The sequence below is a fragment of the Pseudomonas canadensis genome (genome assembly GCF_000503215.1).
Lineage (GTDB): Bacteria > Pseudomonadota > Gammaproteobacteria > Pseudomonadales > Pseudomonadaceae > Aquipseudomonas > Aquipseudomonas canadensis.
Window position 1 is genome coordinate 1 of record NZ_AYTD01000009.1, and the last position, 57,671, is coordinate 57,671.

At 62.8% G+C, this 57,671-nt stretch carries 24 protein-coding genes and 1 pseudogene (1 of these 25 running past the window's edge); 14 read left to right on the forward strand and 11 right to left on the reverse strand.

The features are described 5' to 3' along the window. Window positions 1-5,559, forward strand: a 5,559-nt coding sequence (locus tag U367_RS0104300) for an amino acid adenylation domain-containing protein (protein WP_028615822.1), incomplete at its 5' end; no start/stop codon positions are given. A 139-nt stretch (window positions 5,560-5,698) separates the two neighbouring features. Here the strand turns inward: U367_RS0104300 and U367_RS0104305 are convergent. Then, window positions 5,699-8,080: a TonB-dependent siderophore receptor gene (locus U367_RS0104305; protein ID WP_028615823.1), complete on the reverse strand. Its 2,382-nt coding sequence runs from the start codon at window positions 8,078-8,080 to the stop codon at window positions 5,699-5,701. A gap of 154 nt (window positions 8,081-8,234) precedes the next feature. Then, complete coding sequence (locus U367_RS0104310) at window positions 8,235-9,887, reverse strand: cyclic peptide export ABC transporter (RefSeq protein WP_028615824.1); 1,653 nt, start codon at window positions 9,885-9,887, stop codon at window positions 8,235-8,237. Between the two features lie 199 nt (window positions 9,888-10,086). On the opposite strand from U367_RS0104310, the gene U367_RS0104315 reads away from it, so the two are divergent. Then, window positions 10,087-10,917 (forward strand): N(5)-hydroxyornithine transformylase PvdF, encoded by an 831-nt coding sequence (locus U367_RS0104315; RefSeq protein WP_028615825.1) that lies wholly within the window; start codon window positions 10,087-10,089, stop codon window positions 10,915-10,917. Window positions 10,918-10,974: 57 nt separating this feature from the next. On the opposite strand, the gene pvdO is transcribed toward U367_RS0104315, so the two are convergent. From pvdO to pvdM, 3 genes are read right to left on the reverse strand one after another with little or no spacing between them, the layout of a single operon-like run. Beyond that, window positions 10,975-11,835 (reverse strand): dihydropyoverdine dehydrogenase, encoded by an 861-nt coding sequence (pvdO, locus tag U367_RS0104320; protein ID WP_028615826.1) that lies wholly within the window; start codon window positions 11,833-11,835, stop codon window positions 10,975-10,977. Between the two features lie 34 nt (window positions 11,836-11,869). Beyond that, the gene (gene pvdN, locus U367_RS0104325) at window positions 11,870-13,144 is read right to left on the reverse strand and encodes a pyoverdine-tailoring periplasmic protein PvdN (protein ID WP_028615827.1); all 1,275 of its coding nucleotides are present in this window, start codon (window positions 13,142-13,144) and stop codon (window positions 11,870-11,872) included. 18 nt (window positions 13,145-13,162) lie between these two features. Next, the gene (gene pvdM / locus U367_RS0104330; protein WP_028615828.1) at window positions 13,163-14,512 is read right to left on the reverse strand and encodes a pyoverdine-tailoring dipeptidase-like protein PvdM; all 1,350 of its coding nucleotides are present in this window, start codon (window positions 14,510-14,512) and stop codon (window positions 13,163-13,165) included. A gap of 142 nt (window positions 14,513-14,654) precedes the next feature. On the opposite strand from pvdM, the gene pvdP reads away from it, so the two are divergent. The 5 genes from pvdP (at window position 14,655) to U367_RS0104360 (ending at window position 44,597) form a co-directional block, all read left to right on the forward strand. Then, window positions 14,655-16,280, forward strand: coding sequence for a pyoverdine maturation tyrosinase PvdP (gene pvdP / locus U367_RS0104335; protein ID WP_028615829.1), 1,626 nt, complete (start codon window positions 14,655-14,657; stop codon window positions 16,278-16,280). Window positions 16,281-16,721: 441 nt separating this feature from the next. Further along, window positions 16,722-29,549 (forward strand): non-ribosomal peptide synthetase, encoded by a 12,828-nt coding sequence (locus U367_RS0104340; RefSeq protein WP_028615830.1) that lies wholly within the window; start codon window positions 16,722-16,724, stop codon window positions 29,547-29,549. Next, window positions 29,546-40,840 (forward strand): non-ribosomal peptide synthetase, encoded by an 11,295-nt coding sequence (locus U367_RS0104345; RefSeq protein ID WP_028615831.1) that lies wholly within the window; start codon window positions 29,546-29,548, stop codon window positions 40,838-40,840. The genes U367_RS0104340 and U367_RS0104345 overlap by 4 nt, the downstream gene beginning before the upstream one ends. A gap of 643 nt (window positions 40,841-41,483) precedes the next feature. Further along, window positions 41,484-42,635 (forward strand): macrolide transporter subunit MacA, encoded by a 1,152-nt coding sequence (macA, locus tag U367_RS0104355; protein ID WP_028615832.1) that lies wholly within the window; start codon window positions 41,484-41,486, stop codon window positions 42,633-42,635. 3 nt (window positions 42,636-42,638) lie between these two features. Further along, window positions 42,639-44,597 (forward strand): MacB family efflux pump subunit, encoded by a 1,959-nt coding sequence (locus tag U367_RS0104360; protein ID WP_028615833.1) that lies wholly within the window; start codon window positions 42,639-42,641, stop codon window positions 44,595-44,597. A gap of 132 nt (window positions 44,598-44,729) precedes the next feature. On the opposite strand, the gene U367_RS0104365 is transcribed toward U367_RS0104360, so the two are convergent. Both U367_RS0104365 and U367_RS0104370 read right to left on the reverse strand, forming a co-directional pair. After that, window positions 44,730-45,401 (reverse strand): helix-turn-helix transcriptional regulator, encoded by a 672-nt coding sequence (locus U367_RS0104365; RefSeq protein WP_028615834.1) that lies wholly within the window; start codon window positions 45,399-45,401, stop codon window positions 44,730-44,732. A 154-nt stretch (window positions 45,402-45,555) separates the two neighbouring features. Then, entirely contained in the window at window positions 45,556-46,791 is a 1,236-nt protein-coding gene (locus tag U367_RS0104370) for a methionine gamma-lyase (RefSeq protein ID WP_028615835.1), read from the reverse strand. 123 nt (window positions 46,792-46,914) lie between these two features. On the opposite strand from U367_RS0104370, the gene U367_RS0104375 reads away from it, so the two are divergent. Beyond that, window positions 46,915-47,385: an Lrp/AsnC family transcriptional regulator gene (locus U367_RS0104375; protein ID WP_028615836.1), complete on the forward strand. Its 471-nt coding sequence runs from the start codon at window positions 46,915-46,917 to the stop codon at window positions 47,383-47,385. Between the two features lie 650 nt (window positions 47,386-48,035). Continuing rightward, window positions 48,036-48,473 (forward strand): carboxymuconolactone decarboxylase family protein, encoded by a 438-nt coding sequence (locus U367_RS0104380; protein ID WP_028615837.1) that lies wholly within the window; start codon window positions 48,036-48,038, stop codon window positions 48,471-48,473. Between the two features lie 3 nt (window positions 48,474-48,476). Here the strand turns inward: U367_RS0104380 and U367_RS0104385 are convergent, their stop codons facing one another. Continuing rightward, a complete protein-coding gene (locus U367_RS0104385; protein WP_028615838.1) occupies window positions 48,477-49,247 on the reverse strand; it encodes an AraC family transcriptional regulator in 771 nt (256 codons plus the stop codon). 5 nt (window positions 49,248-49,252) lie between these two features. On the opposite strand from U367_RS0104385, the pseudogene U367_RS0104390 reads away from it, so the two are divergent. Beyond that, a pseudogene (locus U367_RS0104390) lies at window positions 49,253-49,525 on the forward strand (MFS transporter); the annotation flags it as partial. Here U367_RS0104390 and U367_RS0104395 read toward each other — a convergent pair. Next, window positions 49,515-51,665, reverse strand: a complete 2,151-nt coding sequence (locus tag U367_RS0104395; RefSeq protein WP_028615840.1) for a TonB-dependent siderophore receptor — start codon at window positions 51,663-51,665, stop codon at window positions 49,515-49,517. The pseudogene U367_RS0104390 and the gene U367_RS0104395 sit on opposite strands and share 11 nt — an antisense overlap. A gap of 72 nt (window positions 51,666-51,737) precedes the next feature. After that, entirely contained in the window at window positions 51,738-52,640 is a 903-nt protein-coding gene (locus tag U367_RS0104400; protein WP_028615841.1) for a helix-turn-helix domain-containing protein, read from the reverse strand. Between the two features lie 139 nt (window positions 52,641-52,779). Here U367_RS0104400 and U367_RS0104405 point away from each other — a divergent pair, with 139 nt between their 5' ends. The 3 genes from U367_RS0104405 to U367_RS0104415 are packed head-to-tail and all read left to right on the forward strand — an operon-like array spanning window position 52,780 to window position 56,540. Beyond that, window positions 52,780-54,138: a glutamine synthetase family protein gene (locus tag U367_RS0104405; RefSeq protein WP_028615842.1), complete on the forward strand. Its 1,359-nt coding sequence runs from the start codon at window positions 52,780-52,782 to the stop codon at window positions 54,136-54,138. Window positions 54,139-54,162: 24 nt separating this feature from the next. Then, the gene (locus tag U367_RS0104410) at window positions 54,163-55,251 is read left to right on the forward strand and encodes a polyamine ABC transporter substrate-binding protein (protein ID WP_028615843.1); all 1,089 of its coding nucleotides are present in this window, start codon (window positions 54,163-54,165) and stop codon (window positions 55,249-55,251) included. Then, window positions 55,248-56,540, forward strand: a complete 1,293-nt coding sequence (locus U367_RS0104415; protein WP_028615844.1) for an NAD(P)/FAD-dependent oxidoreductase — start codon at window positions 55,248-55,250, stop codon at window positions 56,538-56,540. Before U367_RS0104410 ends, U367_RS0104415 begins: the two co-directional genes overlap by 4 nt. A 110-nt stretch (window positions 56,541-56,650) precedes the next feature. On the opposite strand, the gene U367_RS0104420 is transcribed toward U367_RS0104415, so the two are convergent. Further along, entirely contained in the window at window positions 56,651-57,535 is an 885-nt protein-coding gene (locus U367_RS0104420; RefSeq protein ID WP_028615845.1) for a LysR substrate-binding domain-containing protein, read from the reverse strand. Window positions 57,536-57,648: 113 nt separating this feature from the next. Here U367_RS0104420 and U367_RS0104425 point away from each other — a divergent pair, with 113 nt between their 5' ends. Then, window positions 57,649-57,671: the beginning of an aldo/keto reductase gene (locus tag U367_RS0104425; RefSeq protein WP_028615846.1), read on the forward strand. 982 nt of this gene lie beyond the right edge of the window; 23 of the gene's 1,005 nt are visible here — the first part of the coding sequence; the start codon lies at window positions 57,649-57,651; the stop codon falls past the right edge of the window.

Consider the following 57,671-nt stretch of genomic DNA (forward strand, 5'->3'; position numbering starts at 1 on the left):
GCGGTGATGAAAGCCGGTGGCGTGTATGTGCCGCTGGACATCGAATACCCGCGTGACCGCCTGCTGTACATGATGCAAGACAGCCGTGCGCAATTGTTGCTGACCCATAGCCGCGCGTTGCAGCAACTGCCGATTCCCGAGGGCTTGGACACCCTGGCGATTGATCGCACCGAAGACTGGGCCGATTACCGCGACACTGCGCCGGACGTGAAGCTGGACGGCGATAACCTGGCCTACGTGATCTACACCTCCGGCTCCACCGGCATGCCAAAAGGCGTGGCAGTGTCCCATGGCCCGTTGGTGGCGCACATCATCGCCACCGGCGAGCGCTATGAAACATCGCCGGCTGACTGTGAACTGCACTTCATGTCGTTCGCCTTCGACGGCTCCCACGAAGGCTGGATGCACCCGCTGATCAATGGCGCCAGCGTGCTGGTCCGTGACGACAGCCTGTGGCTGCCCGAATACACCTACGCACAAATGCACCGCCACAATGTGACCATGGCGGTGTTCCCGCCGGTGTACCTGCAACAGTTGGCCGAGCATGCCGAGCGTGACGGCAACCCACCCAAGGTGCGTGTGTACTGCTTTGGCGGTGATGCGGTAGCCCAGGCCAGCTACGACCTGGCCTGGCGCGCACTCAAGCCGACTTACCTGTTCAACGGTTACGGCCCGACTGAAACCGTGGTCACGCCGTTGCTGTGGAAGGCTCGCCGTGGCGATCCATGCGGTGCCGTCTACGCGCCTATCGGCACGCTATTGGGCAACCGCAGCGGCTACGTGCTGGACTCGCAACTCAACCTGCAACCCATCGGCGTAGCTGGCGAGTTGTACCTGGGCGGCGAAGGCGTGGCACGGGGTTATCTGGAACGGCCGGCACTGACTGCCGAGCGTTTTGTGCCGGACCCATTCGGCAAACCTGGCAGCCGCGTGTATCGCAGCGGCGACCTGACCCGTGGCCGTCCGGATGGCGTGGTGGATTACCTCGGGCGTGTCGACCATCAGGTGAAGATCCGTGGTTTCCGCATCGAACTGGGCGAGATCGAAGCGCGCCTGCGTGAGCAGGACAACGTTGGCGAAACCGTGGTGGTCGCCCAGGACGGTCCGACCGGCAAACAACTGGTGGCGTATGTCGTGCCGGCCGAGGGCCCGCTCGCCAATGAAACCCAATTGCGCGAAACCTTGCGCCGTGCGCTGAAAACCCATCTGCCGGATTACATGGTGCCCGCGCACTTCATGTTCCTGGCGCAGATGCCGCTGACCCCCAACGGCAAGCTCGACCGCAAGGGCCTGCCGCAGCCGGACACCGCGCAGTCGCAAGGCGTCTGGGTTGAGCCGGTAACGCCGTTGCAGCAGCAGGTCGCGGCGATCTGGGCGCAGGTGTTGGGGGCCGAGCGTATCGGCCTGAACGATCACTTCTTCGAGCTTGGCGGGCATTCGTTGCTGGCCATGCAGGTGATCTCGCGTGTGCGTCAACTGCTTGGACGAGAGGTCGCCTTGCGCACCTTGTTCGAGGCGCCGCAGTTGGAAGGCTTTGTGTTGGCCTCGCAGGCTGCGGACCAGACGCTGGCGCCGCCGATGCTGGCGGTCGGGCGTGACCAGCCGTTGGCGCTGTCGTTTGCTCAGGAACGCCAGTGGTTCCTTTGGCAACTGGACCCGCACAGCGCGGCTTACCATATTCCCAGCGTGTTACGCCTGAACGGGCACTTGGACCAACAGGCCTTGCAGCGCAGCTTCGACGCACTGGTGATGCGTCATGAGAGCCTGCGTACCCAGGTCTACCAGGATGGCGAGCGTGCGGTTCAAGTGATTCGCCCAGCCACTGCGCTGGTGATTGCACGGGCAGATGCCGACGCCGTCCATCTTCAACAGCAGGTCGAAGCCGAGATTGCCCGGCCCTTCGACTTGCAGAGTGGCCCACTGCTGCGCGTCACCTTGCTGCGTCTGACTGACGATGAACATGTACTGGTGCTGGTGCAGCATCACATCGTGACAGACGGCTGGTCGATGCAAGTGATGGTCGATGAGTTGGTACAGCTATACGCCGCCTACAGCCAGGGCCAGACGCCGCAGTTGCCGGAACTGGCGCTGCAATACGCCGATTACGCGCACTGGCAGCGCCAGTGGATGGCGGCGGGCGAGCGCGAACGTCAATTGGCGTATTGGCAGCAACTGTTAGGCGGCGAACAGCCGGTACTGGAACTGCCCACTGCGAATGCGCGGCCGGCGCTGCAAAGCTACCGTGGCGCCAGCCTGCAACTTGAATTGCCGCCCGCGCTGGCCGCCGGGCTCAATGCTCTGGCGCAGCGTGAAGGCGTCACGTTGTTCATGGTGTTGCTGGCGTCTTTCCAGAGTCTGCTGTACCGCTACAGTGGCCAGCAGGACATCCGCGTCGGTGTGCCAATCGCCAACCGCAGCCGGGTTGAGGTGGAACGCCTTGTCGGGTTCTTCGTCAACACTCAGGTATTCAAGGCGGATATCGATGGGCAGCTCTCTGTCGGCCAATTGTTGCAGCAGGTCAAGCGCCGCAGCCTGGACGCCCAGAGCCATCAGGACCTGCCGTTCGAGCAGTTGGTGGAGGCCCTGCAACCAGAGCGCAGCCTCAGCCATAACCCGCTGTTCCAGGTGATGTTCAACCACCAGAGTGAGGCGGGGTTGATGACGTCGGGGCAGTCACTGCCGGACTTGCGCGTAGAAGGGCTGGATTGGGGCAGCCAGACCGCGCAGTTCGACCTGAGCCTGGACACCCAGGCTTCGGCGGAGGGTATCCACGCCACCCTGACGTACGCGACCGACCTGTTTGCGCCCGCCGTTCTCGAGCGCATGCTGGCCCATTGGCAGAACCTGTTGTGGGGCATGCTGGATGATCCGCAACAGCGGGTCAGCCAGTTGCCGCTGCTGGAGCCTGTCGAACAGCAGACCCTCGTAAGGCAATGGAATGCCACGGCGCGCGACTATCCACAACAGCCGGTGCATCAATTGATCGAAGCGCAGGTTGCGCAGACGCCGGATGCCCCCGCACTGGTCTTCGCCGCGCAGCGCCTGAGCTATGCCGACTTGAACCGGCGCGCCAACCGTCTTGCCCATCGCTTGATCCAGGCTGGCGTCGGGCCGGACGTGTTGGTCGGATTGGTCGTGGAGCGTTCCATCGAGATGGTGGTCGGCCTGCTCGCCGTGCTCAAGGCCGGCGGTGCCTATGTGCCGCTGGACCCGGATTACCCGCCTGAGCGCCTGGCGTACATGCTTGAAGACAGCGGCGTGAAGCTGCTGTTGACCCAGTCCCACCTGCTGGAACAACTACCGCGTGCCGAAGGCATCGAATGCCTGTTGCTGGGCGGCTCTGGGTTCGAAGACTTCCCTGACACCAATCCCGGCCTTGCGCTGGACGGCGAGAACCTCGCGTATGTGATCTACACCTCCGGCTCCACCGGCCAGCCCAAGGGCGCGGGCAACCGCCATTCGGCATTGACCAACCGCTTGTGCTGGATGCAAGAGGCCTACCACTTGACCCCTCGCGATACGGTGTTGCAGAAGACACCGTTCAGCTTCGACGTGTCGGTTTGGGAGTTCTTCTGGCCGTTGATGGCCGGTGCGCGCCTGGTGGTCGCGGCGCCGGGGGATCACCGTGATCCGGCGAGGATGGTGGCGCTGATCAACGCCGAACAGGTGACGACGCTGCACTTTGTGCCATCGATGCTGCAGGCGTTCATGCAGGATGCGGCGGTCTCCAGTTGCCAGAGCTTGCGCCGCATTGTATGCAGCGGTGAAGCGTTGCCGGTGGACGCGCAGCAACAGGTCTTTGCCAAATTGCCTGCGGCCAGCCTGTACAACCTGTACGGGCCGACGGAAGCGGCCATCGACGTGACCCACTGGACCTGCGTCGATGAACAACGCGACACGGTACCCATCGGCCAGCCGATCGCCAATCTGCAGACTTACGTGCTGGATGCCCAGTTGCAAGCGGTCCCCGTCGGCGTGGCGGGCGAGTTGTACTTGGGCGGCCTGGGCCTGGCGCGCGGCTACCACCGCCGTCCCGCGCTGACTGCTGAACGTTTCATTGCCTCGCCGTTCGAGTCGGGGGCGCGCTTGTACCGCACGGGTGACCGTGTGCGCCAGCGCGCCGACGGTGTGATCGAATACCTCGGGCGCCTGGATCATCAGGTCAAGTTGCGTGGCTTGCGTATTGAATTGGGTGAAATCGAAGCACGCATCCTCGAAACCGCTGAAGTCCAAGAGGCGTCGGTGCAGGTGGTCGATGGCAAGCATCTGGTCGGCTACCTGGTGCTGCAAACGCCCGGTGAGCACTGGCGCGAACCGCTCAGTGCGCACCTTGCGGCGAATTTACCCGACTACATGATTCCGGCGCAGTGGGTGTTGCTGGAACAGATGCCCCTGAGCCCGAACGGCAAACTGGACCGCAAGGCCTTGCCCAAGCCCGACGCGTCTCAGCACCAGCAGGTGTTCCGCGCGCCACACACCGAGCAGGAACAGCGCCTTGCAACGATCTGGGGCGAGGTGCTGGATGTCGAGCGAGTTGGGCTGGATGACAACTTCTTTGAACTGGGCGGTCACTCGCTGCTGGTATTGATGCTCAAGGAACGCATCCGCAAGGCCACCGGCAAGACGCTGTCGGTCAGCCAATTGATGCTTAACCCCACGGTCGCAGGGCAGGTGAATTGCCTGGGCAACGGCGCGGGGCAGTCGCTGATCGTCAAGCTCAACAGCCAGACCGAAGGCACGCCGCTGTTCCTGTTCCACCCAAGCTACGGCTCGGTGCATTGCTACAAGGCCATCGGACTGGCACTGCGCGAGCGGCGGCCGGTGATGGGCGTGATCTGCCGCGCGTTGGCCGAGGAGGGTAGCGCCGTACCGAGCTGGCAAGCGATGGTCGAGGACTACACCGGGCAATTGCTCGATGCGTTGCCTGAGGGGCGCTATCGTCTCGCGGGCTGGTCCATGGGCGGTAACCTGGCCATGGAAGTCGCCTATGCCTTGGAGCAAGCCGGGCGTGAGGTGGAAGTGGTCGGCTGGATCGATGCTTCGCCGCCTTACTGGCTCAAGGCTTACTGGGACGCAGCGGTGATTGCGGATGACGATGATCTGTCGGTCAACCAGCGCCGCGTTGAACTGTTGCAGGTGATGTTCCCGGCGTCGAGCCAGCAGATCCGCACCGCCTGGTTGGACAGCCAGGCATTCTTCAGTGATGAAGCGCAGCAATGGCAGGCACTGGGCGCCTGGGCTGAAGAGGCGTTGGGCGAGACGTTCCGGGAAATCAAGGCAAGCTTGCTTGAAGGGGATGAAGCGCAGATCTCCTGGGAGCTAGACCGCACCCTGGGCCAGCGGCTCAAGGACGCCGACTTCAAACCGCTCAAGGCGCCGCTCCGCTGCTGGTGGGCCGCCGGCAGCCGTGCAGGCCAGCATCGCCAATTGATTGAAGCGACCATGGAGCAGGTGGTGGGCCAGGGGTGTGTCCAACAGTCGGTGCTGATCGACTCCACCCACGATCGCATCATCGATAACGCTGCGTTTGTGCAGAGCTTCGCCGATGCGATGAAGTAACGGTCGGCAGCAACCCAAGCCCCTGGCCTCTACGGCCAGGGGCTTTTTTTGCGCCGGGTGTACGGGCAGGCGCGTACTAAAAAGCCCCTGGTCATTGCGCATGGCCAGGGGCTTGGTTGGAACGGCTAGCGTCTATGCATCAGAAGTTCCAGCGGGTGCTGAGCATGATGTTACGCGGGTCACCGTAGTAGACCGAATTGTAGAAGCCGATGTTGGTGTAGTACTTCTTGTCGAAGATGTTGTTGACATTGAGGCTGGCCGATACGTTCTCGGTGACCTGGTAACGGGCCATCAGGTCCACCAGCCAGAGCGGATCCTGGGAGAGTTTATCCTGGCTGCCGGTGGCGTAGTTGTTGGTCAGCACCTTCCAGCCCGTACCCTGCCAGCGCACGCCGCTGCCCAGGGTCAGCTTGTCGAGGGCGCCGGTCAGCTTGTAGCTGGTGTAGAGGTTGATTTGGTCTTCCGGCTCCCAGGTCGAGAGTTTTTCACCGTCTTTGTCGCGCATGATCTTGTGCGTGTAGCCCGCCTGCAACTGCCAGCCGGGGGCCAGCTCGCCGGAGACTTCCGCTTCATAGCCCTTGGTCTTGGCCTCGGTGCCCTTGGACGCGTAGTCAAGACCAGGGTAGCTGTCGGGTATGTAGTCATTGTCGTCGATGGCACGGTTTTTCTCGTGTACTTCGAAGTAGGCGAGGCTGGCGTTGAGGCGGCCATCGAAGAACTCGCCCTTGAAGCCGACCTCATAGTTCTTGCCTTCATCCGGTTCGATCGGCTTGTTATTGCGGTCGCGGTAGTCGTCCTGAGGCAGGTAGATCTCGGTGAAGCTGGCATAGGCCGAGAGGTTCTCGGTGAAGTCGTAGGTTAGGCCGGCGTAAGGCACGACCTTGCCGGTGTCCTTGACCTGGCTGGTGCCGCTGACCTCGTAGTTGTTGACTCGGGTACCCAGGATCAGGTGCCAGTCATCGGCCAGGCTGAAGCGGCCGGTGATGTACTGGGCGCTCTGGCGGGTCAGCTCGTCGTTGCGCTTGGTCTGCGGGCCACGGTCAGGCTTGGGTGCGTCGCCGTCCCAATCGAAGTAATCGTGGCTGTTGTTGTAGTTGGTGGCGTTGGTGTAGTCGCGGCCCAGCCAGCGGGAGCGCGAGACCGAGGCGCCGACCACCAGTTCATGCTCGCGGCCGAACAGGCTGAAAGGCCCGGTGGCGTACAGGTCGCCGGTGTCGCTGGTGGTCTCGCCATTGTAGGTACGCGTAAGCAGCGAAGCCTTGCCGGTGGCTGCGTTCGGTGCTAGCAGGGCGGACAACGGTGCCTTGTAGCCATTGATCTGGTGGTTGTACTGCGCCTTGCCAACCCAGCCGTTATCGAACGTATGTTCCAGGGTCGCGAACCCGGTGCGGGTGTACTGGGCCCACTTGCTGTACTTGGCGCCGTTGTTGAACGAACGCGAGGTGCTGATGCGGTTGCCCACGGAGTCATACAGCGACGCCGCCCCTGACCAGCTGGAGCCTTGTGGGTCGCTGTCCTGGTAGTCACCGCCGACGGTCAGCAGCGTGTCCGGCGCCAGATCGAATTCCAGGATGCCGTAGTACACGTTGGTCTTGCGCTGGTAGTGATCGAGGAACGTGTGTTTGTCCTGGTAGGCCGCCACCGCACGGCCACGCACGTTGCCGGATTCGGTGAGCGGACCGCTCACATCCACTTCCGAGCGGTAGTTGTCCCAGGAACCGGCGCCCAGGTCGATGTAGCCCTTGAATTCCGAGGTCGGCTTCTTGCGGACCATGTTGATGGTGCCGCCAGGGCCACCGGCGCCGGTCAGCAGGCCGGTCGCGCCCTTGAGGATTTCGACGCGGTCGTAGATCACTGTGTCGGTCAGGGTGTGGCCGGACGAATACTGGGCGTCTTGCAGGATGGGAATGCCGTCGTACTGGAAGTTCTGGATGGCAAAGCCACGGGAGAAGTAGCTGGTGCGTTCGCTGTCATACGCGGCAACAGTGATGCCCGGGGTATGGCGCATCACGTCGTCGATCGACTTGAGGTTGAAGTCATCCATGGCCTGGCGGGTCACCACCGAGATCGATTGCGGCGTCTCCCGTGGCGTCAGCACCATGCGGGTCGCGGTCGCGATGGTCCCGGGCGTATAGGAACCCGAACCTTCGGTAATGGTGCCGAGCTGGTTGGCGGTCACCTGGGTGGCGCCCAGCTCCAGGGCGGACGAGCGGCCGGCAGTCAGTGTCATCGTGTTGCCTTGCAGGTCGAAGTCCACGCCGGTGCCGGTCAGCAGCGTGGTCATGGCCTGGCCAGGCTGCAACTTGCCCTTGACCTTGTGGCTGCGTTTGCCTTCGACGTCGGTCGGGCTGTACAGCACTTGCAGGTTGGCCTGCTTACCAAATTCTTGAAGAGCGCTACCCAGCGACTGTGCAGGGACATTCAGCTCGATCTCCTGCGCCTGAACATAACCGGCGACTGGCAGCGTCAGCGCAACGGCAATCGCGCCAGGTCGCACGTGGGTGTTCAAGAGGCGGCGCATGGAGAGTGCCTTGCTCAAGGGACTCAGACCAAATGTTGCTGGCATGGGTGAATTCTCTTCTAGGTATTTAGTGGGCAGATTTTAAATATTTGTTGGGGTTGGTTCTCATTACCACTAGTGAGACGTTCCTACCTGCAGAAACCGGAAAAGAAATTCACGCCGGTTCCATTTCGTGCACCACTTGGCCGGCGCGCAGGCGCACCAACTGGTCGGCGATGTCGAAATAGCGGTCGTCGTGGCTGATCACGATGATGGTCTTGCCCAGGCGCTTGAGGTCCGGCAGCAACTCGGTATAGAAAACGCGGCGGAAGGCCGGGTCCTGGTCGGCGGCCCATTCGTCGAACACCAGCACCGGCCGTTCTTCCAGCCAGGCGTTGACCAGGGCCAGGCGTTTGCGTTGGCCGGTGGACAGGTCGGTGGTGCTGAACACGCCGTCCTTGACGCTGACCTTGTGCGCGATTTCCAGGCGCTCCAGGTACTTGGTCGCGCTGTCCAGTGACTGGGTGGCGCTGCCTTGGACCAGGTCATCGAACAGGTAATAGTCAGCAAACACCGTGGTGAACAACTGGCGGTAGTCGTCGCGCGCCGGATCGGTCACGGTTTCGCCATTGAGGCGAATTTCCCCGGCCTGGGGTTGGTACAGGCCCAGCAACAGCTTGATCAGGGTGGTCTTGCCGCAGCCGTTCTCGCCCACGATAAACACGATGTCGCCCTGCTTGATGCTCAGGTTGATCGGCCCAAGGTGGAAGGGTTGGCTGCCTTCCACCGGCGGCGGGCTGTAGCTGACGCCGCGCAGTTCCAGGCTGTTGACCACCGGCGTGGGGGCTTCGCTGCCATCCATCAACAGGTGGGGTTCGGGCGACGAGAAGCGGTCGGACAATTCGGTGATGCGCGCAAAGGCAATCCGCGCCTTGCCGATGATTGGCAAGTAACCCACCACATGCTCCAAGGGGCCTTTCATGTACAACAGCACCAGTACGAAGCCGGTGATCACCGCCGGGTCCGGGTTGGGGCTGTAGGCCTGCATCGCCAGGGCCAGGCCGATGACCACGAAAAACAGCATCGAGCCGAAGGTTTTGGCGACGATATAGATGTTCACCGAGCGCACCTGGATATCGCTGATACGGTCGGCGGTTTCCTGGATGCGGTGGGTGTTCATGCGGTAGCGGCGGGGCCGGTGGATGCGCAATTCCTTGGCGCCCGAGGCGATTGCGGAATAGTAGCGTTGCAGCTCGTCTTCTTGGTCGCGGGCCTCATCGAAACCGCGAATGCCCTTGGCACCGGCGATGAATTGCACGCTGCTGCCAATGATGATGGCGACCACCATCATCAGGAACATCGGCACCGACAGGTAGGCCAGGTAGCCCAGGCAGCCCAGGGTCACCGTCGTTGCGATGGCCAGCGGAGTGAAGGCGAAGGAAAAGTCACTGATGGTGTCGACATCATGGGTCAGCACCGGAATCAGGCGGTGGGAGCGGTACTGTTCGATCTGTTCGATGGGCGCCGACAGCACTTTTTCACCCAGGTCCTTGCGCAGGGCCGCGATAATTCGCTGGCCGACGTAGTTGGTGCCGATATCCGAGACGATCGAGCTGGTCAGGGCCAACAGGCACAACGCCGCAAACGTCAGGATCACCCCCTGCGTCATCCCGGTCGTAGAGTGCAGGGCGTTGTTGATCGTCGCCAGCAGCAACGTGATGGCCAGGCCGCCGGCCATGCCCAGGGCGACGGAGACCGTCACGATGGTGCGAAAGGGCCTGAGCAATGCGAGCAGACCGTTGAAGGCGCCGTGCTTGGGGTCGGTCATAAATACTTCCCGGAAAGTGAAAAAAGAGGGGGCTGGGCACACAGACCCTTACCCATGACAAACGAAGGATTGGCGCGACTATTTAGCTCGGTGTGCCGGGCGGTGAAGGGGGTGGATAAATTGCAAGGGGGCTGGTTCGTTCTTGTGGTGTAGGCGCACGCGTATTGGCGTGCCTGATCTATCCAGCGAGAGCGAAACAATGACGAAAAAGAATCTGGTGTACGTGTGGTCCTTGCGCAATGCCGCGGCCGACAAGGCCGGGCAGCCGGTGGCCTACAAGGACCATGAGCGCTACATGATGTCGGTGCTGGAATCCCTGGTGGGGGCGCTGAACGACACGCCGCTGGGCGAGGCCTACAACCTGGTGGGCGTGGTGTATGACGATGACGAGCAGAACCCGCGGGATCAGCAATTGGTGGCCGACTACGGTTTTGCCTACCAGCCGGGTCGCCAGTGGCTGTATCCGGCCGACCTGCGCGTGCAGGGGCGCCGGGTCAATGACTTGCTGCTGAGCGTGCCGTCGACCTATCGACGCCTGCCACGGGGCAGTGCGGAACATATCGCCGGCAAGCAGGATTTCGAACGCCGCCTGCATGACACGCTGGTGGAGTTGAAGGCCGATATCGTGGTACTGGACGGCCTGCTGGTGATCCTGGATGAGCTGGTGCGCCCTGGTGCGCCGTTTGCCCGGCGCATCATGAACATCCATCCGGGCATTACCCGTATTGAATCGCCGTACGAGCGCCGTGGTGCCTACGCCACCTGGAACGCCTTGTATGGCGCACGTGGTCTGACGGTTACGGATTGGGCGACCAAGGCCACCACGCCTTCGGAACCGCTGTACCTCACCGGCGCCTCGTTCCACTACGTCGACAACGGCATTGATTCGGGCGAGGTGTTCCACGACGTGCTCAAGACCGAGATCACGCCGGAAGACACCATCCTCGAATTGCGCTGGAACAACTTCAACAACAGCCTGTTCCCGGCGTTGCATGAAGGCTTGGCGTTGCTGGCGCAGAAGGGAATCTAAGCGGGCACGGTTAAGAATGTGGGAGCGGGTTTGCTCCCACATTAAATCTCCTGGGTGTTACAGGTCGCGCACTACGCGGAACCCAATCCAATCCCCCCGCGTCTGCGGATAGATGGTGTTGCGATTCCCCGAGCGCGAAAACACCGGCGCTTCACCCCAGTCATTGCCCCGGATCATGTAGCCCTCGCAGTTCGGCTCCATCCACGCGCTGCCATCGGTAGGCGCGCCGATGTAGTTGGGATGTTCGCAGTCGGCCACTCGCTCGTAGACGTTGCCATGCATGTCGTACATGCCAAACGCATTCGGCGGGTAACTGCCGACCGGCGACGAGTAGCTGTAGCCATCTGTGGGGCCATAGGTATTGGCGTGCTTGGCGATGCTGTAGTCCTTGCCTTCATCGAACGGGAAGGGGAACGGTCCGGTAGAGCCGGCGCGTGCGGCGTATTCGCGCTGGGACTCGCTGACCATGTGGTACTGCTGGCCGGTCTTTTTCGATAGCCAAGCTACATAGTTCTTGATGTCATCCATGTCCATGCACACCGCCGGCTGGCGCGGGCCTTGGGGATAGCGTGGCTTGCTGGCGATGCACTCGCGGCCTGGGCGGGTGTCGCCATCGGCGATCTTCACGCCGGTCTGGCGCACGTAGCTGTCCCATTCGCCAGCGGTGATGTGGAAGCGGCTCATGGCGAATGGCTTGGCGAAGGTCACCTCATGCATCGGGCCTTCATCCGGCTCGCGGCCGACTTCATCCTCGGGCGTGCCCATGGTGAAGGTGCCGGCGGGCAGCACCACCATTTCCGGGCAGTCCTTGCAATCCTTGAACACCTTGCCGGGTTGCGGCGCGGCGGCCTGGGCCAGGTTGGGCAGCAAGGCGCCGCACAGGGCGGTGAGCGCCAGGGCCGTGAGGGGTTTGTTCATGTGGGCCTCTCATTCAAAGGGGAAAAGGTGTGCGTCACGCCCGCTGGCTCAGCAAGGTCATGAAGCGCTGGATCTCGGAGGAGGAATTGAGCAGGCCGGGGGCGGTGCGGATCACCGGGCCGACATCGCGGTCCACCGCGTCGATCACCACGCGGTTTTTCATCATGTAGGCCGCCACGGCATCACTGTCCTGGCCTTTGACGCGGAAGAAAGTGAAACCAGCGGACAGTTCAGGGCTGTGCGGGGTGACCAGTTCGATCTTCGGGTGGGTCAGCAATTGCTCTTTCAGTTCGGTATTGAGTGCGTGAATCCGCGCCTGCACCTGCGCCTTGCCCAGTTGCAGGTGCAGTTTGAAGGCCTCGTCCGCCGCCCAGCGATGCTCGAAGGCGTGGTAGCCGCCCGGGGTCATGATGGTGGCGAAGTCCTTGTCTTCGGAAAAGGTCGGTACCATCGGTGTCACATACTTGTTTTGCGAGTCGCGGGCGCAGACCAGGCCGGTGCCGCGTGGACCGAACATCCATTTGTGGGTGCCGGCGATGAAAAAGTCGCAGTGCATGTCCGGGAAGTCGAGGTTTTCCACGCCGAAACCGTGCACACCGTCCACTACATAGAGGATGCGGTCCTTGTCGTCACGGTTGCGGTTGTGTTCTTCCACCAGCTTGCCGATCTCGCCGATGGGCAGCTTCACGCCGCTGCCGGACTGCACCCAGGTCATGCCGAGTACGCGGGTGTTGGCGCGGATATTGCGCTGGATGTTGCCCAGCACCTCGTCGGCCGATACGCGGTTGGCGTTGTCGAACAGGCGAATCTTGCGGACCTGGGTCTGCTCTTTGCGCACCCGGAAATCCAGGCTGAACTCGGTGGCGTAGTGTTCGTGGACGGTGGTGAGGATCTCCTGGTCAGGCCGTACCTTGATCCCGCCATAAATCATCGCCAAACCTTCGGACGTACTTCCGGTCAGGGCGATTTGCGGTGGGGTGGCCTTCAGGTAACGGCCGGCCCATTCGCGCACCTGGCCTTCGCGCTTCCAGGTTTCCTGCAGGTCCCAGTCCATGGCCAGCCCTGGGTTGCGGTCGATCTGCGCGCGGTAGCGCTCGATGGCCTCGCGCACCGGCTTGGGGTGAGTTGCCACCAGAAAGTTGGAAAAATGCAGGTAGTCCGGGTCCTGGTTGAACAGTTGCTTGAGTCCCGTCCATGGGTCATCGGTTGCTGCGTTGGCGGCGATGGCCTGCGGAAGCAGGGCGGCGCCTAGTGGCAGGCTGGCGGCAAGTACCCCAGCCTGCTTGAGAAAGGTACGGCGGTCGGTCATGGACGGGCTTCTAGATGATTAACGGTTGGCCAAGGGCTTGGCGGCTTTTTGGACCTGGTCCCACACCCGCAGGAAGTTGCCTCCCCACAGCTTGGCAATATCGGCTTCGGAGTAGCCGCGTTGGATCAGTTCGGCGGTGACGTTGCGTATTTCGCCGACGTTGTTCCAACCCTGGACGCCGCCGCCATCGTTGAAGTCCGACGACAGGCCGACATGGTCGATGCCGATCTTGCGCACGGTGTAGTCGATGGCATCGCCCAGGTCCTTGAGGGTGGCCTTCGGTTCTTCATCGAGGATGCCGTACAGCGCGCTGGCGTACTCGCCGAACTTGTGTTCCGGCCAGGCGGCGATGATCGCGTCGCCCGGCATAAGGGCCACGGCCAGGTTAGGCAGGGGCGGCAGGTCGAAGCGTGCGCGCAGGGCGTTGAGTTTGTCCTGGGTCGGCTGGCTCAGCGGGCGCAGGTAGGCGGAGAAGCCTACGATCTGCACCACGCCGCCACTGTTCTTGATCAGTTGCAGCTCTTTGTCGCTCAGGTTGCGCGGGATATCCACGAAGGCGCGCGGCGCCGAATGGGACGCCACCATCGGCGTGCGGCTCAATTGCGCCACTTGCTCCAGCGCCTTGGTTGACATTTGCGACACATCGATGATCACCCCCAGGTCATTGAGGCGGTGCACCGCTTGTTTGCCGATGTCCGACAGGCCGTCAAGGGCGTCGGTGGAATCATTGAAAAACGGCAGTGGTCGCGATGAGTCCGACCAGGCGTTATTGCCCACATAGCTGAAGCCGAACATGCGCATGCCGCGCGCCGCCCACAGGTCCAACTGGTTCAAGTCGTTGCCCAGTGGGTAGGCGTTGAGCATGCTGATAAAGATCGCAAACTTGCCTTCGCCATGCAGGCGCCGGAAGTCATCCGGGGTGTAGGCGATGGCGACCTGATTGGGGAAGTCGCGCACCATGCCGCTGATGATCTTGTAGCGCACTTCCTGCTCGTTGCGCGCGGCCTCGACAAAACCGTCGGTGGGTTTGTGCGGGGCGTTGGGGCCGTTCCAGATTTCCGGCCAGCCGAAGATGGTCAATGCTGCGCCGGACAAGCGCCCGCGTGCCGCCTTGACCAGGTCGAACTGACCTTCGCCGTCCTTGTCCGCCTCGTTGCCGGCGGTGCCGAAATCCACGGGCACGGTGATATGGCTGTCGAACGACAGCAGTCGGTCCTGCATTTCGTTGGCCTGCTTGATCACCGCCAGCGGGTAGCCGGCATTGCCCTTGAACCAGTGATCCCAGACCAGGAAACCGGCTCCGGCACCGATGGCCAGTGCCAGCGGCAGGCCGATGTACAGCGCCTTTTTCGAACGTGGTTTTGTCATTGCCATCTCAGTCAGTTGAGGCCTTCGCTATCAGGGAAGAACGAGTGATCGGCGGCAAAATTTAGGCGGCGAGGGCGCCTCGGTAAATTTCCCCGGCGGGCAAACGTTCTAGCTCTGATAAAGCCGTTTCCTAAGGTAGACAATGACCATCTCTCGACGTGGGTTCATCGCAGGCCTGGCGCTGACAGGCGCTGCCGTGCCTGCCGCTTTCTATGCCCATCGCGAGTTGACGCGCGAAGAAGAATTCCCCATCACCCCCGGCGAAGCCACGGTGGACCTGGCCGACACTGCCGGTCAGCACCTGGCAAACACCCTGCGTGGGGTGTGGGACCTGCGCCTGGAAGGTCGCGACGCCGGCCTCAAAGGGCTGCCACTGCAAGATTTGCAACTGCTGCTCGACATCGCGCCCCGTGGGCGCGGTTTGCGCGGTTACCTGGACACCGCCGCCCACCTGCGCGCCGAAGGCGAGCCGCGTTACCGTGTGCTGGGTGACCTGCTGACGGGGGAGAGCGCTGTGCTCTACTGGCGCCTGATCGACCGTGATTCGGTCGACGGTACACCCGCCTATGAATTCAAGATGACCCTTGATGAGGTCTGGGCGGCCTTTGCCAACGCTGGCAGCAGCACCCTCAGTGGGCAGATCCTCGACCTGGATCGGCCACTTGCATGGGTTGAGCGCGATAATCGCTTCATCGCCCACAAGCAGTGGTTCCCCGAAGCCCGCCAGCGCATCGGCCTCAACCCGACCTTGCTGGCTTGGCTGATTGCGCCCGAACACCGCCTGTTCCATCAACTATGGCACGCCACCCGTGACCAGTGGCACAAACTCTCCGAGGAAAAACGCGACGCCCTGCGTGGTATTGGCTGGCAACCCGGCCCACGCGGCCAGGAACGCGATGCCCGGGGTAAACGCAAGGACCGTAACGGCTCGGGTATCGACTTCTTCTTCATGCACCGCCACATGCTCGGCACCGCGCGCTCCATGCAGGATCTGCCTTCATGGCCGCAATTTCCCGAACCGCAACCGGCCCTGGAGCGTGATCGCCTGGGCTTTCTGCGTTACTTCGACAACCACGACGGCTTCGCGCTGCCGCCCACCTGGTCGGCGCCGGACGACACCGAATACACTCAGTGGGTCAGCGACATCAAGGCCGCCGAGACCTATCACAGCAACTTTCAGGTGTGGGAGTCCCGATACCGCGACCCGCGCTACCTGGCCAAATTCACCCTGGGCCAGTTGGGCTCCGAAATGGAGCTGGGCCTGCACGACTGGCTGCACATGCGTTGGGCCTCCGTGCCGCGCGACCCCTCCAACGGCGCCCCCGTGCCCATGGCCCGTGACCCCGCTGATTTCGCAGCGCGCTGGTATGCAGCGGAAAACGACTTCCTCGGCGACCCGTTCTCATCCCATGTCAACCCGGTGTTCTGGCATTTCCATGGCTGGATCGACGACCGCATCGAAGACTGGTTCCGCGCCCATGAGCGCTTCAATCCGGGCGAAGTCCAGCGCCTGCAAGTCAACGGCGTGGCCTGGTTCGCGCCGGGCCGTTGGGTAGAGGTCGGCGATCCCTGGCTAGGCCCGGATACCCATGGCTGCAGCACCACGCCGGGGTTGCAGGTGGGCAAGTCGATGGAGATGGACCCGGAGGTCATGAAGCTGGCCCTGCGCATTACCTTTGGCGAAGACGAAAACAGCCTGCAGGGCCTGTTCAAAGGGGTGCCGAAGCGGCCGTGGTATGCGCGTCACCTGAAGCTGAAAACCCCCTGATTTTGGAACCGGGCGCGTTTTATGGCGAGTGGGACTTGCTGTGGTGAGCGGGCTTGCCCCGCGCTGGGGCGCGCAGCGGCCCTAATCCGGCCGCCTCGTTTTACCTGAAAGAACGCGGTGGCTGTGTTGGGGCCGCTGCGCGCCCCAGCGCGGGGCAAGCCCGCTCACCACAACAACAAGGTTGCTCACCACAACAAGCCCGCTCACCACAGGAACACGGCGTTCCCCAATTGCGATTGAACCAACCCGGTTCCTCCTTGTCCCCGCTTCCCATGTCACCCCCCGCCTGCCAAATCCCTTAATTTTCCAAGCCTGCCGGAAGCCTCTCCAGGCCCCCGGCTGCGCCCGCTTTTTTTTGATGCGGGGCGCACAGCACCCGATTCAAGCGGCAGCTGAAAACGGACTTTCTTCTCCACCGTGACTTATCAGGCAGGTTACCCCATGCAGTTCAGCGAATTATTGGCAGCGATTTCCACCCATGCGATCCGTCTGCAACTGGAAGAAGGCGACCTGATCATCCTGGGCGATGACGAAGCGCTGGACGATGCGCTGTGGGATCAATTGATCGCCCACAAGCCCCGGTTGCTCGAGCTGGTGGCCGAACATGGCGGCGACTGGCTGAGCCCGGCCTACCGCATCACCCCGGATATGCTGCCGCTGGTCAGCCTCGACCAGGCAGCCATCGACCGAATTGTCGCCGCCATCCCCGGCGGCGCGGCTAACGTGCAGGATATCTACCCACTGGCGCCGCTCCAGGAAGGCATGCTTTACCACCATCTGTCGGCGGAGCAGGGCGATCCGTACGTGTTGCACGCGCAGTTCGAGTTCGACAGCCGTGGGCGTCTGGAGGCCTTTGCCGAGGCGCTGCAATGGGTGATCGATCGCCACGACATCCTGCGTACCTCCATGGTCTGGGAACGTCTCGATGAGCCGTTGCAGGTGGTGTGGCGCAAGGCGGTCCTGTCATGCGAGGCGGTTGATTTCGATCCGCGTAGTTATCGTATGGACCTGGGCCAGGCGCCGTTGCTGCGCCTGGTGTTTGTCGAGGATTCGCTCACTGGGCGGGTGGCCGCGACCCTGCTGTTCCACCACACCATTCTCGACCACACCGCCCTGGACGTGGTGCGCCATGAAATCCAGCTGTACCTGGCCGGCGAGCACGCCCAGGCCGGGGAGCCGGTGCCGTTTCGCAGCTATATCGCCCAGGTACGTCATGGCGTCAGCGAGCAGGCCCACGAGACGTTCTTCCGCGAGATGCTGGCGGACATCGACGAGCCGACGCTGCCTTTCGGTTTGCAGGACGTGCAGGGTGACGGCCTGGGCATTGACGAGGCACGCATCTCCGTCGACAGCCTACTGAGCCGCCGCCTGCGTACCCTGGCACGGCCCCTTGGCGTCAGCGTGGCCAGTATGATGCACCTGGCGCTGGCCCGCGTTTTGGGCGTGGTCTCCGGGCGTGACGCAGTGGTGTTCGGCACCGTGATGCTCGGCCGCATGGGCGCCGGCGAGGGTGGTGAACGGGCCTTGGGCATGTTCATCAACACCTTGCCCCTGCGTGTGGATGTGGGCGAACAGGGCGTGCGTGCCGGGGTCAAGGCCACCCATGAACGCCTCACCACCTTGCTCAACCACGAACATGCATCCCTGGCGCTGGCTCAGCGTTGCAGTGGCGTGGCGGCACCGACGCCGTTGTTCAGCGCCATGCTCAACTACCGCCACAGCGCCGCCACGGACATGGCCGAGGTGATCGAAGTCGCTGAGGGCATCCGTGTACTGGGCGCCGAGGAACGCACCAACTACCCGCTGACGGTCAACGTCGATGACCTGGGTGAAGACTTTGCGCTGACCGTGATGGTCGACGCGTCCATCGGTGCCGAACGGGTTGCCACTTACCTGCACACCGCCCTGGCAAGCCTGGCCGACGCGCTGGAGCAACGACCGGACATGCCGCTCAGCGGCCTGAACATCCTGCCCGACGCCGAACGCCACACTTTGCTGCACAGCCTCAATCAAAGCCCCGCGCACTACGCCGACACCGCCCTGATCCATCAGCAAGTCGAAACCCACGCCGCCGCCCAGCCCGAAGCCATCGCCTTGCGCTTCGACAACCAGCGCCTCACCTACCGCCAACTCAACGAGCGCGCCAACCAGGTTGCCCATCGCCTGTTGGCCCAAGGCATCTGCCCGGACGACCGCGTGGCGATTTGCGTGGAACGCGGCCCGGAGATGATCATCGGCTTGCTGGGCATTCTCAAGGCTGGCGCGGGCTATGTGCCGATCGACCCGGCTTACCCGCTGGAGCGCATCGCCTATACCTTGGCGGATAGCGCGCCTGTGGCCGTGCTGGTGCAAGCCAACACCCGTCATCTGGTCGGCGACCTGCCGCAGATCGACCTCAATGGCTTGCGCGGTGAGTCCCTCGTCAACCCACGGGTCACTGTCAGCCCGGCTCACCTGGCCTACGTGATCTACACCTCCGGCTCTACCGGCCAGCCCAAGGGCGTGATGATTGAACACCGCCAGGTCGCACGACTGTTCACGGCCACCGAGCACTGGTTCGGTTTCAACGCCAACGATGTGTGGGCGTTGTTCCATTCGTTCGCCTTCGATTTCTCGGTGTGGGAAATCTGGGGCGCGCTGATGCACGGCGGCCAGTTGCTGATCGTGCCGCAACTGGTCAGCCGTTCGCCGGATGAATGCTATTCGCTGCTGTGCGAGGCGGGCGTGAGCATCCTCAACCAGACGCCGAGCGCCTTCCGCCAATTGATTGCAGCACAGAGCCAGCACCCGCAATCCCATTCCCTGCGCCAGGTGATCTTCGGCGGCGAGGCGTTGGAGCCGGGCATGCTCAAGCCGTGGTATGCCCGGACGATCAACGCCGGCACGCAGTTGGTGAATATGTATGGCATCACCGAAACCACCGTGCACGTGACCTATCGCGCCCTGGAGGCGGCAGATGCGCAATTGGTCGGCGTCAGCCCGATTGGTGTGCGCATTCCCGATTTGCAGTTGTACGTGCTGGATGCGCGTCGCGAGCCGCTGCCGTTGGGGGTGGTCGGTGAGTTGTACGTCGGCGGCGCCGGGGTGGCGCGCGGTTACCTCAACCGTGAGGCGCTGACCGCCGAGCGTTTCCTGGCCGACCCGGTCACCGGCCAGCGCCTGTACAAGACCGGCGACCTCGGCCGCCTGCTGGCCGACGGCAGTGTCGAATACCTGGGCCGTAACGATGACCAGGTGAAGATCCGCGGTTTCCGCATCGAACTGGGCGAGATCGAGGCCCGCCTGGCAACTGCCCCTGGCGTGCGTGACGCGGTGGTCATCGCCCGTGAAGACGAGCCGGGCGACAAGCGCCTGGTGGCCTACGTGATCGCCGAAGGCGAATGGCAGGCCGCCGACCTGCGTGACCACCTGCTGCTGAGCCTGGCCGAGTACATGGTGCCCAGCGCCTTTGTGCAGATGGACAAATTCCCGCTGACCACCAACGGCAAGCTCGACCGCAAGGCACTCCCCGCGCCGGATGCCGACGCCCTGGCCCGTCGCGGCTACGCAGCGCCACAAGGTGCGGTGGAAACCGCCATCGCCGCGATCTGGCAAGACCTGCTCAAGCTCGATCAGGTGGGCCGTGACGACAACTTCTTCGAACTGGGCGGCCATTCGCTGTTGGCGGTCAAGCTGATCGAACGCATGCGCCAGGTCGACCTCAGCGCCGACGTGCGCGTGCTGTTCGGCCAACCGACCCTGGCGGCACTCGCCGCCGCTGTGGGTGGGCAACAGGAGGTGCAGGTCCCGGCCAACCTGATTACCCAGGCCAGCCAGCACATCACCCCGGACATGGTGCCCTTGGTGGAACTGGACCAGGCGGCGCTTGACCACATCATCGAGAACGTACCCGGCGGCATCAGCAACGTGCAGGATATCTACGGCCTGGCGCCGTTGCAGGCCGGCATTCTCTACCACCACCTGGCGACCACCGAGGGTGATCCCTACGTATTGCAGGTGCAGTTCAGTTTCAATGATCAGGCGGCGGTGGACGCGTTCATCCAGGCATTGCACAGCGTGATCGAGCGCAACGATATCCTGCGCACCGCGATTCTCTGGGAAGGCCTCAACGAGCCGGTGCAGGTGGTCTTGCGCCAGGCAACACTGGCCGTTGAGCGTAGCGACGAGTCTCTTGCCCAACTGCAACAACGCTTCGACCCGCGTCACTTCCGCCTCGATTTGAGCCGCGCTTCACTGATGCGCTTCGCCTACTCGCAAGAGCAGGGCCGTTTGGTCGGCATCCTGTTGTTGCACCACATCCTGCTGGACCACACCGCGTTGCAGGTGCTGGTGGACGAAATGAGCGCCAGCCTGTCCGGCAACAGTGCGCAATTGCCTGACGCCGTGCAGTACCGCAACTATGTAGCCCAGGCGCGACTCGGGGTCAGCCAGGCGCAGCATGAAGCTTTCTTCAGCGAAATGCTCGGCGATATCGATGAGCCGACCCTGGCCTTCGGCCTGCAGGACGTGAATGGCGACGGCAGTGGCATCCTCGACGCCCACCTGCCGCTGGAGCCGGCGCTCAGCCTGGGTTTGCGCGAACAGGCGCGGCAACTGGGAGTGAGCACCGCCAGCCTGGTGCATTTGGCCTGGGCCCAGGTGCTGGGGCAGGTGTCCGGCCAGCAGGACGTGGTGTTCGGCACCGTGTTGCTCGGCCGCATGCAGGGCGGCGAGGGCGCCGACCGTGCGCTGGGCATGTTCATCAACACCTTGCCGCTGCGGGTCAGCCTCGGCACTGTCGGTGTGCAAGCCGGCGTGCGTGCCACCCATGCACGCCTGGCGCAATTGCTCGGGCATGAGCACGCCTCATTGTCCCTGGCCCAGCGTTGCAGCGGCGTGCCGGGTTCGCTGCCGCTGTTCAGCACCTTGCTCAACTATCGCCACAGTGCACCGGGGGAGGCGCCGGGGGACAGCCCATTCGCCGCCTCCGGCATCCAGATTCTCAGTTCCGAAGAGCGCAGCAATTACCCGCTGGTACTCAACGTCGATGACCTGGGCACAGGTTTTGCTCTGACCGTCCAAGGTGTGGCGACCCTGGATGTGCAACGCGTGGGCGACTACATGCTCACCGCGCTGCGCCACCTGGTGGCCGCATTGCAGCAGGCGCCGACCACACCGTTGCAGGCAGTCTCGATCCTGCCGGCTGCCGAGCGCCATCAGTTGCTGGTGGACTTCAACGCCACCGCCCGTGAATACCCGTCGCAGCTCACCGTACACCAGTTGTTCGAAGCCCAGGCGCTGGCCCGTCCGGAAGCCGTGGCGGCGGTGCATGGGCAGCTGTCCTTGAGCTACCGCGACCTCAACCGGCGTGCCAACCGCCTGGCCCACCACTTGCTCAACCAGGGCGTGCAACCGGGCGAAAGCGTGGCGATCGCACTGCCGCGTTCCCTCGATCTGCTGATCTGCCAGTTGGCGATCCTCAAGTGCGGCGCGGTGTATGTGCCGCTGGACGTCAACGCGCCGGTCGAGCGCCAGGCGTTTATCGTGCAGGACAGCGGTGCGCACCGGGTGCTCAACAACCTGGCCGACCTGAACCTGGACGCCCAGTCGCCGCGTAACCCTGAACTGCGGCAGTCTGCCGAAAGCGTCGCCTACATCCTCTACACCTCCGGCTCCACCGGGGCGCCCAAAGGCGTGCAAGTGCCGCACCGTGCGATCTCGCGCCTGGTACTCAACAACGGTTACGCCGATTTCAATGCGCGTGATCGCGTGGCGTTCGCCTCCAACCCGGCGTTCGACGCGAGCACCCTCGACGTGTGGGCGCCGTTGCTCAACGGTGGCTGCGTGGTGGTGGTCGAGCATGCGGTACTGCTGTCCCAGGCGGCGTTTGCGTCGTTATTGCAGGAGCAATCCGTCAGCGTGTTGTGGATGACCGCCGGGTTGTTCCACCAGTACGCCGACGCGCTGATGCCGGTGTTCCGCCAGTTGCGCTACCTGATCGTTGGCGGCGATGTGCTCGACCCACAGGTGATTGGCCGCGTACTTGAACACGGCAAACCCCAGCACCTGCTCAATGGCTACGGGCCCACCGAAGCCACCACCTTTTCCACCACCTTTGAGATGACCTCGGTGGGCCAGGGTGGCATTCCCATCGGCCGGCCGATTGCCAATGCCCAGGCCTATGTGCTGGACCCACGCCAGCAACCCGTACCGTTGGGCGTGGTGGGCGAGCTGTACATCGGTGGCGCGGGCGTGGCCAAGGGGTATTTGAACCAGCCGCAACTGACCGCCGAAAAATTCATCCCGAACCCGTTTGGTGAAGGCTTGCTGTACCGCACCGGTGACCTGGCCTGCTGGCAGGTCGACGGCACCTTGCTGTACCAGGGGCGCAATGACCTGCAGGTGAAGATCCGTGGTTTCCGTATCGAACCGGGCGAGATCGAGACCTGCCTGGCCAGCTTCCCGGGTGTAAAAGACGCCGTGGTGCTGGCCCGTGAAGACGAACCTGGCGACAAGCGTCTGGTGGCCTACTACACCGCCCGTGAGCCGTTGGACATCGAAACACTGCGCGCCCACCTGCAAGGCCAACTGCCGGATTACATGGTGCCGTCGGCCTACGTGTGGCTGGCGCTGTTACCGCTCACCGCCAACGGCAAGCTCGACCGCAAAGGCCTGCCGGTGCCCGACCAGAGCGCGCTGCTCAGCCGTGGTTTCGAAGCACCGGAAGGCGAAGTGGAAACCCAGCTGGCGCAGATCTGGCAGGACGTGCTCAAGCTCGACCGCGTTGGCCGTCACGATCACTTCTTTGAGTTGGGCGGGCACTCGTTGCTGGCAGTCAGCCTGATCGAGCGCATGCGCCAGGTCGGCCTGAGCTGCGACGTGCGTGTGTTGTTTAGCCAGCCAAGCCTGGCGGCGCTGGCCGCCGCCGTGGGCAGTGGCCGGGAAGTCGTGGTGCCGGCCAATGGCATTCCAGCGGGTTGCACCCAGATCACGCCGTCGATGCTGACCCTGGTGCAGCTCGACCCGGTGGCCATCGAACGAATCGTCGCGAACGTGCCGGGCGGTGCGGCGAACGTGCAGGACATTTATCCGTTGGCGCCGTTGCAGGAAGGCATTCTTTACCACCACATCAGTGCCGAACAGGGCGATCCGTACCTGCTGCAATCGCGCATGGCATTCGACAGTATCGAGCGCCTGCACGCGTTCATGGGCGCGCTGCAACAGGTGGTGGCCCGCCATGACATCTTGCGTACCGGGGTGGTCTGGGAAGGGTTGGACAGCCCGGTGCAGGTGGTGTGGCGCCAGGCGCAGCTGGTTGTCCAGGAGGTTGCCTTGGACCCGGCGGACGGCGGCGTCATCGAACAATTGCACGCGCGCTTCGACGCCCGCCATTACCGCCTGGATATCACCCAGGCGCCGCTGCTGCGCATGGTTTACGCCCAGGATCCGCAACACAACCGCGTCGCGGCGATCCTGCTGTTCCACCACCTGGCGCTGGACCACACCGCCATGGAAGTAGTGGGCCAGGAGATGCGCGCGTTCCTGTTCAACCAGGCGCAGGACTTGCCCGAGGCGGCGCCGTTCCGCAACTACGTGGCCCAGGCGCGCCTGGGTGTCAGCATGGAGGAGCACGAAGCGTTCTTCCGCGACATGCTCGCTGACGTGGATGAGCCGACCCTGCCGTTCGGTGTGCAAGACGTACAGGGCGATGGACGTGACATCGAAGAAGCCGAATGGCCGGTGGATACAGCCCTGGCCCGGCGGGTGCGCGAACAGGCGCGGCAGTTGGGCATCAGCGCGGCGAGCCTGATGCACCTGGCCTGGGCGCAGGTACTGGGTCTGGTGTCTGGGCGTGACGACGTGGTATTCGGCACCGTATTGATGGGCCGCATGCAAGCCGGTGACGGCGCGGACCGTGCGCTGGGCATGTTCATCAACACCTTGCCGCTGCGGGTCAATGTAGCAGCGCCGGCTGCGGTTGCGGTCAAGGCGACCCATGGGCGCTTGAGCGCTTTGCTTGGCCACGAACATGCGTCCCTGGCGCTGGCCCAGCGTTGCAGCGGCGTGGCGAATGCTTCGCCGTTGTTCAGTGCCTTGCTCAACTACCGCCACAGCACGCCTGGAGAAATGGCTCGCGACGGCCATGGCATCTGGGAAGGGGTGCAACTGCTCGGTGGTGAGGAGCGCAGCAACTACCCGCTGACCTTGAGTGTGGATGACCTGGGCGAAGGCTTCGGCCTGACCGTATTGGCGCTGCCGCAGATCGGCGCCCAGCGGCTGTGTGCCTACATGCATAACGCCATCGAGCAGTTGGTCGAGACGCTGGAAAGCGCACCCAAGACCTCACTCAGTCAATTGCCGATCCTGCCGGCAGCGGAGCGCGAAACCCTACTGCGCGAGTTCAATGCCACCGCCAGCGATTTCCCCACGGGCCACACGGTGCATGGGGCTTTCGAGATCCAGGCCGAGCGCCAACCTCATGCCATCGCCGTGGTGCAAGACGGCGAATCGCTGACCTACCAACAGCTCAACACACGTGCCAACCAGTTGGCCCATCATCTGCTGCAACAGGGCGTACAGCCTGATGATCGTATCGCCCTGTGCTGCCGTCGCGGCCCGCAGATGCTGGTGGGCTTGCTCGGCATCCTCAAGGCCGGTGCCGGTTACGTGCCCGTCGACCCGGCGTATCCTGCCGAGCGCATCGCCTACCTGCTGAAAGACAGCGCACCTGTGGCGGTGTTGGCCGAAGCCAGTACTCGCGATCTATTGGGCGGGGTTGCCACCCTCGACCTGCACGATCCGCGCTTGCAGCAGCACGCCATCAACAATCCGCAACTCAGCGTGCTGACCCCGGCCCATCTGGCCTATGTCATCTACACCTCCGGTTCCACCGGCCAGCCCAAAGGTGTGATGGTGGAGCACCGTACCGTGGAAAACCTGGTGCACTGGCACTGCGAGGCCTTTGGCCTGGATGCGACGGGCGACACCAGCAGCGTCGCCGGTTTCGGTTTTGATGCGATGGCCTGGGAGGTCTGGCCGGCGCTGTGCGTGGGTGCCACCCTGCATCTGCCACCGGCCGATGTGGGCAATGAAAACATCGATGAGCTGCTCGCCTGGTGGCTGGCGCAACCACTGGACGTCAGCTTCCTGCCAACGCCTGTGGCCGAATACGCCTTCAGCCAGAACCTGCAACACCCCACGTTGCGCATTCTACTGATTGGCGGTGATCGCCTGCGCCAGTTCACCCAGGAACGCCGCTTTGCAGTGATCAACAACTACGGCCCCACCGAAGCCACGGTAGTTGCCACCTCCGGCCGCGTGCGCGCCGGGCAGGTACTGCATATCGGCCGGCCTATCGCCAATGCCAGCGTCTACCTGCTGGACGCGCACTTGCGTCCGGTGCCGGTGGGGGTGGCGGGCGAGTTGTATGTCGGCGGCAGCGGCGTGGCGCGCGGTTACCTGAACCGTCCGGACCTGAGCGCCGAACGCTTCCTGCAAGACCCGTTCAACGAGGGCCGCATGTACCGCACAGGCGACCTGGCGCGCTGGTTACCGGATGGCAGTATCGAATACCTGGGGCGTAATGATGACCAGGTGAAAGTGCGTGGCGTGCGGGTTGAACTGGGTGAAATTGAAAGCCGCCTGGCCGCACTGGACGGCGTCGGTGAGGCGGTGGTGCTGGTGCGCGAAGGGCGCTTGATTGCCTGGTTCACCGAACAGCAACCATTGGATATCGACACCCTGCGCGCGCAACTACAAGCCCAGTTGCCGGATGCGCTGGTGCCGGTCGCCTATGTGAAGCTGCACGCATTGCCCCTGACTGCCAACGGCAAGCTCGACCGCAAGGCGTTGCCGGAACCGGATCAGGCAGCGTTGCTGACTCGCGAGTACGCAGCCCCCCAAGGCGAGGTTGAGAGCACCCTGGCGCGTATTTGGGCCGAGGTGCTGCACGTGCAGCAGGTCGGGCGCCATGACCACTTTTTTGAACTGGGCGGCCATTCGTTGCTCGCCGTCAGCCTGATCGAACGCATGCGCCAGGTCGGCCTGAGTGCCGATGTGCGTGTGCTGTTCAGCCAGCCAACCCTGGCGGCGCTCGCGGCTGCCGTGGGCAGTGGGCGCGATGTGTCGGTGCCGGAAAACCGTATTCCGGCGGACTGTCAGCGCATCACCCCGGATCTGTTGTCCCTGGTGCAACTCGACCAGTCGACCATCGACCACGTCGTCGCCCAGGTGCCCGGTGGCGCCGCCAATGTGCAGGACATCTACCCGCTGGCGCCGCTGCAGGAGGGCATTCTCTACCACCACATCAGCGCAGGGCAGGGCGACCCTTACCTGCTGCAATCGCACCTGGCGTTCGACAATCTCGACCGCTTGAATGCCTTCGCCCAGGCGCTGCAACAGGTGATCGACCGTCACGACATCCTGCGCACCGCGGTGGTCTGGGAAGGCCTGGCCCAGCCGTTGCAAGTGGTGTGGCGCAAGGCCCGCTTGCAGGTGCAGGCGGACGTAATCGACCAGTTGCACCAGCGCTTCGACCCGCGCCAGTACCGTGTGCCGATGAATCAGGCGCCGCTGATACGCCTGGTGTACGCGCCGGACCCGGCCAACCAGCGCGTGGTCGCGATCCTGTTGTTCCACCACATTGCCCTCGACCACACTGCCCTCGACGGCGTGCGCCACGAGATGCAGGCCAGCCTGCTCGGGTTGCCACAGCCTGCCGGTGACGCGACGCCTTACCGCAACTACGTGGCCCAGGCGCGATTGGGTGTCAGCGAGGAGGAACATGAGCAGTTCTTCCGTGGAATGCTCGGTGATATCAGCGAACCGACCTTGCCATTCGGCCTGCAGGACGTGCGCGGCGACGGTAATGCCATCGAAGAGGTCCAACTGAACCTGGCCCCGACCCTCAACCAGCGCCTGCGGACCCAGGCGCGTTTACTCGGCGTGAGTGCCGCCAGCCTGTTCCACCTGGCCTGGGCGCGAGTCCTCGCCAGCACTTCAGGCCAGGAAAACGTGGTGTTCGGCACCGTGTTGCTGGGGCGCATGCAAGGCGGCAAAGGCAGTGATCGCGCGCTGGGTATGTTCATCAACACCTTGCCGCTGCGCGTGGACATTGATGGCAGCGGCGTGCGCGTGGCGGTCAAACAGACCCATGCGCGACTGACCGCATTGCTCGGGCATGAACACGCATCCCTCGCCCTGGCCCAGCGTTGCAGCGGTGTCGCCGCGCCGCAGCCGTTGTTCAGCGCGATGCTCAACTATCGCCACAGCGACAGCCAGCAGGCGCCGGTGTCCCAGGCCTGGGAAGGCATCCAGACCCTGGCCAGCGAGGAGCGCACCAACTACCCGTTGACGCTGAACGTGGACGACCAGGGCGACGGCTTCCGCCTCACTGCCATGACCGCGAAGTCGATTGGCGCGCAACGCCTCTGCGGTTACCTGCAGGTGACCTTGCAAGGGCTGGTCGACGCGCTGGAGCAGGCGCCGCAGTTGGCGGTCAATCGCCTACCGGTGCTGGAGGCTCAGGAGCGTCAGCAATTGCTGTCGGGTTTCAATGCCACCGAGGTGGCCTATGACCTCGACCAGACCCTGCACGGCCTGTTTGAAGCGCAAGTGATGCGCACACCGGACGCCATCGCCGTCAAGGCAGGTGAGCTGGCATTGACCTACGCCGAACTGAACGCGCAAGCCAACCAGCTGGCGCATCACCTGATCGAAATGGGCGTTCAAGCCGATTCGCGGGTCGCGATCTGCGTGGAGCGTGGCCTGGACATGGTGGTCGGCCTGTACGCGATCCTCAAGGCCGGTGCGGCCTATGTGCCGCTGGACCCGGCGTATCCGCTGGAACGTATCGCCTACATGCTGGAAGACAGCGCGCCTGTTGCGGTGCTGGCCCAAGGCGCTACGCGTGGTTTGCTGGGCGACGCGCCGGTGATCGATCTGGACCGCCCGACCTGGCAACACCACGCCATCGACAATCCCCGCGCACAGGCCCTCAGCGCCTACGTGATCTACACCTCCGGCTCCACCGGTGTGCCCAAGGGCGTGATCAACGACCATCCCGGCGTGGTCAACCGCTTGTTGTGGATGCAGGACGCCTACGCCCTCAAGGCCCACGACCGGGTGTTGCAGAAAACCCCGTTCAGCTTCGACGTGTCGGTGTGGGAGTTCTTCTGGCCGCTGTTCACGGGTGCCTGCCTGGTCATGGCGCGTCCTGGCGGGCATAAAGACCCGGCCTATCTGTGCGAGGTGATCGCCACTGAACAGATCACCACGTTGCATTTTGTACCGTCGATGCTCGACGTATTCCTGGCCCACGGCGATGTCAGCCAGGCGGCCGGCCTGCAACGGGTGATGTGCAGCGGCGAAGCGTTGCCGGGCAGTCTTGTGAGGCGCTTCAAGCAGCAACTGCCAGGCATCGGCCTGTACAACCTGTACGGCCCGACCGAAGCCGCCGTCGACGTGACCGCCTGGAACTGCGCGCGCCCGGACGTGCCGGACAACACGCCGATTGGCAAACCCATCGCCAACACCCGCATGTACGTGTTGGATGGGCAAATGCAGCCGGTGCCCCTGGGCGTGGTGGGCGAGTTGTTCATCGGCGGCGTACAGGTGGCGCGGGGCTACCTCAATCGTCCCGAGTTGACCGCCGAACGTTTCCTCAAGGACCCGTTCACCGATGGGCGCCTGTATCGCACCGGCGACCTTGGGCGTTACCTGCCCGACGGCACTATCGAGTACTTGGGCCGCAACGACGACCAGGTGAAGATCCGTGGCCTGCGTATCGAGCTGGGCGAGATCCAGGCGCGACTGCTGGAACATCCGCAGGTCAACGAAGCCGCAGTGGTGGCCCGCGATGACCGGCTCGTCGCCTACTACACCGGCGTTCGGGTAACGGACCTGCGCGAACACCTGCTGCAACACCTGCCGGACTTCATGGTGCCCGCGCTGTTCGTGCACCTCGACGCCTTGCCGTTGAGCCCCAACGGCAAGCTCGACCGCAAGGCGCTGCCGGCGCCGGGCAACGAAGCCTTGACCGTGCGCGAGTACGAGGCCCCGGTGGGCGATACCGAAATGCTCCTGGCGCAGCTCTGGGCCGAACTGCTCGGCGTGGAGCGGGTAGGGCGCCAGGACAACTTCTTTGAATTGGGCGGGCACTCGCTGCTCGCCGTGAGCTTGATCGGGCGCTTGCGCCAGGAAGGCATGGAAGCCGATGTGCGTGCGTTGTTCGAACAGCCGACCCTGGCTGGCTACGCCGCGATGACTGAACGAATGGAGATCGTCCTGTGAGCATTCACGAACTGCTGGCGACGCTGAAAACCAAGGACGTACAACTCGCGCTGAAGGGTGAGCAGTTGTCGGTGCTAGGCAACAAACAAGCGCTGAGCGATCCGGTGATTCTTGCCGCCTTGCGCGAACACAAGCCGGCGTTGATCGAACTGATCAAGGCCGGCGAGTATTCGGCCGCCAACGAGGTGCCGGCCAATGGCATCCCGGCCAACGCCGAACGGATCACGCCGGCCATGTTGACCCTGTCCGAGCTGAGCCAGGAGGAGATCGACCGCATCGTCGCTACGGTCGACGGCGGCGTGGCGAATATCCAGGACATCTACCCGCTGGCGCCGCTGCAGGAAGGCATTCTGTTTCACCACGTCAGCACCGAGCAGGGCGACCCTTATGTGATGCAGTCGCAGTTCGCCTTCGACAGCGTCGAGCGTTTCGACGCGTTTGCCCTGGCCCTGCAAGGGGTGATCGACCGTCACGACATCCTGCGCACCGGCGTGGTCTGGGAGGGGTTGCAACAGCCGTCGCAAGTGGTGTGGCGCAGCGCGCGTCTGCCGGTACAGGCGCTGGAACTGGACCCGGCTGACGGTGATATTGCTGCCCAACTGCACGCGCGGTTCGATGCTCGCCATTTCCGGCTGGACGTGACCCAGGCGCCGCTGCTGCGCCTGGCCTGGGCGAAGGACCCGGCGCAGGGGCGCATCGTCGCGATGCTGCTGTTTCATCACATGGCCCTGGACCACAGTGCCCTGGAAGTGGTACGCCATGAAATGCAGGCGTTCCTGCAAGGCCACGCCGGGCACCTGGGTCACGCCGTGCCGTTTCGCAACTATGTTGCGCAGGCGCGGCTGGGTGTCAGCGAGCAGCAACACGAGGCGTTTTTCCAGCAGATGCTCGGCGATGTGGTCGAGCCGACCTTGCCCTTCGGCTTGCAGGATGTGCAGGGCGATGGCCGTGATATCAATGAACTGGATTGGCCGCTGTCGGACGCACTCAACCAGCGCCTGCGCGCCCAGGCTCGAGCGCTGGGCGTCAGCGTTGCCAGCCTGTTCCACCTGGGCTGGGCCCAGGTACTGAGCGTGCTGGCCGGCAAATCCCAAGTAGTGTTCGGCACCGTGCTGATGGGCCGCATGCAAGGCGGGCATGCCACGGACCGCGCCTTGGGGATTTTCATCAACACCTTGCCGTTTCGCGTGGACGTGGCTGGCGACGACCTGCGCAGCGCGGTCAAGGCCACCCACACGCGACTCACCGCGCTGCTGCGCCACGAACACGCGCCCCTGGCGTTGGCGCAAAGGTGCAGCGGGGTGGTGGCGCCGACGCCGTTGTTCAGCGCGTTGCTCAACTATCGCCACAGCGGCACCGGTACCAGCAGCGAAGCCGTGGCGGCGTGGCAGGGCATCGAGACATTGCGTTCGGATGAGCGCACCAACTACCCGCTGACCCTGAGCGTGGATGACCTGGGCGATGGGTTTATCCTGCGTCTGCTGGCGACCACCCAGGTCGATCCGCAACGCGTCTGTGCCTACCTGCAAACCGCCTTGGATAACTTGGTGACCGCGTTGGAACAGGCGCCACACACCGTACTCAACCAGGTGTCGGTACTACCTGCCGATGAGCAGCAGTTGTTGTTGGAACACTTCAACGCCACCCAGGCGGATTTTCCCCAAGGCACCACGCTGCACGCTCGCGTCGAAGCCCAGGCCGCGCTCACGCCGGACGCGATTGCCGCTGTGCATTCGGGCCGTCAACTAACCTATGCCGAACTCAACCAGCAAGCCAACCTGCTGGCCCATCACCTGCTGGCGCTGGGGGTCAAGCCGGACGACCGGGTCGCCATCGTTGCGCGCCGTGGCCTGGACACCCTGGCCGGCCTGCTGGCAATCCTCAAGGCCGGCGCCTGTTATGTGCCGGTAGACCCGTCGCACCCGGCCGAGCGCCTCACGTACCTGCTGACCGACAGCGCCCCGGTGGCGGTGCTGACCCAGCATGTCTTGCTCGAGCGCTTGCCGGCCCTTGAAGTGCCGGTGATCAACCTTGACCGCTACACCTGGCAGCATCATTCAGCGAGCAACCCCAAGGTAACGGTCAACCCGTCCAACCTCGCCTATGTGATCTACACCTCCGGCTCCACCGGCCTGCCCAAAGGCGTGATGGTAGAGCATCACACCGTGGCCAACCTGGTGGACTGGCACTGCAACGCCTTTGACCTGCGCGCCGGGCGCCACACGGCCAGTGTCGCTGGGTTCGGCTTTGATGCAATGGCCTGGGAAGTCTGGCCGGCGCTGTGTGTGGGCGCGACGCTGCATCTGCCCCCGTCCCATGACGGCGCCGAAGATATCGACGCGCTGTTGGCCTGGTGGTGTGCGCAGCCGTTGGACGTGTGTTTCCTGCCCACGCCAGTGGCCGAGTACGCCTTCAGCCAGCAGATCGAACATCCGACACTGCGCACCTTGCTGATCGGTGGCGATCGCCTGCGCCAGTATAACCGGGCGCAGCGCTTTGACTTGATCAACAACTACGGGCCTACCGAAGCCACGGTGGTTGCGACTTCGGGCAAGGTCGAGGCCGGCCAGCCGCTGCATATCGGCAAGCCCATCGCCAACGCCACGGTTTACTTGCTCGATGAGCAACAGCGCCCCGTCCCATTGGGCGTAGCAGGGGAGTTGTACGTGGGCGGCAAAGGCGTGGCGCGGGGTTACCTGAACCGCCCGGAACTCACTGCCGAACGCTTCCTGCAAGACCCGTTCAACGCCGGGCGCATGTACCGCACGGGCGACCTGGCGCGTTGGTTGCCGGACGGCAACATCGAGTACCTGGGACGCAATGATGACCAGGTAAAAATTCGCGGCATGCGCATCGAACTGGGTGAAATCGAAACCCAGCTCAACCAAGTGGCAGGTATCCAGGAAGCCGTGGTGCTGGTGCGTGAAGAGCGGCTGGTGGCGTATTTCACCGAAAACCGTCAACTCGACCCATTGGCTGTGGGCGACATCCGCGCCCATCTGGTGGCGCACCTGCCGGACTACATGGTGCCGGTCGCCTACGTGAAGCTGGACGCGTTGCCCCTGACTGCCAACGGCAAGCTTGACCGCAAGGCCTTGCCGGCGCCGGACATGGCCGCTGTGTTTACCCGCGAATACGCGGCACCCGAAGGCGAAATCGAAAGCGTGCTGGCGCACATCTGGGCCGATGTGCTGCACGTCGAGCGCGTCGGGCGTCGCGATCACTTCTTCGAACTGGGAGGGCACTCGTTGTTGGCGATGCGCATGGTCTCGCAGATCCGCCAGCGCCTGGGCGTCGAGTTACTGCTCGGCGATTTGTTTGCCAATGCCGAACTGGCGGCCGTCGCCGAGGTGCTGGCCCGGTCCGGCCGCAGCACCTTGCCGGATATCCTGCCGGCCAATCGTGATGAACAGGTGCCGCTGTCCTTCGCCCAGCAGCGCCTGTGGTTCCTGGCGCTGATGGAAGGCGCCAACACCGCCTACAACATTCCTATCGGCCTGCGTTTGCGTGGGCAGTTGCATGTCGAGGCGCTGCAAAGGGCGCTCGCCCGTATCGTCGCGCGCCACGAAACCCTGCGCAGCCGCTTCGCCCAGCATGGCGATGACGCCCAGGTGCTGATCGTGCCCGCCGAGGACGTGCTGCCCCTGCAAGTGCAGGACCTGCGCCGCCACCCGCAACCCCAGCAGGCGCTGGATGCGTTGATCCACGGCGAGGCTTCGGCGCCGTTCGACCTGGAGCGTGGCCCGCTGTTGCGCGGGCGCCTGGTGGTCATGGCCGACGATCATCATGTGCTGCTGCTGACCCTGCACCATATCGTTTCCGATGGCTGGTCCATGGGCGTGCTCACCCGCGAGTTGATGGCGTTGTATCAAGCCTTCAGCCACGGCCAGCCCGATCCATTGCCGCCGCTGCCGATCCAGTACGGCGACTTCGCCGTATGGCAACGCCTGTGGCTCAGCGGCGAAGTGCTGCATCGCCAGAGCACCTACTGGCAGCAGGCGCTGGCCGGCGCGCCGGCCTTGCTTACTTTGCCCACTGACCGACCGCGCCCTGCGCAACAGGACTACGCCGGCAGCAGTGTCGAGGTGCGCCTGGACGAACGCCTCACCGCCGGGCTCAAGGCCTTGAGCCAACGCCACGGCACCACCTTGTACATGACCTTGATGAGCGCCTGGGCATCCTTGCTGGCGCGGCTGTCCGGACAGCAGGACGTGGTGATCGGCTCTCCCGTCGCCAATCGCACACGCAGCGAGGTGGAAGGGCTGATCGGGCTGTTCGTCAACACCCTGGCCGTGCGCATCGACACCTCCGGCGAGCTGAGCACCGAGGCGCTGCTGGCGCGGGTCAAGGCGCTGGCGCTGGAAGCACAGGCCCATCAAGACCTGCCGTTTGAGCAGGTGGTAGAAATTACCCGTCCGCCGCGCAGCCTGGCCCACAGCCCGCTGTTCCAGACGCTGTTGACCTGGCAGGACAGCAGCGCGCCGACCCTGGCCTTGGGCGACCTGGCCCTGGAAGGCATCGTCGAGAACAGCCATTTTGCCAAGTTCGACCTGTCCCTGGACTTGAGCGAAGTGCAGGGCACGATCATCGGCGCACTGGAGTACGCGGTGGCGCTGTTCGATGAGTCGACGGTGCAGCGTTACGTCGGCTATTTCACCCGCGTGTTGCAGGCCATGGTCGATAACGACCAGGCGGTGCTGGAGCAGGTGCCGCTGGTGGAAGAGCGTGAACGTCAGCATTTGCTGTTCGACTTCAACGCCACCGAGGTGGCCTACGACCTCGACCAGACCTTGCACGGTATGTTCGAACAGCAGGTGGCGCGGACACCGGATGCCGTCGCCGTCAAGGCTGATCACCTTGTATTGACCTATGCCGAGCTGAACGCGCAGGCCAATCAGCTGGCACATCACCTGCTGGAAATCGGCGTTCAGCCCGATTCACGGGTCGCTATCTGTGTAGAACGCGGCCTGGATATGGTTATCGGCCTGTACGCGATCCTCAAGGCGGGTGCCGCCTATGTGCCGCTGGACCCGGCGTATCCGCTGGAGCGCATCGCCTACATGCTGGAGGACAGCGCGCCGGTCGCGGTGCTGGCCCAGGGCGCGACACGCGGGTTGTTGGGGGATGTGCCGGTGGTCGATCTGGATCGGCCGACCTGGCAGCACCAACGTCAAGACAACCCCGGTGTAGAAGGCGTCAGCGCTTACGTGATCTACACCTCCGGCTCCACCGGCCAACCCAAGGGCGTGATCAACGACCATCCCGGCGTGGTCAACCGCCTGTTGTGGATGCAGGACGCCTATGGCTTGCAAGCCCATGATCGTGTCTTGCAGAAAACCCCGTTCAGCTTCGACGTGTCGGTGTGGGAGTTCTTCTGGCCGCTGTTCACCGGCGCTTGCCTGGTGATGGCGCGTCCTGGCGGCCATAAAGACCCGGCGTACCTGTGCGACGTGATTGCGGCCGAGCAGATCACCACGCTGCACTTCGTGCCGTCGATGCTGGACGTGTTCCTGGCCCATGGCGATGTCAGCCAAGCCAAAGGGTTGGTGCGTGTGATGTGCAGCGGCGAAGCCTTGCCGGGCAGCCTGGTGCGGCGCTTCAAGCAACAATTGCCGGGCAGCGAACTGCACAACCTGTATGGCCCGACCGAAGCCGCCGTCGATGTGACCGCGTGGAACTGCGCCGGGCCGGTAACGCCGGACAACACGCCGATCGGCAAACCGATCGCCAACACCCGCATGTACGTGCTCGATGCACAGATGCAGCCGGTGCCGTTGGGTGTGGTCGGCGAGTTGTTCATCGGCGGCGTGCAAGTGGCACGCGGCTACCTGAACCGCCCTGAATTGACCGCCGAGCGTTTCCTCAAGGACCCGTTCACCGACGGTCGCCTGTACCGCACCGGCGATGTGGGCCGCTACTTGGCGGATGGCACGATCGAGTACCTGGGACGCAATGACGACCAGGTGAAAATCCGTGGCCTGCGCATCGAACTCGGGGAAATCCAGTCGCGCCTTACCGACTATCCGCCGGTCAACGAAGCCGCTGTGATCGCTCGCGACAATCGTTTGATCGCCTACTACACCGGGGTGTTCAGCGAGATCGACGCGTTGCGCGCGCACCTGTTGCAGCATTTGCCGGAGTTCATGGTGCCGGCCATTTTCGTGCACCTCGACACCTTGCCCCTGAGCCCCAACGGCAAGCTCGACCGCAAGGCCTTGCCTGCGCCGGGCCTGGAGTCGGTGGTGGTGCGCGAATACGAAGCGCCCCAGGGCGACACGGAAATCGCCTTGGCCAGCCTGTGGGCCGAGTTGCTGAACGTGGAGCGCGTGGGCCGTCACGACAACTTCTTCGAATTGGGCGGGCACTCGTTGCTCGCGGTGAGCCTGATGGGGCGCATGCGCTGCCTCGGGTTGTCGGCGGATGTGAAGGTGTTGTTCGGCCAGCCGACCTTGTCAGCCTTGGCAGCGGCCTTGGGCGGTGGTCGGGAAGTGGCGGTGCCGGCCAATCGCATTGCCGCTGATTGCACCGCGATCACGCCGGATATGTTGCCGTTGGTTCAACTGGATCAGCCATCCATCGAGCGTATCGTCGCCTGCATTCCAGGCGGCGCAGCCAATGTGCAGGACATCTACCCGTTGGCGCCATTGCAGGCCGGCATGCTGTATCACCATCGTGCGGTACAGGGTGCTGACGACTATGTGCTGCGCGCGCAGTTTGCATTCGACAGCCAACAGCGCCTGGAGGCGTTCGCCCTGGCCTTGCAGGCGGTGGTCCAGCGCCACGACATCCTGCGTTCGTCGTTCCATTGGGACGGCCTGGAAGAACCGGTGCAGGTGGTGTGGCGCGAGGCGTCGCTGCGTGTCGAACGCGGCGTGGTGCCGGAGCGGCTCGAGCTGGCGCAAGCCCCGTTGATGCGCCTGGTGGTCAATGCGGACAGTGCCACGTTGCTGTTTCACCACCTGGTGATGGACCACATCGCCCTGGAAATTTTGCAACAGGAGATGCAGGCGTTCCTCATGGGCACTCAACACACCTTGGGCGTGGCTGTGCCGTATCGCAACTATGTGGCCCAGACCCGCGTGGGTGCAGAGGACCACGAAGCGTTCTTCCGCGAAATGCTCGGTGATATTGATGAGCCGACCCAGGTCGAACGCCTGGGCAAAAATGAGCAGATTCAACGCCCACTGGATGCGCAATTGAGCCAACGCCTGCGTACCCAAGCGCGGCAATCCGGCGTCAGCGCCGCCAGCCTGATGCACCTGGCCTGGGCCCAGGTGCTGGGCAAGGTCTCGGGCCGCGACAACGTGGTGTTCGGCAGCGTGATGCTCGGCCGCCTGCAAGGCGGTGAAGGCGCCGAGCGGGCCATGGGTGTGTTTATCAATACCTTGCCGCTGCGGGTCGACCTGGGTGAGCACTCGGTGCGCGACGCACTGCGGGCCACCCACGCACGTCTCAGTCAATTGCTCAGCCATGAGCAGGCGCCGCTGGCGTTGGCCCAGCGTTGCAGCGGCGTGCCGGCGGCGACGTCGCTGTTCGACACGTTGTTCAATTATCGTCACAGTGCGCCGCAGGCTGCCAGCGAGGCGTGGCAAGGCATTCGGATGCTCAAGGCTGAAGAACGCAGCAACTATGGCCTGTCAGTGAGCGTGGATGACCTGGGCGACGGTTTCTTCCTGAAAATCGTGGGGCAGGGCGCGCGCCGGTTGTGCGGCTACTTGCAGGTTGCCGTAGAACAGGTGGTGCAGGCGTTGGAGCAGGGCAGCGCGATGGGCATCGGCCACTTGCCGATCCTGCCTGCTGCCGAATGCCAGCAACTATTGGAGTTTAACGCCACCACGCGACCATTCCCGCGTGAACACACGGTGCAACGCCTGTTCGAAGCCCAGGCCCAGGCGCGTCCTGGCGCATTGGCGGCGCTGCATGGCGGGCAGTCACTGAGCTATGGCGAGCTGAATACCCGCGCCAATCGCTTGGCCCATCACCTGCTGGGCCTTGGGCTGCGTCCCGGTGATAACGTGGCGATCCTGTTGCCGCGCTGCCTGGACCTGCTGATCAGCCAACTGGCCGTGCTCAAATGCGCCGCCGCCTATGTGCCGCTGGACATCAACGCACCCGCCGAACGCCAGGGCTTCATGGTGCAGGACAGCGGCGCGGCCTGGTTGTTGACCCGCAGCGATATTGCCGTCGACTACGGTGTACAGCGGTTGGACCTGGACACCTTGGTCCTCGACCCACAACCCAGCCACAACCCCGACCTGTCGCAGTCCTCGGACAGCGTGGCGTACATCATGTACACCTCCGGTTCCACCGGCACGCCCAAGGGTGTGTTGGTGCCTCATCGCGGCATCACGCGGTTGGTGATCAACAATGGCTACGCCGACTTCAATGCCAGCGACCGCGTGGCCTTCGCCTCCAACCCGGCATTCGACGCCAGCACCATGGACGTATGGGGCCCGCTGCTCAACGGCGGCCAGGTGCAGGTGATCGACCACGCCACCTTGCTGGATCCTGCAGCCTTAGGCGTAGCCTTGGCGGACGCAACGGTGTTGTTCGTTACCACGGCCTTGTTTAACCAGTACGTGCAATTGATTCCCCAGGCCCTGGCAGGTTTGCGCATTCTGCTGTGCGGCGGCGAGCGTGCCGACCCGGCCGCCTTTCGCAACCTGTTGGCCCAGGCGCCCGCGTTGCGTCTGGTGCATTGCTATGGGCCGACCGAAACCACCACCTACGCCACCACCTATGAGGTGCGCGCGCTGGCTGAGGACGCCGACAGCGTGCCGATTGGTCGGCCGATTTCCAACACGCAGATTCATGTGCTGGATGCGCACCTGCAGCCGGTGCCCGTGGGCGTGACCGGTGAAATCTGCATCGGCGGGGATGGCGTGGCGCTGGGGTATCTGAATCGACCTGATCTGACCGCTGAAAAGTTTGTGCAGGATCCGTTGAATTTGCACGCCTTGATGTACCGCACCGGCGACCTTGGCCGTTGGACGGCGGACGGCCTGCTGGACTGCATCGGGCGCAATGACGATCAGGTGAAGATCCGCGGTTTCCGCATCGAGCTGGGCGAGATCGAAGCGCGGCTGGCGACCTTTCCCGGTATCCAGGACGTGGTGGTGCTGGCTCGCGAAGATGCGCCGGGCGACAAGCGCTTGGCGGCCTATTTCACCTGGGCTGATCAGCCTGTCGACCTCGACAGCGTGCGCGCCTATCTGCAAGGCCAATTGCCGGAATACATGGTGCCGTCGGCCTTTGTGCCGCTGGATCACCTGCCGTTGACCGCCAACGGCAAGGTCGACCGCAAGGCCTTGCCGGTGCCGGCCCTGGAAACGTTCAACCGCCGTGAGTTCGAGGCGCCGGCCGATGGGCTGGAACACACCCTGGCCCAGCTATGGGCCGAGGTGTTGAAGCTGGAACAGGTCGGTCGTCATGACAGCTTCTTCGAGTTGGGCGGGCATTCATTGCTGGCGATCCGGCTGGTCAACCTGATGGAGGAAGCGGGGTTGCAGGTGTCCCTGGCTGAGCTGTTCCAGCATGCCAGTGTGGCGTCCGTTGCCGCGATGCTGCGCCAGCGTACGGATGAGCCGGTGCGTGACACGTCGGTGATCACGGTGCGCAGGGGTGGTTCGCAAGCGCCGCTGTTCCTGGTCCATGAGTTCAGCGGCATGGACGTGTACTTCCCGGCGCTGGGTCAGCATTTGCCGGGTGACTATCCGATCTACGGCTTACCGGGCGTGGCGCTCGGCGAAGCGCATCTGAACACGATGGAAGGTCTGGCTGCGCGGCTGGTCGGGTTGATCCGAGGCATTCAACCCCATGGGCCTTACCGGGTTGCCGGCTGGTCGTTTGGCGGGGTGCTGGCCTATGAAGTGGCGATGCAACTGCTGGGGCTGGATGAACCGGTGGAGTTTCTCGGTTTGATCGACAGCTACCTGCCGCGCATGACTGACCAGGGCAAGGCGCGCTGGAGCGGGCCGGACGCGCTCAAGCGGCACTTGCTGTTGCAGTGCACGGCGTACTGGAAAACACAGGGAGGTGTGGATGAGTTGGCGAGCCTTGGGCAGTTGGAGGCGCAGGTTGGACAGCTGGACTTTGCAGGCCTGCTGCAACGTTGTCGCGATGAAGGTGTGCTGCACGCGCAAATGGCAGCGGCGACGGACGCGGACCTCTTGAACTACATCGAGCGGGAAGTGGGGCACGGGCATGCGTTGGCGCATTACAGCCTGTTTCCGTTGCCGATCGCGGTGCATCTGTTCAGTGCGTGTGAGCGGCCGACCGAGTTGTCGCGGCGCAGTGAAACCTTGGGGTGGAATGAGGTGTTGGCGCCGGGGCAATTGCGCCAGGTGGCGGTGCCGGGGGATCACCAGAGTATGATGCAGGCGCCGTACATCCAGGCATTGGGCCAGGCGATGGCTGAGGCCTTGGTGACATGCACGCCGCAGGTTCAGGCCCCGCATCAGCCCTTGCTGCGGATTCAGAGTGGCCGGACAGGGTATGCGCCGGTGTTCTGTGTGCCGGGGGCGGGGGACAGCGTTACCGGTTTTATCGGTTTGAGTGAGGCGTTGGGACGCGACTGGCCGTTGTTTGGTTTGCAGCCGCGCGGATTGGACGGTGAGGCGGTGCCCCATAGCCAGGTGGAAGCGGCGGCGGCTTGTTACTTGAAGGCGTTGGAGCAGGAGTGTCCGCAGGGGCCGGTACATTTGGTGGGGCATTCGTTTGGGGGCTGGGTTGCGCTGGAGATGGCGTTGCGGTTGCAGGCGGCGGGGCGGGAGGTGGCTTCGTTGACGGTGATTGACAGTGAGTCTCCGGAGCGCGCCGTTAGGCCTTATACGACGACGGCGGCGTTGGTGCGGTTGATTGAGGCGATGCAGTTGTCGGCGGGGCAATCGCTGGGGATAGATCTGGAGAATTTTGCCGGGAGTGATGAGGTGGCGCAGCGGCGGCAGTTGCATGCAGGGATGGTCGGCGTTGGTCTGTTGCCGGGGCGGTCGGCTGTGGATGCGATGGATGGGCCGGCGCGGACTTATGCGGCGGCGTTGCGCACGCGGTATCGGCCTGGTTTGCGCTTTAACGGGGTGGTGAGGTTGGTGCTGGCTGAGGATCCGGCGTTGGATGCGGCGGGGAATCAGCGGGAGCAGGGGGAGATGGTTGAGGGGTGGCGGCGGCAGGGGAGTGGGTTGCAGGTTTGGTATGGCGGGGGGAATCACTTTACGTTGCTCAAGGCGCCCAATGTGGTTGGGTTGGCGCGTTGGTGGGTGGATGGGGTTGTTGTTGGGGAGGTGGTGTCTTGAGGGCTGTATGTCGAGTACACATCCATTCCTGCGGTAACGGCTACTTTGGGTTCCGCTCTTACAGCGGGTCACTTTTGGCAAACGCCCCAAAAGTAACCAAAAGGTCTTCGCCCCACCACTCGGCACCTCGCCTAGGCTCGGTGTGCCCTCACTCCGGCTTTGGAGCGTGGGCCGCCGCGATGGGCCATCCTTGGCCCAGCGCGGCTAACCCGGCGTCCTGCCGGGTTACCCACGCTTCAAAGCCTGCGTTCGGCCAGCGTGGTTTTACGGGGCGCCGAAGATCAAAAGCCAGAGCAAAAGCGACTCGCTTCGCATCGTGGATACGCTTTTCGTGTTCTGTAGGAGCCGGCTTGCCGGCGAAAAACGCGAGAACGCCGCGATCATCCAGATGTTCTCGCGTCATTGTTAACGACCATCGCCGGCAAGCCAGCTCCTACAGTGGATCGCGTTTGCTTTTGCGTTTGCCTTTGCTCCACACCACTCAAGCCGGAGTGAGGGCATGCCGAGCCTAGGCGAGGCACCGAGTGTTGGGGCAAGAGCGTTTTGGTTACTTTTGCGCTTTTCAAAAGTGACCCGCTGTAAGAGCGGAACCAATAGTGGCCGTTACTCAAATAACGGATATGTTCTCGATCAAAGGTCATCTATGCAAAAGCCAACGCTACGCAAACTAGGAATGTTCGCCACACTGGCCATCGCCATAGGCTTGATCATCTACACGGTCCAAGCTCCCGCCGACGCACCGCAATACCTCACCGCCACCGCCGAGCGCGGCAACATCGAAAACGCCGTCCTCGCCACCGGCCTGCTCGAAGGCATCAAACAGGTCGACGTCGGCGCCCAAGTCTCCGGCCAATTGAAATCCCTCAAAGTCAAAGTCGGCGACAAGGTCAAAAAGGGTCAATGGCTAGCCGAAATCGACCCATTGATCCTGCAAAACACCCTGCGCAAAGCCCAGGTCGACGAAGAAAACCTCCAGGCCCAACGCCGCGCCACAGCGGCGCAGCTCAAGCAGGCCAAGTCCGTATACGAACGCTACAAAGGCCTGCAGATTGACGAGTCAGTCTCCCGCCAAGACTTCGAAGACGCCGAATCCACCTTCCAGGTGCAACAGGCCAACTTGCTGTCCCTGGACGCGCAGATAAAAAGCGCCCACATCCAGATCGACACCGCCAAGGTCAACCTGGCTTACACCCGCATCGTCGCGCCCATTGATGGCGATGTGGTGGGCATCGTCACTCAGGAAGGCCAGACCGTCATCGCCAACCAACTGGCGCCGGTGCTGCTCAAGCTGGCGGACCTGGACACCATGACCGTCAAGGCCCAGGTCTCCGAGGCGGATGTGATTCACATCAGCCCCGGCCAGCAGGTCTACTTCACCATCCTCGGCGAGGCCGACAAGCGTTACTACGCCAAGCTGCGCGGCACGGAACCGGCGCCACAGAATTTCCTGGAAACCCAGACCGCCGGCACGCCGAAGCAGAACACTGCAGTGTTCTACAACGCGTTGTTCGATGTGCCTAACCCCGACCACCGTCTGCGCATCGCCATGACCGCCCAGGTACGTATCGTGCTCGACACCGCCGAGGCCGCGCTGATGGTACCGGTGGCGGCACTGGGGGCGCGCAACAACGACGGCAGTTACTCGTTGCGGGTGCTGGACGCGAAAGGCAAGGCAGTGTCGCGGGAGGTGAAGACCGGGATCAACAACAACGTCAAGGTGCAGATCCTCGAAGGCCTGGCCGAAGGCGACAAAGTGGTGATCGGCGACGCCACGCCCGCTGTGGCGGGGAACTGACGGATGACTCAGCCACTGTTGGAACTCAAGGGCATCACCCGTAGCTTCATGGCCGGCGAGCGTGAATTCATCGCGCTCAAGGGCATCGACTTGACGATTCATGCTGGGGAAATGGTTGCGATCATCGGCGCCTCAGGCTCAGGGAAATCGACCCTGATGAACATCCTCGGCGGCCTGGATTACGCCACGGCCGGCAGCTACAAGATCAACGGCATCGAAACCCGTTCCCTGGGGGATGAGCAGTTGGCCGAACTGCGCCGTGATTACTTCGGTTTTATCTTCCAGCGCTACCACTTGCTGGCGCACCTGAGTGCCTTGCACAACGTGGAAATGCCAGCGATCTACGCCGGCACACCGGAAACCCAACGTCACAGCCGCGCACGGGAGTTGCTCGCGCGGCTGGGCTTGTCCGGTCACACCACCCACCGTCCCAGCCAGCTCTCCGGTGGCCAGCAGCAACGGGTGAGTATCGCCCGTGCCTTGATGAATGGCGGCGAAGTGATCCTCGCCGACGAACCCACCGGCGCCCTCGACACCCACAGTGGCAAAGAGGTGATGCGCATCCTCGCCGAGCTGCACGCGGCGGGGCACACGGTGATTATCGTCACCCATGACCCCAAGGTCGCGGCGAACGCCCAGCGCATCGTCGAGGTCAGTGATGGCGAGATTGTCAGCGACAAGGCCAATGAGAGTGCTGGCCTGGAGTTGCCCAGCGAAACGCCCATCGAGCCAAAACGCAGTGGCGCCCGGCGTTTGGTGGCGAGCCTGGGGTTGTTCAAGGAGGCCTTCAACATGGCCTGGGTCGCGCTGGTGTCTCACCGCATGCGCACGTTGTTGACCATGCTCGGTATCGTTATCGGCATTACTTCGGTGGTGTCGATCTCGGCCATCGGTGAAGGCGCCAAGCGTTATGTGCTCAAGGATATTCAGGCGATCGGCAGCAACACCATCGACATTTTTTCCGGCACCAGTTTTGGCGATAGCCGCGCCTCGGCCATCGAGACCTTGATGCCTTCGGATGTGGACGCGTTGAATCAGTTGTATTACGTCGACAGTGCCACGCCGGTGGTGGGCCGCAACCTGTTGCTGCGCTTTGGCAATATCGACCTGGATGCGCAGGTCAATGGGGTGAGTGACCGCTATTTCAAAGTGAAGGGCTTGAAGCTCGAAGCCGGTATCGCCTTCAGCGAAAGCGATGCGCGGCGCCAGGCCCAGGTGGTGGTGATCGACCACAACACGCGTCACCGACTGTTCGGCCCGAACGTCGACCCGCTGGGCCAGGTGATCCTGGTGGGTAACCTGCCGTGTACCGTGATTGGGGTCACCGCTGATAACAAGAACATGTTCGCCGCCAGCAAGGCGCTGAACGTGTGGGTGCCCTATGAAACAGCGGCAGGGCGCTTGCTGGGGCAGCGCCATCTGGACAGCATCACCGTGCGCATCAAGGACGGCCAGCCGAGCAAGGTGGTCGAAGACAACGTCAACAAACTCATGCTGCAACGCCACGGCACCAAGGACTTCTTTACCAACAACCTCGACAGCATCATGCAGACCGTGCAGAAAACCAGTCGCTCCCTGGCGTTGCTGCTGTCGTTGATCGCGGTGATCTCGTTGCTGGTGGGGGGCATTGGCGTGATGAACATCATGCTGGTGTCTGTCACCGAGCGCACCCGTGAGATCGGCATTCGCATGGCGGTAGGGGCGCGGCAGTCGGATATCCGCCAGCAGTTCCTGGTGGAGGCGGTGATGGTGTGTTTGATCGGCGGGCTGATCGGGATCTCGCTGTCCTATGCCCTGGGCTTTCTGTTTTCGTTGTTTGTGAAGGAATGGGAGATGGTGTTTTCCCTGGGCTCGATCATCACGGCGTTTGCCTGTTCGACGTTGATCGGCATTGTGTTTGGCTTTGTGCCGGCCAGGAATGCGGCGCGGCTGGACCCGATCGAGGCGCTTGCCAGAGATTGAGGTTTGTCAGCCAATAGAGATTAAATGTGGCAGCGGGCTTGCTCGCGAATGCGGTAGTTCAGCCAATGAATCTGTTGACTGACACACTGCATTCGCGAGCAAGCCCGCTCCCACATTTTGAACAGGTATGTCTTAAAAGCCTGTGTTGTCCTCAGTGGCATACATCCATCGCAACAACGAATGCCGCCCGCTGATTCCCAGTTTGATCGACGCGCGCTTCAGGTAGCTCTCGATGGTGTTGACCTTCAACGCCAACTGCTCCGCCAACTCCGGCGCGGTCCGCCCGGCGAGCAGGCCCACGCACACCTCAAGCTCACGGTTGGATAGGGTCAGCCCCGACTGTACCAACCGTTCTTCGATGCGCCTGCGCAGGGTTTCGAGGCCCTGGTTTTCCAGCACCACCGCGTCGCTGTCCTGACGGCACGGTTGGATCGCGGCGATGTGCTTTTCCACCATGGGCAGCAGCAAGGTGGAGAAGTCCTGCAACATGCTGCGCTCCTGGGGCGAAAAGCTTTCGGACTGGTGCGAGCGATACACCGACAAGACGTAGCGCACGTCGTCCTTGCGGCGGGTGAGGTGCAATTGTGCGGCCGGTTGTTCGTCGCCCAACGCCTCCACCGAATCGGTGTAGACCGGGCTGATCTTGCGGCGAGTTTGCCCGTCGGCGCTGACCTGCAATTGCGTGATATGAGTGGCGTCCACTGCCAGTTGGGTGAGGATCAGGTCATGCAGCATGCGAGGGAAATGGCGGCTGCCGGTGCTGGCGATGACTTTGCCAATATGAGGGAACAGCTGTGAGTTCATCATTTCGTCCATGAGGCGTGCAGGTATTCGGCTTTATAGCAGCGGGGATTAAGATGCAAGCCAATGCGAATAACCTACCGTGATAGTCCTTCCCGCCGGACCTATGCTAGTACAGCCTGGCGACGGGAAGGGGATCCAATCTTAAATAATCGGATTAAAAACTCACAAGCTTAGAAGGACGCGTGAGGGTAGGCGTGCACTTGGCGAGTGCCTGTTGCACATCCGCCAACAGGTCGGCCACATCCTCAAGCCCCACCGACAAGCGCACCAACCCTTCGCTGATACCGTGCGCTGCACGTTCCTGCGGGGTGTAGGTGGAGTGGGTCATGCTCGCCGGGTGCTGCGCCAGTGACTCGGCATCACCCAGGCTGACCGCCCGGGTGAACAGCTTGAGCGCATTCATGAAGCGCCGACCGGTTTCGATGCCGCCCTTGAGCTCGAAGGCAATCATGCCACCGGGTAGTTTCATCTGCTGTGTCGCCAGTTCGTACTGCGGGAAAGAGCGCAGTCCCGGGTACGTCACCGACTGCACGGCGGGATGCGCCTGCAGGGCTTCGGCCACGGCCTGGGCATTGCTGCAATGACGGTCCATGCGCAGGGCAAGGGTCTTGAGGCCGCGCATCAACAGCGAAGCGTCCTGGGGCGACATCACCGCCCCAGTCAAGTCCTTGAGGCCCTGCAGGCGAATGCGCTGGGCCAGTGCCTGGCTACTCACCGCAATGCCCGCCGTGATATCGCCGTGGCCGCTGAGGTACTTGGTGGCCGAATGCACCACCACATCGGCGCCCAGGTCGAGGGGGCGTTGCAGGTAGGGCGTGCAGTAGGTGTTGTCGACCACCAGGGTGACGTTCGGCTGCTCGTGGGCGAGGGCGGCCACGGCAGCGATATCTACCAGTCGAAGGTTGGGGTTGGCCGGGGTCTCGCAGTAGATCATGCGGGTGGCGGGGCTGAATGCGGCTTGCAGGGCCGCCAGGTCAGTCAGGTCGACATGCCGCACCTTGATACCGAATTCGCCGATGCCATGGTGAAGCAGGGCAAAGGTGCAGCCGTACAGGGTCTGGCTGACGATCACTTCATCGCCAGGGCGCAGCAGGGTCCAGAACGTCGCGGCGATTGCGCCCATGCCGGAACTGAACGCCACTGCGGCCTCGCCGTTTTCCAAGGTGGCCATGCGTGATTCCAGCAGCGCCAGGGTTGGGTTGGAAATGCGCGTATAGAAGTGGCCGCTCGCTTCACCGGCAAAACAGGCGGCGCCGTATTCGGCGGTTGGGAAAGCAAAGGTGGCTGACAGGTAAATCGGAGGGACGAGTGCGCCGTGATGGTCTTTTGGGTCATAGCCGTGGTGGATGGCGCGGGTGGAAAAGCCGAATGCATTGTGTTTATTGTTCATGTCGGACGCTCCTTATTTCCTACAATGCTATGCTCATAACCACAGATGAACTTTGCAATATTTGCTACTAATTCCCGCGTCCTGGGATGAAAATCTTATAAAAATAAAGAATAGAGGCACGTTATGCCCGTCAGTCTGGACCGTACCGACAAAGCCCTTTTAAACGCGCTTCAAGGCAATGCCCGTCTCACGGTGGCCGAATTGGCCGACCGCGTGTCCCTGACCACCTCGCCGTGCTGGCGGCGGGTGCGGAACCTGGAAGAGAGTGGGGTGATCAGCGGGTATCAGGCGATTCTGTCGCCCAAGGCGCTGGGGTATGGGGTGACGGCGTTTGTCAGCATCATGATGGAGAGTCATACCCAGGAGATTGCCCGGGCGTTTGAGCAGCGGTTGTTGGAGATTCCTGAGATTGTGGCGTGTCATAACGTGTCGGGGCGGTATGATTTCTTATTGGAAGTGGTGGCGAAGGATCTGGAATCGTTTGGGGAGTTTGCGCGGGAGGTGTTGCAGACGTTGCCTTGCGTTAAGGAGATTTATTCGAGTTTTTCTTATAAGTCGGTGAGGGGGTTGAGGGTGATTCCGTTGCCGGGGTGATGGGGGGCTGGTGTGTTGTGTACATATCCGTTGCTGCGGTGATGGCTGATATTGGTTCCGCCCTGTGGATACGCGGTCCTTGTAGGAGCCGGCTTGCCGGCGAAAAACGTGAGACCGCCGCGTTTTGTCTGGTTCCCCCGCGTCATCGTTAACGACCATCGCCGGCAAGCCGGCTCCTACAATGAACCGCGTTTGCTTTTGCCTTTGCTCCACACCACTCAAGCCGGCTGTCAGGCCGCTGTGCTCTTGCTTTTGATTTTGATCTTAGGCGCCCCGTCAAACACGCTGGCCGGAATTCGACAGGGATTTGGGGGGTAAACCGGCAGGGATGCCGGTTTAGCCGCCCCGCGCCATGGATGGCGCGTGGCGGCGGCCCCCCAAATCCCTGTCGGATTACGGGCACACCGAGCCTAGGCGAGGTGCCGAGTGTTGGGGCAAGAGCCCTTTTGGTTACTTTTGGGGCTCTTTTCCAAAAGTGACCCGCCGTAAGGGCGGAACCAATACCAGCCATCACCCAAATAACGGATATGTACCCAACCCAACCCAACCCAACCCAATTGGTCACCCATTCTTCCCCCAAATTGGATATTCCCCCTCCAAGGCCCGATGACTAACCTAGCCATCAATCCCCACTGCCCTGGAGCACCCCCATGCAAACCCGTACCGATTTCTACACCGCCTCCCCAGACGCCATGAAAGCCATGCTCGCCCTGGAAGCCGCCGTCGGCAAGCTGTCCATCGAACTGCCCCTGCTGGAACTGATACGCCTGCGCGTCTCGCAGATTAACGGCTGCGCCTTCTGCCTCGACATGCACACCGCCGACGCCCGCAAAGGCGGTGAAACCGAACGCCGCCTGTACACCGTCTCCGCCTGGCGCGAAACGCCGTTCTTCACCCCGCGTGAACGCGCCGCCCTGGCCTGGGCCGAGAGCCTGACCCTGATCAGCCACACCCACGCCCCGGACGAAGACTTCAACACACTGGCCACCGAGTTCAGCCCGCAGGAGCAGATCGACCTGAGCGTGGCCATCACCACCATCAACAGCTGGAACCGGCTGGCAGTGGGCTTTCGCAAGATGCCAAAGTAAGGCTCAACCTGATTTGAAATAGCCCCGTGGCGTGGTGCCGGTCATTCCCTTGAAGAAGGCGATCAATGCGCTGTCGCTGGCAAAGCCCAGCTCAAAGGCGCAGTAGCCGATACTGCGCCCGGTGGCGAGCAACTCGATGACGCGCATCAAGCGCCACTGCTGGCGCCATTGCTGATACCCCAGGCCGGTTTCCCGCAGGAAGATCCGGCCGATGGTCTTGGTGCTGGCGCCAACCTGCTTTTCCAGTGCTTGCAGCGTGGGCGGCAAGCGTTCGAGATGGGCCAGCAATGGTGCCAGGCGCTTGTCCTGCGGCAAGGGCAGAAGCATGCGTTGCTCGGCCGCACCCTGGATTTCCTCCAGGCACAACGCCAGCAAATGGGCATATCGGCCGGTGTGCCAATCAGTCTCGAAGGGGGCCATGGCCATCGGTTCCAGCACCGCGCGCAACAAAGCGCTCACTTCGATCACCCGCACCTCTGTCGGCAACAGGGTCGCAACGGCCGGGCTTACGTACACCGAGCGGTAATCTACCGTCTTGCTCATCACCGCACGGTGACGCACACCGCAAGGTATCCACGCCGCGCGGGTCGGTGGCAGCAGGCACAGTTGATTGTCCAGGGTAATGCGGGTGCAGCCTTGTTGGGTAAACAACAGTTGACCACGCCGGTGGTGATGCAGGCCGGAGTCGTGGTCGCCGAGAAGGGCGGCAATACCGATGGCGGGAGCCAGGTGGCTGTCAGGGTCGAAGGATGCGTCGGCGGCGAGCCATGCCATGGTCTGTCCTGATGTTTCAGGACAGCTGGCTGTTCGTGGGGCCGATGCTGCTGGTGGTGCTGGCGTTCGGCATGGCGATTCCCAACGTGCTGGGGGCGGCATTGGTGGGTTATCAAGACCGCCTTGGCACCGCTGCGGCCGTTTTTGGCTTGCTCTATTACCTGGCGATTGGCGCCGGGTTGACCTTGGTTACCTGGGCTCAGGACCTTGGCTGGAGCCTGTTGACGTGCGGCCTGGCGGCGCTGTGGCTGGCAGCGCCGCGTGTGTTCAGAAATTGACCGAAGCACTCAGTCGCGCCGTCAAGGGCGCGCCCTGGAACAGGTAGTCATCGCCCATGTATTCGCCCGCGTCGCGCCAGTAGCGCTTGTCGAACAGGTTGTCGACGCTCAGGCGGAACACCGTCTCATAGCCGCTCACTTTGGTGGTGTAGCGGCTGCCGACGTTCACCACTGCGTAATCCCCCACCTCCACATTGCCGCTACGGTTGGCGTACTTCTTGGCGCTGTATTGCACGCCGCCGAGTACCGCCAGGCCGTTCACCCAAGGCAATGCATAATCGGCATACACACTGGCGCGCAGCTTGGGCACGTTGATCGCTTGGTGGCCCTCATAGTCCGCAGTCCCGCTGCCGGTCACCCGTGCACGAATCACCGCCACGCTGGTTGCGATCTGCAGGCGCTCGGTGGCCCAGCCATTGGCCGACAGTTCCAGGCCGGTGTTCTTTTGCTCGCCCTGTTGCACATAGTCGAATTGGCCAGTGCCGTCCGGCTTGGCGTATTGGTAGGCCTGGCGGGTCTGGAATACAGCGGCGGTGAAGCTCATGCGGCGCCAGTCGTATTTCACCCCGGCTTCGATTTGACGTGAGGTGGTGGGGGCCAGGGTTTCGCCGTCGTTGCGGGTCGTCCAAGGTGCCTCACCGCCCAGGGACAGGCCTTTGCTGTAGCTGGTGTACAGCGACACATTTTCCACTGGTTTGTAGATCAACGACGCCTGGGGCAGAAATTCGTATTGTTGGGTATGGCGTTGCTGATTGCCGTTTTGGTCGAAGGCTTTTTCATCCAGGCGCACTTCACGGCCGCCGAGGATGGTTTGCCATTGCTCGTTGAAGCGGATGCGGTCCGTTACGAACAGGCCATATTGGCGGCTGTCGAGACGCCGGTGCTTGTCGTTCAACGGCACGTCGGTGGGGGTGAAGGTCGGGGCGTCGACGTTGATGTTGGCGCTGCCGATGTATTCGTTGACCGACTTGCGCTTGTCGACCACTCGGCGAAATGCGCTGGTGCCAACGGTCAGTTCATGGCCCAGGCTACCGGTGTCGAACAGCCCAGTCATGGCCGCCTGCACTTCGTCGTCACGGCGGGTGTCGTCGGGGCTGCGGTAGTCGTAGATGTCGTAGTCGCCGGTGGGGCTGAAGAAAGCAGTGCCGCAATCGGTCACATAGAAGCAGCCATAGGCAAACGAGCTGTAATCATCGATCACCACCTTGCTGCGCGCGGCGCTGACACTGCCTTTCCACTGATCGCTGAAGCGATACTCGAACTTACCGTTGAGGTTCAGTGAGTCAATGCCCACTTGCTTCGACCCGCTCTGGTGGCCCAGCAGTTTTTTCGGCGAAGCATCGTGGGGAACTTGCGTGCCGCCCAGTAACTGGTAGCCCGGCACCGAACGCTGTTGCTTGTTCTGGTATTCCGCATCCAACTGCAACACCGCATCGGGGCTGATGTTCCAGTCGAACGCCAGGGACACAAAATCGCGCTGGCCATTGGCGTGTTCCACATAGGAGTTGAGGTCTTCATGGGCCACGTTGGCGCGCAGGCCGAATTGCTGCTCGCTGCCAAACCAGCCGCCCACGTCGGTGGCGATGTAGCCGCTGCCGCGATCGTCGGTGGAGACGGTCACCGAGCGCACGTCTTCCGGGCGCTTGGTCACGTAGTTGATCACGCCGCTCGGCTCGGAAATCCCGCTTTGCAGGCCGGCCAGGCCCTTGAGCACTTCGACCTGCTGCTTGTTTTCCAGGGCGACGTTCTGCTCGCCCGTGATGGTGCGCCCGTTGATCTTGTAGCTGCTTGCCGCGTTCAGCGAGAAGCCGCGGACCACGAAGTTTTCGTAATAGCCGATGGGCGCATAGCTGTCGCCCACCGAGGCGTCGTTGCGCAGCACTTCGCTGAGCAAGCGCGCCTGCTGGTCCTTGATCAGCGCAGCGTTGATCACCGTGATCGACGCCGGAGTGTCCAGCAGCGGCGCATCATCGAAGCCGGCCACCGAGGCGGTTTCACTGCGATAGCCGGACTCTTCCTGGCCCTGGACGTTCACCGCCGGCAGTTCGATTTCAGCCGCCAGGCTGCTGCCGATGCCGCTGCTGAGCAGCAGGCCGAGGGCGAAACGTGAGGAAGCGACGGGACGAAAACGCAAAACCATGGGGCAGGGCCTTAAAGCGCGGGCGGGGGGCGCATAAGCTAGGCATAAGCGTGGTCTTTTACAAGTCTGCTGCTACGAGGGCGTACTGCGCTTCAGGGTTTCGCTCGGCAGTTCCTTGAACAACGCTCGGTAACTGTTGGAAAACCGCCCCAGGTGCCAGAACGACCAATTCATCGCCACCTCGGCGACGGTGACGTTCGGTGAGCCCAACAACTCCCGCCGCGCCCCATTCAACCGGCGCAACCGCAACCACTGCGCCGGGCTCATTCCGGTGTAGGTCTTGAAACCCTGCTGTAACTGACGCAACGGCACGCCGGCAATCCGCGACAGCTCCAGCAGGTTGACGGTCTCATCCGGTGCATCCGCGGCCCATTCGCCGATGCGCGCCATCAACCGGCGTTCTTCGCTGCGTCGCTGCAACGAGTGGCGGTCCAGGCACACGCAGGCGTTGTCGAGGATGAACAGGCAATCGTCCAGTAACTGTTGGGTGAGAGCGTCACGGCTGGCGGGGTCGATTTCGGCGGACAAGCGGGTGAGGGTGCCACTCAGCCAGCGGCTGAACAGCCCATTCTGCTGGCAGGTCAACGGTGCCATGAACAGGCCTTCGAGCTTCGCCACATCCAGCCCATGGCGCTGCACGAATTGCGGCCCGAACACCACCGCCACTTCACGGTAGTTTTCCGGGGTGATCCAGGTGTTGTGGCTTTCGCCGTTGAGCATATACAGCGCGTTGTCACTGCCGTCGAAACAAAACGCCAACGAGCCCGGCGGCGCGTTGAAATGCTGCTCCACGCGGGTGTTCATGCACTCTTCGTACACCTCCACACCCTGCAAATCCAGATAGCGGATTCGCCCGGCAAAAAGCCCTGGGGACATCTGCTGGTACTGCTGCACCCAACCGGGTGTCGCATTGCATTGAGCGGCCACATCACCGGTGGTGAAGGCCTGTACGCGCAAAGCTGTTGCCTGTGTCATGGGTAACCTGGGCGCACTCTATTGGTGCGTTGTGGTTCGTGCAAAGTGGATAGATGCCGCAGGGGCGGCGCATCAAGATAGACCTCAATGCGCCAGGAGTACAAGCCGGCGCATGCACCCAACCCATGACGAGGTCCTTATGAACGCCCCCTTCGATCAGCTGTCCGCCTGGCTGAAAGAACACAAGATTACCGAAGTCGAATGCGTGATCAGTGATTTGACTGGCATCGCACGCGGCAAGATTGCGCCTACCAACAAGTTCCTGCATGAGCGAGGCATGCGCCTGCCGGAAAGTGTGCTGCTGCAAACGGTAACCGGGGACTTTGTCGACGACGAAATCTACTACGACCTGCTCGACCCGGCCGATATCGACATGGTCTGCCGCCCGGTGTCCAATGCCACGTATGTGGTGCCGTGGGCGATTGAGCCCACCGCGATTGTGATCCATGACACCTTCGACAAGCAGGGCAACCCCATCGAACTGTCGCCGCGCAACGTGCTGAAGAAGGTCCTGCAGCTCTACACCGATCAGGGTTGGCAGCCGATCGTCGCGCCGGAAATGGAGTTCTACCTGACCCAGCGTTGCGAAGACCCGGACCTGCCGCTGAAAACTCCGATAGGCCGCTCCGGCCGCGCCGAAACCGGGCGTCAGTCGTTTTCCATCGATGCCGCCAACGAATTCGACCCACTGTTCGAAGACGTCTACGACTGGTGCGAAGCCCAGGGCCTGGACCTCGACACGCTGATCCACGAAGACGGCCCGGCGCAGATGGAAATCAACTTCCGCCACGGTGACGCCCTCGACCTGGCCGACCAGATCACTGTGTTCAAGCGCACCCTGCGCGAGGCCGCGCTCAAGCACAACGTAGCCGCGACCTTTATGGCCAAGCCGGTGGCTGACGAGCCGGGCAGCGCCATGCATCTGCATCAGAGCGTGGTCGACATCGCCACCGGCAAACCAGTGTTCGTCGACGCTGATGGCAACAAGAGCCAACTGTTCCTTCACCACATCGGCGGCTTGCAGAAGTACATTCCCAAGCTGCTGCCGATGTTCGCGCCCAACGTGAACTCGTTCCGCCGCTTCCTGCCGGACACTTCGGCGCCGGTCAACGTCGAGTGGGGCGAAGAAAACCGCACCGTCGGCCTGCGCGTGCCCACCTCCAGCCCCGACGCCATGCGTGTGGAAAACCGCTTGCCCGGCGCCGATGCCAATCCCTACCTGGCGATTGCCGCTAGTCTGCTGTGTGGCTACCTCGGGATGATCGAGCAGATCGAACCCAGTGCGCCGGTGGAAGGTCGCGCCTATGAACGCCGCAACCTGCGCCTGCCGTTCACCCTCGAAGATGCGCTGGCGCGCATGGAGGATTGCGACACGGTCAAGCAGTACCTGGGCGACAAGTTCGTGCGGGGCTACGTGGCGGTCAAACGTGCAGAACACGAAAATTTCAAGCGGGTGATCAGTTCCTGGGAGCGTGAGTTCCTGCTGTTGAGCGTCTAAAAAAACCAAAAAAGGGGTGTCGATATGCGTCTTGTGAAACAGCTTCTCCCGCTGGCCCTGGTGGCCGCGTTCAGCAGTGCCAGCCAGGCGGCGCCGACGGTCAGCGTCTATAACTGGACCGACTATATCGGGGAGACGACCTTGGCCGACTTCCAGGCCAAGACCGGGATCAAGCCGATCTACGACGTGTTCGACTCCAATGAAACCCTGGAGGGCAAGTTGCTCGCCGGGCGCACCGGCTACGACGTGGTGGTGCCGTCCAACCACTTTTTGGCGCGCCAGGTAAAGGCCGGTGCGTTCCTCAAGCTCGACCGCGCGCAACTGCCCAACTTCAAGAACCTCGACCCCAAGTTGCTCAAGCTGTTGGAAAAGAATGACCCCGGCAACGCGCACTCGGTGCCGTACCTGTGGGGCACCAATGGCATTGGCTATAACGTCGACAAGGTCAAGCAGGTGCTGGGCATCGACCATATCGATTCATGGGCGGTGCTGTTCGAGCCCGAGAACATCAAGAAACTCAACCAATGCGGCGTGGCCTTCCTCGATTCGGCGGACGAGCTGTTCCCGGCGATCCTCAACTACATGGGCAAGGACCCGCGCAGCGAGAATCCCGAGGACTACAAACAGGCCGAGGCCAAGCTGCTGACGCTGCGGCCGTATATCACGTATTTCCATTCCTCCAAGTACATCTCGGATTTGGCCAACGGTGATATCTGCGTGGCCTTCGGTTATTCCGGCGACGTGTTCCAGGCTGCCAATCGCGCCAAGGAAGCCAAGAATGGGGTGAACATTGCTTATTCGATTCCCAAGGAAGGCTCCAACTTGTGGTTCGACCTGCTGGCGATTCCCGCCGACGCGAGCAACCCGAAAGAAGCCCACGCCTTCATTAACTATCTGCTCGACCCTGAAGTGATCGCCAAGGTCAGCGCCTCGGTGGGGTATGCCAACGCCAACCCGGCCGCCAAGGCTTTCATGGACCCGGAACTGGTGAACAACCCCGAGGTGTACCCGCCGCAGGAAGTGCTCGACAAACTCTACATTTCCACCACGCCGACCCCGGCGACCATGCGCCTGATGACCCGGGCCTGGAGCAAAGTGAAGACCAACAAATGATGCAGTCGACTGACCACGCCCGGTCCTACTACCGGGCCACGGCCAACGCCCTGACGGAGCGCCCCGCACTGGGCAGCGACCTGACCGCCGATGTGTGCGTGATCGGCGGCGGGTTCACTGGCGTGAATACCGCCATCGAACTGGCCCAGCGCGGGCTTTCGGTGATCCTGCTGGAAGCCCGGCGCATCGGCTGGGGCGCCAGCGGGCGCAACGGCGGGCAGTTGATTCGCGGTATCGGCCATGACGTGTCGGGCTTCGCCAAGTACGTGGGCGAGGAGGGCGTGCGTTACCTGGAGCGCGCCGGTATCGATTCGGTGGCGTTGGTGGGCGAGCGTATTCGCGAGCACAACATCGACTGCGACTTGCGCTGGGGCTTTTGCGAGTTGGCCAATACGCCGACGCAGTTCGCGGCGTTCAAAGGTGAGCAGGAGCACTTGGCGGCGATGGGGTATGCCCACGAAACACGCCTTGTGGGTCCGCAGGATATTCAGCAAGTGGTGGGCTCGTCGGTGTATGCCGGCGGCCTGGTGGACATGGGCTCCGGGCACCTTCACCCGTTGAATCTGGTGCTGGGTGAAGCGCAGTTGGCCGAGTCTCTCGGGGTGCGGATCTTCGAGCACACTGAGGTGCTTGAACTGATCCACGGCGACACGGTGCAAGTGCGCTGCGCAGGCGGCACGGTACGCGCCGACCACCTGGTGCTGGCCTGCAATGCCCATCTGGAGGAACTGGAACCGCGCCTGAGCGGCAAGGTGCTCCCGGCGGGCAGCTACATCATCGCCACCGAGCCGTTGTCGGAAGATGTGGCCAACCAGTTGATCCCGCATAACCTTGCGCTGTGCGACCAGAAAGTCGGCCTGGATTACTATCGATTGTCCGCTGACCGCCGCCTGCTATTCGGCGGCGCCTGCCATTACTCCGGCCGCGATCCGGTGGACATCGCCGCGTATATGCAGCCGAAAATGCTCAAGGTGTTCCCGCAACTGGCCCATACCGCCATTGAGTTTCAGTGGGGCGGCAAGATCGGCATCACCGCCAACCGCTTCGCGCAGGTGGGGCGCCTGAAGCAGTACCCGAATGTGTTTTATGCCCAGGGGTATTCCGGGCATGGGTTGAACGTGACGCACTGGTGCGCAAAGTTGCTGGCCGAAGGTATCCACGCCGGCCACAGCACGGGCCTGGATATTTTCAGCCAAGTGCCACACATGACCTTCCCTGGCGGGAAAGCGCTGCGCTCGCCGCTGCTGGCGTTGGGGATGTTGTGGTACCGAGTGAAGGAGTGGGTCTAGCACAATTCACTGTAGGAGCTGGCTTGCCAGCGATTAGCGGTGGTTCAGTCGACGCATCCGGTGGATGACCTGCCGCCTTCGCTGGCAAGCCAGCTCCTACAGGTGGGGGTTCAATGTGTGAGCACTTTGCGGAAGGTTTCCACCAGTGGCCGCAAGTTGATCCGATGCCACGCCGCCCACAGCGGCGTGGTGTAGCTCAGCCACGGCAACTCCCGCAACACCACGCCGGGCGGGGCATTGCGGCTCAGGCCCTTTTGCACCATTGCCACGCCCAGGCCCGAAGCCACCAGGCCCAACGCGGTAAACGGTTCACCGGCTTCCATGGGGATCTGTGGGGTGAAGCCGGCGCGAATGCAGGCGGCAACAAAGTCGTCAGTTGGATGCGCGCCGGGTTTGCGTTGCACGCCGATCCATTCCTGATCGGCCAGATGCTCGGGCAGCAGCTCGCTTTGGCGTGCCAGTGGGTGGTGTTCAGGCAGGGCCAGCAGCATCGGGTCATCCAGCACTTGCCGCGCGATCAGGTCCGGGTCATCGGCGGCCGGTGGTTCGCCAACCAATGCGATATCCAGGCTGCGTTGGCGCAGACCTTCCAGCTGTTCGAGAGACGGCAGGTTATACAGCTTGATATGCACGGTGGGGCGGTCGTCGCGCAGGATGCGCAGGGCATTGGGCAATACACCGGCATGCATGGCGTTTTCGATATAGCCGATGCACAGCCCACCTTCTTCGCCACGGCCCAGGCGCTTGCCCAGGGATTCCAGGCGATTGGCGTGGGTCAGCAGCGCTTTGGTTTCAGCCAGGAAGGTCTGGCCGTCACGGGTCAGGCGGATGCGTTGCTGGCTGCGTTCGAACAAGGTCAGGCCCAAACGCTCTTCAAGCTGGGCTATCTGCCGGCTCAGCGGCGACTGCGAGATGTGCAGGCGTTCGGCTGCACGGCCGACGTGTTCTTCTTCGGCGACCACTTCAAAGTAGCGCAGTTGGCGGAGATCGATCATGTTAGACCTAAGAGGACTCAAGTTGGTCGCAGTATGTCTTGGACGGTCCGATCTCTGCAATCTAGGATCTGCTCAACGGTCACAGCGACCCCTGCACCCATTGAGGATCCACCATGAGCTTGAAAGATAAACTTCC

Bases quoted from the DNA above. Each gene is read 5' to 3' on its own strand.
- U367_RS0104305 (WP_028615823.1), bottom strand. From the start codon at position 8,080: ATGCGCCGCCTCTTGAACACCCACGTGCGACCTGGCGCGATTGCCGTT.
- U367_RS0104310 (WP_028615824.1), bottom strand. From the start codon at position 9,887: ATGACCGACCCCAAGCACGGCGCCTTCAACGGTCTGCTCGCATTGCTC.
- U367_RS0104315 (WP_028615825.1), top strand. From the start codon at position 10,087: ATGACGAAAAAGAATCTGGTGTACGTGTGGTCCTTGCGCAATGCCGCG.
- pvdO (WP_028615826.1), bottom strand. From the start codon at position 11,835: ATGAACAAACCCCTCACGGCCCTGGCGCTCACCGCCCTGTGCGGCGCC.
- pvdN (WP_028615827.1), bottom strand. From the start codon at position 13,144: ATGACCGACCGCCGTACCTTTCTCAAGCAGGCTGGGGTACTTGCCGCC.
- pvdM (WP_028615828.1), bottom strand. From the start codon at position 14,512: ATGACAAAACCACGTTCGAAAAAGGCGCTGTACATCGGCCTGCCGCTG.
- pvdP (WP_028615829.1), top strand. From the start codon at position 14,655: ATGACCATCTCTCGACGTGGGTTCATCGCAGGCCTGGCGCTGACAGGC.
- U367_RS0104340 (WP_028615830.1), top strand. From the start codon at position 16,722: ATGCAGTTCAGCGAATTATTGGCAGCGATTTCCACCCATGCGATCCGT.
- macA (WP_028615832.1), top strand. From the start codon at position 41,484: ATGCAAAAGCCAACGCTACGCAAACTAGGAATGTTCGCCACACTGGCC.
- U367_RS0104360 (WP_028615833.1), top strand. From the start codon at position 42,639: ATGACTCAGCCACTGTTGGAACTCAAGGGCATCACCCGTAGCTTCATG.
- U367_RS0104365 (WP_028615834.1), bottom strand. From the start codon at position 45,401: ATGAACTCACAGCTGTTCCCTCATATTGGCAAAGTCATCGCCAGCACC.
- U367_RS0104370 (WP_028615835.1), bottom strand. From the start codon at position 46,791: ATGAACAATAAACACAATGCATTCGGCTTTTCCACCCGCGCCATCCAC.
- U367_RS0104375 (WP_028615836.1), top strand. From the start codon at position 46,915: ATGCCCGTCAGTCTGGACCGTACCGACAAAGCCCTTTTAAACGCGCTT.
- U367_RS0104380 (WP_028615837.1), top strand. From the start codon at position 48,036: ATGCAAACCCGTACCGATTTCTACACCGCCTCCCCAGACGCCATGAAA.
- U367_RS0104385 (WP_028615838.1), bottom strand. From the start codon at position 49,247: ATGGCATGGCTCGCCGCCGACGCATCCTTCGACCCTGACAGCCACCTG.
- U367_RS0104395 (WP_028615840.1), bottom strand. From the start codon at position 51,665: ATGGTTTTGCGTTTTCGTCCCGTCGCTTCCTCACGTTTCGCCCTCGGC.
- U367_RS0104400 (WP_028615841.1), bottom strand. From the start codon at position 52,640: ATGACACAGGCAACAGCTTTGCGCGTACAGGCCTTCACCACCGGTGAT.
- U367_RS0104405 (WP_028615842.1), top strand. From the start codon at position 52,780: ATGAACGCCCCCTTCGATCAGCTGTCCGCCTGGCTGAAAGAACACAAG.
- U367_RS0104410 (WP_028615843.1), top strand. From the start codon at position 54,163: ATGCGTCTTGTGAAACAGCTTCTCCCGCTGGCCCTGGTGGCCGCGTTC.
- U367_RS0104415 (WP_028615844.1), top strand. From the start codon at position 55,248: ATGATGCAGTCGACTGACCACGCCCGGTCCTACTACCGGGCCACGGCC.
- U367_RS0104420 (WP_028615845.1), bottom strand. From the start codon at position 57,535: ATGATCGATCTCCGCCAACTGCGCTACTTTGAAGTGGTCGCCGAAGAA.